The 47,660-nt window shown below is 68.1% G+C and carries 46 protein-coding genes, 1 tRNA gene and 1 pseudogene; 23 read left to right on the top strand and 25 right to left on the bottom strand.

The window, feature by feature from the left end; genetic code table 11:
- Positions 1 to 87 (top strand): annotated as a pseudogene (locus AC6LJ5_RS17045) (succinyl-CoA--3-ketoacid-CoA transferase); the annotation flags it as partial.
- Between the two features lie 86 nt (positions 88 to 173).
- On the opposite strand, the gene AC6LJ5_RS17040 reads toward AC6LJ5_RS17045, so the two are convergent.
- Positions 174 to 1,061, bottom strand: a complete 888-nt coding sequence (locus tag AC6LJ5_RS17040; protein ID WP_498141099.1) for a helix-turn-helix domain-containing protein — start codon at positions 1,059 to 1,061, stop codon at positions 174 to 176.
- A gap of 131 nt (positions 1,062 to 1,192) precedes the next feature.
- On the opposite strand from AC6LJ5_RS17040, the gene AC6LJ5_RS17035 reads away from it, so the two are divergent.
- A complete protein-coding gene (locus AC6LJ5_RS17035; protein ID WP_498141098.1) occupies positions 1,193 to 1,618 on the top strand; it encodes a cupin domain-containing protein in 426 nt (141 codons plus the stop codon).
- A gap of 84 nt (positions 1,619 to 1,702) precedes the next feature.
- On the opposite strand, the gene AC6LJ5_RS17030 is transcribed toward AC6LJ5_RS17035, so the two are convergent.
- Entirely contained in the window at positions 1,703 to 2,686 is a 984-nt protein-coding gene (locus AC6LJ5_RS17030; RefSeq protein ID WP_498141097.1) for a Bug family tripartite tricarboxylate transporter substrate binding protein, read from the bottom strand.
- A 712-nt stretch (positions 2,687 to 3,398) separates the two neighbouring features.
- Between AC6LJ5_RS17030 and groES the strand changes: the two genes are divergently transcribed.
- The 3 genes from groES (at position 3,399) to AC6LJ5_RS17015 (ending at position 6,649) form a co-directional block, all read left to right on the top strand.
- A complete protein-coding gene (gene groES, locus AC6LJ5_RS17025; RefSeq protein ID WP_103276178.1) occupies positions 3,399 to 3,686 on the top strand; it encodes a co-chaperone GroES in 288 nt (95 codons plus the stop codon).
- 39 nt (positions 3,687 to 3,725) lie between these two features.
- Positions 3,726 to 5,366, top strand: coding sequence for a chaperonin GroEL (groL, locus tag AC6LJ5_RS17020; protein ID WP_392410009.1), 1,641 nt, complete (start codon positions 3,726 to 3,728; stop codon positions 5,364 to 5,366).
- Between the two features lie 266 nt (positions 5,367 to 5,632).
- Positions 5,633 to 6,649 (top strand): YihY/virulence factor BrkB family protein, encoded by a 1,017-nt coding sequence (locus AC6LJ5_RS17015; RefSeq protein WP_498141096.1) that lies wholly within the window; start codon positions 5,633 to 5,635, stop codon positions 6,647 to 6,649.
- Between the two features lie 139 nt (positions 6,650 to 6,788).
- Here AC6LJ5_RS17015 and AC6LJ5_RS17010 read toward each other — a convergent pair whose 3' ends face one another.
- Positions 6,789 to 8,357: a mannitol dehydrogenase family protein gene (locus tag AC6LJ5_RS17010; protein ID WP_498141095.1), complete on the bottom strand. Its 1,569-nt coding sequence runs from the start codon at positions 8,355 to 8,357 to the stop codon at positions 6,789 to 6,791.
- Positions 8,358 to 8,594: 237 nt separating this feature from the next.
- Here AC6LJ5_RS17010 and AC6LJ5_RS17005 point away from each other — a divergent pair, with 237 nt between their 5' ends.
- From AC6LJ5_RS17005 to pyrF, 3 genes are all read left to right on the top strand, one after another.
- Positions 8,595 to 8,993, top strand: coding sequence for a diacylglycerol kinase (locus AC6LJ5_RS17005; RefSeq protein ID WP_103276183.1), 399 nt, complete (start codon positions 8,595 to 8,597; stop codon positions 8,991 to 8,993).
- 342 nt (positions 8,994 to 9,335) lie between these two features.
- Positions 9,336 to 10,658, top strand: coding sequence for an NAD(P)/FAD-dependent oxidoreductase (locus AC6LJ5_RS17000; protein WP_199770923.1), 1,323 nt, complete (start codon positions 9,336 to 9,338; stop codon positions 10,656 to 10,658).
- 6 nt (positions 10,659 to 10,664) lie between these two features.
- A complete protein-coding gene (pyrF, locus tag AC6LJ5_RS16995) occupies positions 10,665 to 11,483 on the top strand; it encodes an orotidine-5'-phosphate decarboxylase (RefSeq protein WP_498141094.1) in 819 nt (272 codons plus the stop codon).
- A gap of 145 nt (positions 11,484 to 11,628) precedes the next feature.
- Here the strand turns inward: pyrF and AC6LJ5_RS16990 are convergent, their stop codons facing one another.
- The 6 genes from AC6LJ5_RS16990 to ribBA all read right to left on the bottom strand — a co-directional run bounded on the left by AC6LJ5_RS16990 (position 11,629) and on the right by ribBA (position 16,047).
- On the bottom strand, positions 11,629 to 12,195 hold the full coding sequence (locus AC6LJ5_RS16990; RefSeq protein ID WP_392410013.1) for a CinA family protein: 567 nt from the start codon (positions 12,193 to 12,195) through the stop codon (positions 11,629 to 11,631).
- Complete coding sequence (locus tag AC6LJ5_RS16985) at positions 12,192 to 12,698, bottom strand: phosphatidylglycerophosphatase A family protein (RefSeq protein ID WP_103276659.1); 507 nt, start codon at positions 12,696 to 12,698, stop codon at positions 12,192 to 12,194. Before AC6LJ5_RS16985 ends, AC6LJ5_RS16990 begins: the two co-directional genes overlap by 4 nt.
- Before the next feature lie 61 nt (positions 12,699 to 12,759).
- Positions 12,760 to 13,725, bottom strand: a complete 966-nt coding sequence (gene thiL / locus AC6LJ5_RS16980; protein ID WP_103276186.1) for a thiamine-phosphate kinase — start codon at positions 13,723 to 13,725, stop codon at positions 12,760 to 12,762.
- Positions 13,726 to 13,857: 132 nt separating this feature from the next.
- Positions 13,858 to 14,367: a transcription antitermination factor NusB gene (gene nusB, locus AC6LJ5_RS16975; protein WP_103276187.1), complete on the bottom strand. Its 510-nt coding sequence runs from the start codon at positions 14,365 to 14,367 to the stop codon at positions 13,858 to 13,860.
- Positions 14,336 to 14,860 carry a 6,7-dimethyl-8-ribityllumazine synthase gene (ribH, locus tag AC6LJ5_RS16970; protein ID WP_103276188.1) on the bottom strand — a complete coding sequence of 175 codons (525 nt, stop codon included), beginning with the start codon at positions 14,858 to 14,860 and terminating at the stop codon, positions 14,336 to 14,338. The genes nusB and ribH overlap by 32 nt, the downstream gene beginning before the upstream one ends.
- Positions 14,857 to 16,047, bottom strand: coding sequence for a bifunctional 3,4-dihydroxy-2-butanone-4-phosphate synthase/GTP cyclohydrolase II (gene ribBA / locus AC6LJ5_RS16965; protein ID WP_498141093.1), 1,191 nt, complete (start codon positions 16,045 to 16,047; stop codon positions 14,857 to 14,859). Before ribBA ends, ribH begins: the two co-directional genes overlap by 4 nt.
- 114 nt (positions 16,048 to 16,161) lie before the next feature.
- Between ribBA and AC6LJ5_RS16960 the strand changes: the two genes are divergently transcribed.
- From AC6LJ5_RS16960 to AC6LJ5_RS16930, 7 genes are all read left to right on the top strand, one after another.
- Positions 16,162 to 16,959 carry an HAD-IIB family hydrolase gene (locus tag AC6LJ5_RS16960; protein ID WP_498141092.1) on the top strand — a complete coding sequence of 266 codons (798 nt, stop codon included), beginning with the start codon at positions 16,162 to 16,164 and terminating at the stop codon, positions 16,957 to 16,959.
- Positions 16,960 to 16,979: 20 nt separating this feature from the next.
- Positions 16,980 to 17,822 carry an IclR family transcriptional regulator gene (locus AC6LJ5_RS16955; RefSeq protein WP_392410018.1) on the top strand — a complete coding sequence of 281 codons (843 nt, stop codon included), beginning with the start codon at positions 16,980 to 16,982 and terminating at the stop codon, positions 17,820 to 17,822.
- A 160-nt stretch (positions 17,823 to 17,982) separates the two neighbouring features.
- Positions 17,983 to 18,981, top strand: coding sequence for a phosphate/phosphite/phosphonate ABC transporter substrate-binding protein (gene phnD, locus AC6LJ5_RS16950; protein ID WP_392410019.1), 999 nt, complete (start codon positions 17,983 to 17,985; stop codon positions 18,979 to 18,981).
- 5 nt (positions 18,982 to 18,986) lie between these two features.
- Complete coding sequence (gene phnC / locus AC6LJ5_RS16945; protein WP_103271053.1) at positions 18,987 to 19,757, top strand: phosphonate ABC transporter ATP-binding protein; 771 nt, start codon at positions 18,987 to 18,989, stop codon at positions 19,755 to 19,757.
- Positions 19,754 to 20,671, top strand: coding sequence for a phosphonate ABC transporter, permease protein PhnE (gene phnE, locus AC6LJ5_RS16940; RefSeq protein WP_103271054.1), 918 nt, complete (start codon positions 19,754 to 19,756; stop codon positions 20,669 to 20,671). The genes phnC and phnE (AC6LJ5_RS16940) overlap by 4 nt, the downstream gene beginning before the upstream one ends.
- Positions 20,668 to 21,489: a phosphonate ABC transporter, permease protein PhnE gene (gene phnE, locus AC6LJ5_RS16935; RefSeq protein ID WP_498141091.1), complete on the top strand. Its 822-nt coding sequence runs from the start codon at positions 20,668 to 20,670 to the stop codon at positions 21,487 to 21,489. Before phnE (AC6LJ5_RS16940) ends, phnE (AC6LJ5_RS16935) begins: the two co-directional genes overlap by 4 nt.
- Positions 21,490 to 21,667: 178 nt before the next feature.
- Positions 21,668 to 22,219, top strand: a complete 552-nt coding sequence (locus AC6LJ5_RS16930; protein ID WP_498141090.1) for an SMI1/KNR4 family protein — start codon at positions 21,668 to 21,670, stop codon at positions 22,217 to 22,219.
- 64 nt (positions 22,220 to 22,283) lie between these two features.
- Here the strand turns inward: AC6LJ5_RS16930 and AC6LJ5_RS16925 are convergent, their stop codons facing one another.
- Positions 22,284 to 26,510 (bottom strand): autotransporter domain-containing protein, encoded by a 4,227-nt coding sequence (locus AC6LJ5_RS16925; protein WP_498141089.1) that lies wholly within the window; start codon positions 26,508 to 26,510, stop codon positions 22,284 to 22,286.
- A gap of 325 nt (positions 26,511 to 26,835) precedes the next feature.
- On the opposite strand from AC6LJ5_RS16925, the gene AC6LJ5_RS16920 reads away from it, so the two are divergent.
- Positions 26,836 to 28,494, top strand: coding sequence for a CYTH and CHAD domain-containing protein (locus tag AC6LJ5_RS16920; RefSeq protein ID WP_498141088.1), 1,659 nt, complete (start codon positions 26,836 to 26,838; stop codon positions 28,492 to 28,494).
- A 97-nt stretch (positions 28,495 to 28,591) separates the two neighbouring features.
- On the opposite strand, the gene ftsY is transcribed toward AC6LJ5_RS16920, so the two are convergent.
- A complete protein-coding gene (ftsY, locus tag AC6LJ5_RS16915; protein ID WP_498141100.1) occupies positions 28,592 to 29,686 on the bottom strand; it encodes a signal recognition particle-docking protein FtsY in 1,095 nt (364 codons plus the stop codon).
- A 379-nt stretch (positions 29,687 to 30,065) separates the two neighbouring features.
- Between ftsY and rsmD the strand changes: the two genes are divergently transcribed.
- The 4 genes from rsmD (at position 30,066) to AC6LJ5_RS16895 (ending at position 32,808) form a co-directional block, all read left to right on the top strand.
- Positions 30,066 to 30,632: a 16S rRNA (guanine(966)-N(2))-methyltransferase RsmD gene (gene rsmD / locus AC6LJ5_RS16910; protein WP_103271060.1), complete on the top strand. Its 567-nt coding sequence runs from the start codon at positions 30,066 to 30,068 to the stop codon at positions 30,630 to 30,632.
- A 58-nt stretch (positions 30,633 to 30,690) separates the two neighbouring features.
- Complete coding sequence (gene coaD / locus AC6LJ5_RS16905; protein ID WP_103271061.1) at positions 30,691 to 31,194, top strand: pantetheine-phosphate adenylyltransferase; 504 nt, start codon at positions 30,691 to 30,693, stop codon at positions 31,192 to 31,194.
- Between the two features lie 145 nt (positions 31,195 to 31,339).
- The gene (locus AC6LJ5_RS16900) at positions 31,340 to 31,591 is read left to right on the top strand and encodes a YfhL family 4Fe-4S dicluster ferredoxin (protein WP_103271062.1); all 252 of its coding nucleotides are present in this window, start codon (positions 31,340 to 31,342) and stop codon (positions 31,589 to 31,591) included.
- On the top strand, positions 31,588 to 32,808 hold the full coding sequence (locus tag AC6LJ5_RS16895) for a benzoate/H(+) symporter BenE family transporter (RefSeq protein WP_392410025.1): 1,221 nt from the start codon (positions 31,588 to 31,590) through the stop codon (positions 32,806 to 32,808). The genes AC6LJ5_RS16900 and AC6LJ5_RS16895 overlap by 4 nt, the downstream gene beginning before the upstream one ends.
- A 22-nt stretch (positions 32,809 to 32,830) precedes the next feature.
- Here AC6LJ5_RS16895 and AC6LJ5_RS16890 read toward each other — a convergent pair whose 3' ends face one another.
- From AC6LJ5_RS16890 to AC6LJ5_RS16875, 4 genes are all read right to left on the bottom strand, one after another.
- Entirely contained in the window at positions 32,831 to 33,223 is a 393-nt protein-coding gene (locus tag AC6LJ5_RS16890) for an MOSC N-terminal beta barrel domain-containing protein (protein ID WP_103271064.1), read from the bottom strand.
- On the bottom strand, positions 33,220 to 35,715 hold the full coding sequence (locus AC6LJ5_RS16885; RefSeq protein WP_498141087.1) for an AsmA family protein: 2,496 nt from the start codon (positions 35,713 to 35,715) through the stop codon (positions 33,220 to 33,222). The genes AC6LJ5_RS16890 and AC6LJ5_RS16885 overlap by 4 nt, the downstream gene beginning before the upstream one ends.
- 278 nt (positions 35,716 to 35,993) lie before the next feature.
- Positions 35,994 to 36,119 carry a hypothetical protein gene (locus AC6LJ5_RS16880; RefSeq protein WP_498141086.1) on the bottom strand — a complete coding sequence of 42 codons (126 nt, stop codon included), beginning with the start codon at positions 36,117 to 36,119 and terminating at the stop codon, positions 35,994 to 35,996.
- A 107-nt stretch (positions 36,120 to 36,226) separates the two neighbouring features.
- Positions 36,227 to 36,826, bottom strand: coding sequence for a helix-turn-helix domain-containing protein (locus tag AC6LJ5_RS16875; RefSeq protein WP_498141085.1), 600 nt, complete (start codon positions 36,824 to 36,826; stop codon positions 36,227 to 36,229).
- 137 nt (positions 36,827 to 36,963) lie between these two features.
- Between AC6LJ5_RS16875 and AC6LJ5_RS16870 the strand changes: the two genes are divergently transcribed.
- The 3 genes from AC6LJ5_RS16870 to AC6LJ5_RS16860 all read left to right on the top strand — a co-directional run bounded on the left by AC6LJ5_RS16870 (position 36,964) and on the right by AC6LJ5_RS16860 (position 39,890).
- Positions 36,964 to 37,866: a DMT family transporter gene (locus tag AC6LJ5_RS16870; RefSeq protein WP_498141084.1), complete on the top strand. Its 903-nt coding sequence runs from the start codon at positions 36,964 to 36,966 to the stop codon at positions 37,864 to 37,866.
- Positions 37,867 to 37,935: 69 nt separating this feature from the next.
- Complete coding sequence (locus tag AC6LJ5_RS16865) at positions 37,936 to 38,439, top strand: DUF2938 domain-containing protein (RefSeq protein ID WP_498141083.1); 504 nt, start codon at positions 37,936 to 37,938, stop codon at positions 38,437 to 38,439.
- Between the two features lie 329 nt (positions 38,440 to 38,768).
- Positions 38,769 to 39,890, top strand: coding sequence for a glycosyltransferase family 4 protein (locus AC6LJ5_RS16860; protein WP_498141082.1), 1,122 nt, complete (start codon positions 38,769 to 38,771; stop codon positions 39,888 to 39,890).
- Between the two features lie 107 nt (positions 39,891 to 39,997).
- Here the strand turns inward: AC6LJ5_RS16860 and ychF are convergent, their stop codons facing one another.
- The 10 genes from ychF to AC6LJ5_RS16810 form a co-directional block, all read right to left on the bottom strand.
- Positions 39,998 to 41,089: a redox-regulated ATPase YchF gene (gene ychF, locus AC6LJ5_RS16855; protein ID WP_212314181.1), complete on the bottom strand. Its 1,092-nt coding sequence runs from the start codon at positions 41,087 to 41,089 to the stop codon at positions 39,998 to 40,000.
- Between the two features lie 257 nt (positions 41,090 to 41,346).
- Positions 41,347 to 41,880, bottom strand: a complete 534-nt coding sequence (locus tag AC6LJ5_RS16850) for a hypothetical protein (RefSeq protein ID WP_498141081.1) — start codon at positions 41,878 to 41,880, stop codon at positions 41,347 to 41,349.
- A gap of 9 nt (positions 41,881 to 41,889) precedes the next feature.
- Positions 41,890 to 42,390: a hypothetical protein gene (locus AC6LJ5_RS16845; protein ID WP_498141080.1), complete on the bottom strand. Its 501-nt coding sequence runs from the start codon at positions 42,388 to 42,390 to the stop codon at positions 41,890 to 41,892.
- 264 nt (positions 42,391 to 42,654) lie between these two features.
- Positions 42,655 to 43,437 (bottom strand): CPBP family glutamic-type intramembrane protease, encoded by a 783-nt coding sequence (locus AC6LJ5_RS16840; protein ID WP_498141079.1) that lies wholly within the window; start codon positions 43,435 to 43,437, stop codon positions 42,655 to 42,657.
- Positions 43,438 to 43,490: 53 nt separating this feature from the next.
- Positions 43,491 to 44,087 carry an aminoacyl-tRNA hydrolase gene (pth, locus tag AC6LJ5_RS16835; RefSeq protein WP_103271073.1) on the bottom strand — a complete coding sequence of 199 codons (597 nt, stop codon included), beginning with the start codon at positions 44,085 to 44,087 and terminating at the stop codon, positions 43,491 to 43,493.
- Positions 44,088 to 44,183: 96 nt separating this feature from the next.
- Positions 44,184 to 44,798: a 50S ribosomal protein L25/general stress protein Ctc gene (locus AC6LJ5_RS16830; protein ID WP_103271074.1), complete on the bottom strand. Its 615-nt coding sequence runs from the start codon at positions 44,796 to 44,798 to the stop codon at positions 44,184 to 44,186.
- Positions 44,799 to 44,928: 130 nt separating this feature from the next.
- Positions 44,929 to 45,879 (bottom strand): ribose-phosphate pyrophosphokinase, encoded by a 951-nt coding sequence (locus AC6LJ5_RS16825; RefSeq protein WP_199770925.1) that lies wholly within the window; start codon positions 45,877 to 45,879, stop codon positions 44,929 to 44,931.
- A gap of 160 nt (positions 45,880 to 46,039) precedes the next feature.
- Positions 46,040 to 46,116 (bottom strand) — tRNA-Gln (locus AC6LJ5_RS16820).
- 1 nt (position 46,117) lies between these two features.
- Entirely contained in the window at positions 46,118 to 47,092 is a 975-nt protein-coding gene (gene ispE, locus AC6LJ5_RS16815) for a 4-(cytidine 5'-diphospho)-2-C-methyl-D-erythritol kinase (protein WP_498141078.1), read from the bottom strand.
- A gap of 47 nt (positions 47,093 to 47,139) precedes the next feature.
- Positions 47,140 to 47,660 (bottom strand): methyl-accepting chemotaxis protein (locus AC6LJ5_RS16810; RefSeq protein ID WP_498141077.1); only part of this gene is annotated, 521 nt, incomplete at its 5' end.

The following is a 47,660-nucleotide window of genomic DNA, read 5'->3' as shown; positions in this document are numbered from 1 at the left end:
AAGCTGCTGGAAGTGGCGCCGGGCGTGACGGTCCAGGAGATCCAGTCCAAGACGCTGGCCAGGCTGGATGTGTCGGCGGTGAAGTAGGCGCCGTCTAGCCTTGGTGGAAGAAAGCCCGCGCGAGCGGGCTTTCTCTTCATTACCGGACCAAGCCACGGCCCCTGAAGCGGCGCCTAGAGCGCGAGCCGGTTTCCCCATGCCGTCGGGCTCCCCCCCGAGAAGCGGTTGAAATCCCGGACCAGATGCGCCTGGTCGGCATACCCGCACAGGCCCGCAAGCTCGGCCCAGCCGCAGGTCTGGCGACGCGCATGCGCCAGCGCGAGGTTGAAGCGCATCATCTGCGCGACCGTCTTCGGCGACAGGCCGATCTCGTCACGGAACCGGGCCGCCAGGTGCTTGCGGCTCCAGCCCAGCTGGCTCGCGATGGCCTCGATTCGTTCCATGCCGTGCGACTGCCACAGTCTCTCGTAGGCCCAGGTGGCGGGCGTGCCTGTCCTGGCCATGGCCAACAGACGGCTCGCGAGAAACGCCTCAACGATGTCAAGGCGCCGCTCCCAATCCCGTTCGGCGCCCAACCGCTCGCGCAACGCCGCGACCGCGTTCCCGAGCAGGTCCTCGGCCCTGACCATGCCGCCCGCGATCTCGGACATCGGCAGATCGAAGAACCGGCGCGCGCCGGACGGCGTGAAGCTGACGCTGATGCATGCGCCCCCGCCCCCCGATTCGATCAGTGCGGGGCCGGCGACCAGGCCGGCGACGAAGCTGCCGCCCATGATGGCGGGGCGCGAGGCCTCGCCGATCCTGATCGCGAACGGCTCACCGAAACTGATGATCCAGGGGATTTCCAGGCGCGCGGGCTGCAGCTGCCGGATGCGCTCGATCACGTTTTCCTGATAGCCGGAAATATCGACCACGTCATGCCGCAGCATGGCCTGCGGCGCCCTGCGCCACAGGGTGACGCCTTGCATGCTTGGCGGCAGCGGGCCCGCCGATGTCTCGATCCAGTCCCGCATGGCTATGGCCGGCAGACGCCCGGGATGCCCGGGCGGGTCGATGACCATCGGTACAGGCGAATTCCAGCCATGGGACGCTCCTTCCCGGGCCGTGCGTCACGCGGCCAGGTAACTTTTCTTCAAGACGCGACCGGCCTTGCCGTCCAGAATGTCCTTCCCGATCATTTCAGGAATGCGGCATGGATCAGAAACCCTTGCGTATCTTCAACGTCAATGAAATCCTCGCCGGCCTGCCGCTGGCCGACCTCAGCCGTGGCGTGGAGCAGGAGGACGACGCCGATGCCTTTCCGATGCAGGCGGCCTTCGGCAGCGGCGGCCTGTTCATCGGCGGCTTTGTCGGACTGGCGCCCTGGGAAAACCATCCCGATACCGATGAGCTTCTTTATGCCGTCGAAGGCGAGGTCGAGATCACGATCTTGACTGACGCGGGAGCACAAACGGAAATGCTGCGGCAGGGATGCGTCTGTATCGTACCCAAAGGACTGTGGCATCGCCAGCACGCCCATGCGCCGGTCAGGCTGATGACGATCTCCGGCCCAAGCCTGTCGTCGCGGGGCGACGATCCGCGCCCCGTTGACTCGCAGCAGCCTGTGGCGCCAGCATGAGCCGCAAGGGCCACTGCCGCGACAACGCGGCAGCCGAAGCCGAGGGCATGCGGGTCGCTGGCGCAGCCTTTATTGTTGTTCTGTCTACGGTTCCTTCAGCCCCAACGCATTCACCAACGGGGCGAACAATTTCTTTTCGTCGCGCACGCGCGCGGCATAGTCGGCCACGCTCAGCGGTAGCGCCTCGGCGCCCGCATCCAGAAAGCGCGCCTGGATCTCCGGCCGCGCAAGCACTTTGTTAATTTCGGCGTTCATGCGATCGACCACATCATCGCGGGTGCCAGCGGCGGCATACACGCCGAACAGGCTGTCCGCGAAAACCCCATCGATGCCGGCCTCGGAGAAGGTTCGTATGTCGGGCGCAACGGCGGCGCGTTGCCGGCTCGCCACCGCCAGTACCTTCAGCTTGCCCGCCTGCACCATGGGAAAGACCGTGGCGGGTCCAAACGCGAAGTCGATCTGGCCTGCCGCCAGATCTTGTATCGCCGGCGCCACGCCGCGATACGGTGCATGGGTGGCCGGGATGCCAGTCGCCTGCTTGAGCAGCTCGCCCGCCAGATGCGGCGTCGTGCCGTTTCCGGCCGAACCGTAATTGAGCGGATCGGGCCGCTTGCGCGCGTACTCCACGAACGCTTCGAGCGTATCGACGCCAAGCGAAGACCGGACAAACAGGAACAACTGGCTGTTGGCCAGCAAGGCAACCGGCCGCAGGTCCCGCTGCGGATTGAACGGCATGCTGGCGAACATCAGTGGATTGACCGATTCGGTCGTCGACGGATTGAGCAGGAAGGTATGGTTGTCCCCGCCGTTGCGCGCAACTTCGGCTCCCGCCACGTTGCCGCCCGCACCGCCCCGATTCTCCACGATAACGGTCTGCTTCAAGGCCTCGGCCAGGTGCGGCTGCACGGTGCGCGCCAGCACGTCGACCAGCCCTCCGGGCGCCAGCCCCACGACCAGGCGCACGGGCTTGACAGGCCAGGGCTGAGACGGTGTTTGCGCATGGCTGCCCGTTGCCCAGCCAGTCAGCGCCAGCATCATCATGGCCAGACAGCGTCTACGCAGCAGCATGCGATTCTCCTTATGGGGGGCCACCCCGCGATCCCGTGCACGATGCGCCACGCACCGCGCCACGGTGAACCGCCTTGATGCCTCATCGCGGCGGCGGTCCTGCATTGGTTGCTCATTCTTCACAAAAGTTTAAGCATAAAGAATCCCGGATAACCCTATGAATTTCCGGCGACACGCGCAGCTTATCGACACGGCTGTCGTGCAAACAAAAAATGGGATGGCTCCCATGCAAGCCTCCCGGTCTCATGCCACGCCGCCGCCATCGCTTCCGCCCGGATTCGCGCAGCCATGCGAAACGCGTTGTCCGGGGGAATCAGCTTGCACGGTGGAACCATTGATGGATATCTGGGAATTGCCTTGCCGGCAACTTGGATGAACAAGAACGCCTCCTTCATGGAATGTCGATGCATGGCCTCCTGCTTGCCGAATTTTGATGCCCGTCGTCCAAAAAAAATCTGGCCGCAAGCCGCATGAACAGGCCATCGACACCGCGTTCAGGACGCCAACGTGGGCGAGCCCAGCCCCAAGTCGAACGAATGTCGACCGAAAATTAGGGTCAGAGCAATCCACATCGAATATGTAACAGCCCCCCTCCCCCCCTTGAAGCCCAAAACTTCATCCCTATAATTAGCACTCGACACCGGTGAGTGCTAACAACGCTCCCGGGGCACCCCGAACCATTTCAAATCTCTTCTAGAAACAGGAGTTCCTCATGGCCCTGCGTCCCCTGCACGATCGCGTGATCGTCAAACGCCTGGACAACGAGCGCAAGACCGCCTCGGGCATCGTCATCCCGGACAGCGCCGCTGAAAAGCCGGACCAAGGCGAAGTCGTCGCCGTTGGCCCGGGCAAGAAGACCGAAGACGGCAAGATCCTGCCGGTCGACCTGAAGGCTGGCGACAAGGTGCTGTTCGGCAAGTATGCCGGCCAGTCGGTGAAGGTTGATGGCGAAGAGCTGCTCGTCATCCGCGAGGACGAAATCCTCGCCGTGATCCAGTAAATCCCCGCCTAAACGAATTTTCGAAGGAAGCTGATAAAAATGGCTGCCAAGCAAGTACTGTTCGGTGACGACGCCCGCGTGCGCATCGTCCGTGGCGTGAATGTTCTCGCCAACGCCGTCAAGACCACCCTGGGCCCCAAGGGTCGCAACGTCGTGCTGGAGCGCTCGTTCGGCGCCCCGACCGTGACCAAGGACGGCGTGTCCGTCGCCAAGGAAATCGAACTGAAGGACAAGTTCGAGAACATCGGCGCCCAGCTGGTCAAGGACGTCGCCTCGAAGACCTCCGACAACGCCGGTGACGGCACCACCACCGCCACCGTGCTGGCCCAGGCCATCGTTCAGGAAGGCCTGAAGTACGTTGCCGCCGGTTTCAACCCGATCGACCTGAAGCGCGGCATCGACAAGGCCGTCGCCGCCGCCGTCGCCGAACTGAAGAAGCAATCCAAGCCGGTCACGACCAGCAAGGAAATCGCCCAGGTCGGCTCGATCTCGGCCAACAGCGACACCTCCATCGGCCAGATCATCGCTGACGCGATGGACAAGGTCGGCAAGGAAGGCGTCATCACCGTCGAAGACGGCAAGTCGCTGGAAAACGAGCTGGACGTCGTCGAAGGCATGCAATTCGACCGCGGCTACCTGTCGCCCTACTTCATCAACAACCCGGACAAGCAAGTTGCCGCCCTGGACGACCCGTTCGTCCTGATCTTCGACAAGAAGATCAGCAACATCCGTGACCTGCTGCCCGTGCTGGAACAAGTCGCCAAGTCGAGCCGTCCGCTGCTGATCATCGCCGAAGACGTCGAAGGCGAAGCGCTGGCCACCCTGGTGGTGAACAACATCCGTGGCATCCTGAAGACCACCGCCGTCAAGGCGCCGGGCTTCGGCGACCGCCGCAAGGCCATGCTGGAAGACATCGCCATCCTGACGGGCGGCACGGTGATCTCCGAAGAAACCGGCATGTCGCTGGAAAAGGCCACGCTGGCCGAGCTGGGTCAGGCCAAGCGCATCGAAGTGGGCAAGGAAAACACGACCATCATCGACGGCGCTGGCGACAGCAAGTCGATCGAAGCTCGCGTCAAGCAGATCCGCGTCCAGATCGAAGAAGCCACGTCCGACTACGACCGTGAAAAGCTGCAAGAGCGCGTGGCCAAGCTGGCCGGCGGCGTTGCCGTGATTCGCGTTGGCGCCGCCACCGAAGTCGAAATGAAGGAAAAGAAGGCTCGCGTCGAAGACGCGCTGCACGCCACCCGCGCCGCCGTTGAAGAAGGCGTCGTGGCCGGCGGCGGCGTCGCCCTGCTGCGCGCCAAGCAAGCCATCACCGACCTGAAGGGCGACACCGCCGATCAGAACGCCGGCATCAAGCTGATCCTGCGCGCCGTCGAAGAGCCGCTGCGCACGATCGTCGCCAACGCCGGTGAAGAAGCCAGCGTCGTCGTCAACAACGTGCTGAACGGCAAGGGCAACTACGGCTACAACGCCGCGACCGGCGAGTACACCGACCTGGTCGAGCAAGGCGTGCTGGATCCCACCAAGGTGACCCGCACCGCCCTGCAAAACGCCGCCTCCGTCGCCAGCCTGCTGCTGACCGCCGAAGCCGCCGTGGTCGAACTGGCCGAAGACAAGCCCGCTGCCCCGGCCATGCCGGGTGGCATGGGCGGCATGGGCGGCATGGACTTCTAAGTCCCGCCATCACTGCCTTGCCCGCCCCGGGGACGCCCGGGGCAAGCAAATCCTGAGAACCCCCGGGTCCTTCGCCCCCGGGGGTTTTCTTTTGCGCACGCGGATCGCAGCGCGCCGCGCGCCGTCCGCCCGCCGCTTCCGCCACCCCGGACGGACCTGGCCGATGCGCCCGCCACGGCGGCGCGGGAACGTTTGCGCACAAACAGAAGGTTTCGTCGCGCCGCATCCGTCCCTACAATGAGGGCTTCCCAGCCCGAGCCCGTCCCATGCGCCTGCCTCCCAGCCTGCGACTCCTGCGTCCCTCCGAGATCGGCGGATTGCTGATGGATTCCATCAACCAGTGGTCCGATCGCCGCGCGTCCAGCAAGGGCGCGGCGCTGGCGCTGTACATGGTGTTCTCGCTCGCGCCCATGCTGATCCTGGTGATCGCGGTGGCGGGCGCGTTCTTCGGCGAGGACGCGGTGCGCTCGGAGCTGTTCGCGCAGCTGCGCGACCTGACCGGCGAGCGCGGCGCCGAGGTCATCCAGACCGTGCTGGCGAGCGCGCACGAATCGGGCGGCGGCTGGATCGCCGCGCTGATCTCGATCTTCGTGCTGATCTTCAGCGCCACCACCGCCTTCGCCGAACTGAAGGCCAGCCTGGACGAGCTGTGGGACGTGTCCGCCAGGCAGAAGGGATTGCAGGGCATGGTGCGCAGCCGCATGCTGTCGTTCGGCCTGGTGCTGGTGCTGGCGCTGTTCCTGCTGATCTCACTGACGGTGAACGCTGGGCTGGCGGCGGCGCGCAAGTACTACGGCGACCTGTGGACGGCCTCGTCCTTCGCGGTGGTGGCTGAATGGATCTCCAACCTGTTTTCCTTCTCGGTGGTGGTGGCGCTGTTCGCGGTCATCTTCAAGCTGCTGCCCAGCGCGCGCATCACCTGGCGCGACGTGATTCCCGGCGCCATCGTGACGGCCGCCCTGTTCCTGGTGGGCAAATGGGGCATCGGCGTCTACCTGAGCCGGGGCGCGGCCGTGTCGGCCTATGGCGCGGCCGGCTCGCTGATCGCGCTGCTGCTGTGGATCTATTACTCGGCGCAGATCTTCTTCTTCGGCGCGGTGTTCACGCGCCAGTTCGCGCTGCGCTTCGGCAAGGCATCGCGGCCCGCGCCCGGCTCCGGTGCGGACGCGGCAATCCCACCAGCAGCCCCCGTCCCACAGGACACGCCCGAAACGAGCCCGGCGCCGCAGCAACAGGCAGCGCAGCCGGATCCCGTCCAGCCCGGGCAAGCTCCGCGCGCCTGAGCGCCGCCTGCACGGCCGCCCGGGCACAATGCCGGCATCGGTCCGGGAGCCTGGTCCTCGTTCATACCGTCATCGCCATGGGCACCTGGCCCTCGATGCATGCCAGCATCGTGCTCCTGCGCCGGCATGCACCGCTACATCATTGCGCGGCCGGCTCGACCTCCAGCGCCCGCGCCTCGGCGGCTTCGCGCTCCAGTTCCGCCAATGCTCCCCTGACGCCCAGCTCCCGCAGCCGCTCCAGCTGCACCGCCAGCGCCTGCACGAAGGCCTGCTTCCTGCCCAGGTCGCCGAACACCGGCTTGAAGTCGGCCAGCACCACGGCGCGCCGCTGCGCGGCCTGCGACGGCGCGGCGGCGGCCGCGGCCACATCGGCGCGGGACAGCAGCCGGGCCAGCGCGTCGGCCAGCGGATCCTGCACCACGTAAGCGTCGCCACGCTCATCGTGGCCGCGCAGATAGTGCAGCCAGGCCGCCACGGCCAGCACCAGCCGGGCGCAGTCATCGCCGCGCCGCAGCCGGTCGCGGATCGCGCCCAGCAGACGCTGCGGCACTTTCTGCGAGCCGTCCATCGCGATCTGCTGCAGGCGTTGCGACAGGGCGGGATTGGACACGCGCGCCATGAAGCGGCGGCGGTATTCCTCCAGGCCCGATTCGGGAATGCCGCGCAGCGTGGGCGCGATTTCCAGCCGCATCAGGTCTTCGGCGTAGCGGCGCAGCGCCGGATCCTGCGCGGCCTCGCTGGCGGTGCGCATGCCCAGCATGGCGCCCAGATAGGCCAGGCCCGAATGCGGCGCATTGACCATGCGCAGCTTGAGCCTCTCGTAGGGCGCGGCGTTGCGCACGAAGGTGGCGCCGCCAGGCAGGTCCCAGGCCGGGCGGCCGGCCGCGAACTTGTCCTCGATGACCCAGTTCAGATAGGGTTCGCCCACCACCGGCCAGGCGTCCTCGAACCCCAGCCGGGCGGAGATGCGCGCGCGGTCCTCGTCCAGCGTGCCGGGCACGATGCGATCGACCATGGAATTGGGAAACGTGCAGTTCTTGTCGATCCAGGCGGCCAGCGTCACGTCCAGCCGCAAGGCGAAGGCCAGCACCAGGTTGCGCAGCGTGTCGCCATTGGCGTGCAGGTTGTCGCAGGACAGCAGCGTCAGCGGCGGCAGGCTGCGCTCGCGGCGCAGCGCCAGGCCATAGGTCAGGATGCCGATGGCGCTGCGCGGGCGCTCCGGATGCTCCAGGTCGTGCAGGATGTCCGGGTCGTCCCAGCGCAGGTAACCGGTGGACGGCTCGTGGCTGTAGCCCTTCTCGGTGATGGTCAGGCTGACGATGCGCGTCTGCGGATAGGCGATGCGTTCGAGCACCGCGTTGGGGTCTTCCTCGGCCACCATGATGCGCAGCACCGATCCCACCATCCGAAGCTGCTCCGTGGGCTGGCCGTCGTCCCCGGCATCGCGCAGCGCCAGCGTATACAGCCCGTCCTGCGGCGTCAGCGCGTCGCGCGTGGCCGGGCTGCGCAGCGACACGCCCAGGATGCCCCAGCTCAGGTCGCCGCTGGCGGCCATCGCCATGTCGGTCACCACGGCCTGATGCGCGCGGTGAAACGCGCCCAGCCCCAGATGCACGATGCCGGGCGTGACCCGGCTGCGGTCATAGCCAGGAAGCTCCACGTCCTTGGGCAGCTGCGACAGGGATTCTGAGTTCAAACGTTCAAGCATGGATTGCCAGGGTCTTGAAGCGCCGGCAGGCGGCCGCCGATTGACCGGCGGACGGGCGCGTTGGTGGGAAGAGTGAGATGGTAGGGCGGCGGGCGTCTCGTCGATGAGCGATATCACGGCCCGGCGCGTGGCGAGGGTATAGCACGTCCCGATGATCGCTGTAAGCATGGGAAACACCGCCACGCGGGCAACCCATATCTGTTAAAAAGCCGCCACACTCGGCTTTCCTGCTCATCCATGTCACAGAACCCGCATCCCTCGCCCTATAAAAGCACCGGCGGCCTGCGCCGCATCCTCAACGCATTGCGCTATTCGCTGCAGGGCCTGCAGGCCGCGATCAAGTATGAGGCCGCCTTCCGCCAGGAACTGGCGCTGGCCGTGCTGCTCATCCCCGCCGCATTCTTCCTGGGCCGCACCACGGTCGAGGTCTTCTTCCTGATCGGCACCGTGATCCTGGTGCTGGCGGTGGAGCTGGTCAACTCCGCCATCGAGGCGCTGGCCGACGCGCTGTCGGTCGAGACGCATCCGCTGCTGGGCCGGGCCAAGGACCTGGGCAGCGCGGCGGTGATGCTGTTGCTGTTGTTCACTGTCGCCGTGTGGGTGGGCGTCGCCGTGAGCCGCTTCGTCATGCACTGAGGGTGGGGCCCACCCCCGAAGCGCCTTCGGCGCTTCCCCCTCAAGGGGGCGCCGCTGCGGACCGGAAGGAAAGGCCCACCCCAGGCGCCACGCGCCTCCCCTCAAGGGGCGCCGCTGCGGACCGGAAGGAAAGGCCCACCCCAGGCGCTACGCGCCTCCCCTCAAGGGGCGCCGCTGCGGACCGGCAAAGCCGGCTCCGCGCGGCCCCGCTGGCTGCGGGCGCTGCGCGGGTTGTATTGATTGCGCCTTGGCCGCCAGGCTGTTGGTGGCGCCAGTACCGTTGGTGGCGCCAGCATTCAGGCGGCTCTGTCTATACTGGCGGTTCGTGATTTGCAGGGAGCCATGATGCCTACATCGACGTCCGCCTCATCCTCGGAACGCATCGTCATCGTCGGCGGCGGCGCCGGCGGCCTGGAGCTGGCGGCCAAGCTGGGCCGCGTCCATGGCCGCGAACGCGTCACGCTGGTCGACAGCCGACCCTTCCATATCTGGAAACCCTCGCTGCACGAAGCCGCGGCGGGCACGCTGGACATCCACCAGGAAGGCCTGTCCTACCTGATGCTGGCCCACATGAACGGTTTTTCCTTCGCGCAAGGCCGGCTGGTCTCGGTGGACCGGGAGCGCAGGCTCATCACCGTGGACGCGGTGGCCGATCCGCAGGGACAGGAAGTGCTGCCGCGCCGCGAGCTGGGCTACGACACGCTGGTGCTGGCGCTGGGCAGCGCCTCCAACTTCTTCAACACGCCGGGCGCGGCCGAACACGCGGTCACGCTGGACTCGACCGAGAATGCCGAACAGTTCCGCCTGACCATGCTCAAGGCCATGGTGCTGGTGGATCAGGCCAAGGTGCGCGATCCGTCCGCGCGGCTGGACCTGGTGATCGTGGGCGGCGGCGCCACCGGCGTAGAGCTGGCGGTCGAGCTGGTCGAGGCCAGCCACGTGGTCAGCGCCTACGGCCTGCCGAATTTCCGCGCGGAGCGCGACCTGGCGATCACGCTGGTCGAGGGCGCGCCGCGCATCCTGTCCGCCTTGCCCGAGAAGATCTCGCAGGCCGCGACCGCGCGCCTGACCGAGCTGGGCATCCGCGTGGAAACGTCCTGCCGCGTCGCGGAAGTGGGCGCCGATGCCGTGCTGACCGCCGACGGCCGCCAGTTCCCCGCGCGGCTGTGCATGTGGGCGGCCGGCATCCAGGGCCCCGCCCTGCTGGCCGACCTGGGCCTGCCGCTGAACAAGCTGGGCCAGCTCGAAGTGAACGAACGGCTTGAAACCAGCGATCCGCACGTGCTGGCGCTGGGCGACTGCTGCGCCGTGCCCTGGCGCGACGGGCGCAGCGTGCCGGCCCGCGCCCAGGCCGCGCATCAACAGGCCGACTACCTGGTCAAGAAGCTCGCCGCCCGCCTGCGCGGCGCGCCCGAGCCCGTGGAGCCCTACGTCTACCAGGATCACGGCTCGCTGGTGTCGCTGGGGCAGGACGCCGGCGTGGGCAGCCTGATGGGCAAGCTGGCCGGACGGGGACTGTTCGTAAGCGGTACACTGGCACGCCTGATGTACATGAGCCTGCACCTGATGCACCACAAGGCGGTGCTGGGCTTTTCGCGCACCGCTTCCCTGGCCCTGGCGCGCCTGCTCATGCGCCGTACCCGTCCTCGGGTCAAACTGCACTGAATCCCCATGAATTTCCTGCAAAAACTCGAACACGCCTGGACGTCCCGGCAATCGCTCCTGCAAGTCGGGCTGGATCCCGATCCGCAGCGCTTCCCGCGCGAACTGCAGGACAAGCCGGACGCGATCTTCCAGTTCTGCCGCGAGATCGTCGACGCCACCGCGCCCTATGCCTGCAGCTTCAAGCCGCAGATCGCCTACTTCGCCGCCCACCGTGCCGAGGAACAGCTCGCAGCGCTGTGCGCCCACATTCGCGACAAGCATCCCGACCTGCCCATCGTGCTGGACGCCAAGCGCGGCGACATCGGCTCCACCGCCGAGAACTACGCGCGCGAAGCCTATGAGCGCTACCAGGCGCACGCGCTGACCGTCAGCCCCTACATGGGCCTGGACTCGGTCGAGCCCTATCTGGCCTGGCGCGACCGCGGCGTGATCGTGCTGTGCCGCACGTCCAACCCCGGCGGCTCGGACCTGCAATTCCTGAAGATGGAAGACGGCCAGCCGCTGTACCTGCACGTGGCGGGCCTGGTGGCCGACAAGTGGAACGCCAACGGCCAGTGCGGCCTGGTGGTGGGCGCGACCTTCCCGAACGAGCTGGCCGCGGTGCGCCAGCGCATCGGCGACGCGGTGCCGCTGCTGGTGCCGGGCATCGGCGCGCAGGGCGGCGACATCACCGCCACGGTCAACGCCGGCGCCAACAGCGCGCGCAGCGGCATGATGATCAATTCCTCGCGCGCCATCATCTACGCCAGCGGCGGCGACGACTGGCGCGAAGCGGCCGGCGCGGCCGCCAAGGGCCTGCGCGACGCGATCAACGCGGTACGCTGACACGACGGGCCCCACGGACGGCGCCCGCCGACGCGGACCGGCTGCCGACAGCGGGGCCTTGTTGCGACGGCAAAAGAAAACGGGGCTGCCCATGGCAGCCCCGTTGCACATCCAGGCCGGACGCATCGCGCCCGGCGCGGCGGCCTCAACGCCGGTTGACCGGCGCCCCGACGAATTCCAGCAGTCCCCGCAGCGCGTATTCCACCGCGGCCTGGCGCACCTGCGCCCGGTCGCCAGGAAACACATGAGTGACCGCGCGGCTGCTGATGCCATCGCCGTTGCGCATGGCGAAGCCAAAGCAGACCATGCCCACCGGCTTGCCCGGCGTGGCGCCGCCCGGTCCGGCGATGCCGGTGGTCGACACCGCCACGTGCGCGGCCGGCGCCGCCAGCAGCACGCCGGTGGCCATTTCCAGCGCCACCGGTTCGCTGACCGCGCCGAAATGATTGAGCGCGTCGGGCGACACGTCCAGCTCGTCGACCTTGGCCTGGTTGCTGTACGTGACGAAGCCGCGCTCGAACCAGTCACTAGATCCGGCCACGGCCGTGAATGCGCCGGCAAGCAGGCCGCCGGTGCAGGACTCAGCCGAGCCCAGCATCCAGCCGTGGCGCCGCAGCGCATCGCCCAGCAGTTCCGACAGGCCCAGGATAGTGGCCTGCGCCAGCGGCGCGGCCGGCTGGCCGGACGAAGGGGCGTGAGATTGCGAGTTCATGCGAAGACTCCTGTGCGCACCGCCAGCGCCATGATCAGCAGGGCATAGCCCGCCGCGACGATATCGTCCCACATGACGCCAAATCCGCCCTTCAAGCGGGCATCGAAGAACTTGATGGGCGGCGGCTTGACGATGTCGAACGCGCGGAACAGCACGAACGCCACGGCCTGCGGCAGCCAGCCCGCCGGCGTGAGCCACAGCACCAGCCAGAACGCCACCATCTCGTCCCAGACCATTCCGACGTGATCCGGCTGCTGGAGTTCCCGGCCCACGCGATCGCAGGCCCAGCAGCCATACAGGAAAGCCAGCGCCAGGAACACGCCGATCATCAGATCGGTCGCGGCCGGCGCGGCGGCCACCCAGATGAGCCAGGCCAGCACGGTGCCCCAGGTGCCCGACGCCGGGCGGATCAGGCCGCTGCCCAGCCCGAAAGCGATCAGCCGCCCCGGATCGCGGCAGACCCAGGCCAGCGTGGGATAGACGGCCCGCCTGCGCTCGCGCATGGTGGGGGAATGGGAGTCGTTGGCAGGCATGGTGTCGGCCGATATCCAGTGGGGTGGCGGCTCAGGCCGTCGGGAAGTGATCGTAGCCTCGCGGCAGCGCGTCCATGGGCCGACCCCGCGCATCCAGCACCGTGAGCCCTGGCTGCGCCGTGGCGCGGCCGATGCGCGTGACGCGCGCGCCGGCGGCCAGGGCGGCGCGCGAGACCTCGTCGCGGCGCGCTGCCGGCGCGGTGAAGCAGAGCTGGTAGACGTCGCCGCCGCCCAGGATGGCGCGCAGGCGCTGGTCCTCGGGCATGCCGTCCAGCGCCGTGGCCACGGGCAGGCTGGCGTAGTCCAGCGCCGCGCCCACCCGGCTGGCGGCCAGGATGTGGCCCAGGTCCTGCAGCAGGCCGTCGGAGATGTCGATGGCGGACCGCGCCACGCCGCGCAGCGCCAGGCCCAGCGCCACCTGCGGCTCGGGCCATTCCAGCGCGCGCCGGGTGGCGGCGAGCCGCTGCGGGTCGGCCGGATACTGGCCATCGAGCAGGCGGTAGGCCACGTCGGCCGCGCCCAGTTCGCCGGACACCCAGATATCGTCGTCGGCGCGCGCCCCGTCGCGGCGCAGCGCCAGTTCCGCCGGCACGGCGCCGAACACGGTCACGCTGATGGCGAGGTCATGCGCGCTGCGGGTGGTGTCGCCGCCGATCAGCGGGCAGCCATGGACGGCCGCCAGCGCATGGAAACCGTCGGCGAAGGCCGCCAGCCAGGGCTCGTCCAGCCGTGGCAGCGCCAGGCCCAGCACGCAGCCGATCGGGCGCGCGCCCATGGCGGCCAGGTCGGACAGGTTCACGGCCAGCGATTTATGCCCCAGCGAACGGGGATCGACATCGGGAAAGAAATGCCGCCCTTCCAGCAGCAGGTCGGTGCTGGTGGCGATCTGCTCGCCAGCGGGCGCGGGAAACAGCGCGCAGTCGTCGCCCACGCCCAGCAGGCCGGCGGGCGCCGACCGCGTGAAATAGCGCGCGATCAAATCGAATTCGGACGCCACGGCGACTCCGCTGTCCGGCCCTTGCGGACCGTCGTTGACTCCAATGCTGCCGCCACCGCGCAGTCCGGCCCTGCCGGTGCGCGGGCGCGCCTCCCTGGAGAGGGAGACGCGCGGCGCGGCGGGCAGGCTCGCTCAGCGCCGCTGCTGCGCAGCCGCCTGGACCTCGTGCGCGCGCACGTCGGCCGCCAGCTTGTCGAGCACGCCGTTGACGAACTTGAAGCCGTCGGTGCCGCCGAAGGACTTGGCCAGTTCCACGGCTTCATTGATGGCGACCTTGTACGGCACTTCAACGTGATGAATCAGTTCGAAGCTGCCGATCAGCAGGATGCCGTGTTCGACGGGCGACAGCTCGGCCAGCGGGCGGTCGATGTAGGGCGTGAAACGCTCGCGCAGCGTGGGCGCCTCGCGCAGCACGCCATGCAGCAAGGTCTTGAACCATTGCGCGTCGGCCTCGGAGAAATCCTCGGTGTCGCGCAGATGGGCGTCGATCTCGCCGGCGTCCTGCGTGCCCTCGCCCCCGCGCAGCAGCCAGGCGTATACGCCCTGCAGCGCGAATTCGCGGGCGCGGCGGCGGGCGCTGCGGGCGTTGGCGCGCGCTTGCGCCGCGCTATCAGCGCTGGTCGTCGTCTTCTTCGTCGTCAAAATCTTCGTCCTCGTCGTCTTCGTCTTCTTCCTCGGGTTCCAGCGCCGCGACCAGGTTGGCCATTTCGACGGCCACCTGGGCGCAGTCGCGGCCCTTGCCGGCGGCGCGCGCCTGCGCCTGCTCGTCGGTGTCGACGGTCAGCACGCCGTTGGCGATGGGGATGCCGGTTTCGAGGGAGATGCGGGTGATTGCCGTGGCCATTTCATTGCTGACCACTTCAAAGTGATAGGTTTCGCCGCGGATGACCGCGCCCAGCGCGATCAGGGCGTCGAATTCGAACGTTTCGGCCATGTGCGACAGGGCCACGCCCAGTTCCAGCGCGCCAGGCACGGTGGCGACCATCACGTCGCGCTCGTCCACGCCCAGCTCGGCCAGTTCCTTCAGGCAGGCTTCCAGCTCGGCCTGACCGATTTCCTCGTTGAACCGGGCGCGCACGATGCCGATGTGCAGCCCTTCGCCGTTCAGGTCGGGGGTGAGAATGTAAGGGTTCATGTGTCGGCCTTCTGTGTGTTGCGGGAAGATTCGGGAGGGTCGCAATCGTAACCCGTAATGGTGAGCGAGAAGCCCGCCATGCTGGGCATCTTGCGCGGCTTGGCCAGCAGCTTCATCTGGCCCACGTTCAGGTCGCGCAGGATCTGGGCGCCGATGCCGTAGGTGCGCAGGCCGTGGCGGTCGGCGCTGGCCGGCTCGGCCGGGGCCTTGGCGCCGTCCCAGCCGGCGATCTGGCCGAACAGGTGCTCGGCCGAGGACTGGCAGTTCATCAGCACCAGCACGCCGGCCGGCGAGGCGGTGATCGCCGCCAGCGCGTTGGGCACGCTCCAGCTGTGCGGACTGACGCCGGTGTCCAGCACGTCCAGCACCGAGGCCGGCTCGTGCACGCGCACCAGGGTTTCAGCGTCGGGGTGGATCGCGCCGTGCACCAGGGCCAGGTGGGCCGAGCCCGTCGCGGCGTCCTGGTAGGCCACCGCGTCGAACTCGCCCCAGGCGGTCTGCATGCGGCGCCGTCCCAGGCGCTTGACGATGGATTCATGCTCGCTGCGGTACTGGATCAGGTCGGCGATGGTGCCGATCTTGAGCTGGTGCTGGCGGGCGAACTGCACCAGGTCGGGCAGGCGCGCCATGGTGCCGTCGGGCTTGAGGATCTCGCAGATCACGGCGGCGGGCGTCAGGCCGGCCATGGCGGTCAGGTCGCAGCCGGCCTCGGTGTGGCCGGCGCGCACCAGCACGCCACCGGGCACCGCGCGCACCGGGAAGATGTGGCCGGGCTGCACCAGGTCGGACGGCTTGGCGTCGCGCGCCACCGCCACCTGGATGGTGCGGGCGCGGTCGGCGGCCGAGATGCCGGTCTCGACGCCCTCGGCGGCCTCGATCGACTGGGTGAAATTGGTGCCGTATCGCGTGCCATTGCGGGCCGCCATCAGCGGCAGGTCCAGCTGGCGGCAGCGCTCTTCGGTCAGCGTCAGGCAGACCAGGCCGCGGCCGTGCGTGACCATGAAATTGATGGCTTCGGGCGTGATGAACTCGGCGGCCATGACCAGGTCGCCCTCGTTCTCGCGGTCTTCCTCATCGACCAGGATGACGATGCGGCCGGCGCGCAGCTCGGCGATGATCTCGGAGACCGAGGCGATGCCGTAGGATTCCGGCTCGGAACCGGGCAGGGAGGACAACTGGACGGACATGGGTTGGACGCAAACCAGGCGGGAAAGTCCGGATTTTACCGCCCCTGGCGGCCGGGGGGCTGCGGTTAAACTCCCGGCCGAAGCCTTCCCCCAGGAAAACCAAGGAAAAACGCCATGCAAGCCCTTGCGGCCATGCCTTCCGCCGTCGCGGCCGCCGTCCGCGTCGTGCTGACGGACATCGACGACACGCTGACCACCGACGGCCGCCTGCCGGCCGACGCCTACGCCGCGCTGGAGCGCCTGGAACAGGCCGGCATCCAGGTAGTGCCCATCACCGGCCGCCCGGCCGGCTGGTGCGACCACATCGCCCGCATGTGGCCGGTGCGCGCCGTGGTCGGCGAGAACGGGGCCTTCTACTATGCCTACGACCGCCAGGCCCGCCGCATGACCGCGCACTACTGGACAGACGCCGCCGCCCGCCAGGCCAGCCGCGCCCGGCTGGACGCCATCCGCGACCGCGTGCTGGCCGAGGTGCCGGGCGCCGCCGTGGCCAGCGACCAGGACTACCGCAAGGCCGACCTGGCCATCGATTTCTGCGAGGACGTGCCGCCCCTGCCCGAAGCCGACGTGGGCCGCATCGTGGCGATCTTCGAGGCCGCCGGCGCGCAGGCCAAGGTCAGCTCCATCCACGTCAACGGCTGGTTCGGCGACTACGACAAGCTGACCATGACCCAGACCCTGTTCCAGCGCGAGTTCGGCGCTGACGTGGCGACCCTGCTGGACAGCACGCTGTTCATCGGCGACTCGCCCAACGACGAGCCCATGTTCGCCTACTTCCCGATCTCGGTCGGCGTGGCCAACATCCAGTCGCAGCTGCACCGCCTGCAACGCCGGCCGGCCTATGTGGCCGCCGGCCATGGCGGCGCGGGCTTCGTCGAGATGGCCGAACGGCTGCTGGCCGCCCGCGCCTGACCCTTACCCTGGAAACCGCCGTGGCGACCACACCGAAAACCACCCCGCAATCCGCGCCCAAGGCCACTCCCGCCGCGGCCAACGATGGCCGCCGCAGCATCCAGTCCATCGAGGTCGGCGTGCCGCTGCTGGCCGCGCTGGTGGACGCCGGCAAGCCGCTGACGCTGCGCGACCTGGCTGCCGGCGCCGGCATGACCTCGGCCAAGGCGCACCCCTATCTGGTCAGCTTCATCCGCGTGGGTCTGGTGCAGCAGGACGGCGCCACCGGCCAGTACGAGCTGGGACCGTTCGCCTTGCAGATGGGGCTGGTCAGCCTGCAGCGGCTGGACCCGGTGCGCATCGCCATGCCCGAGATCGCCAAGCTGCAATCCGAGATCGGCCACACGCTGGGCATCGCCGTGCTGGGCTCGCACGGCCCGACCATGATCCACATGACCGAGGCCAGCTATCCGGTGCACGTGAACATGCGCAAGGGCACGGTCATGTCCATGCTGCACACCGCCACCGGGCTGGTGTTCGCCGCCTGGCTGCCGCCCAAGGTCAGCGAGCACTACATCGCCCGCGAAGAGGGCGACACCGCCGTCATCGCCAGCCTGACGCCGCCGCGCAAGGCCTCGCGCGCCAACGTCGAGGCGCAGCTGGCCGACATCCGCGTGCACGGCATGGCGCGCGCGCTGGGCAATCCGCTGCCCGGCGTGGACGCGCTGTCGGTGCCGGTGTTCGACAGCACCGGCAACATCGCGCTGGCGCTGACCAGCCTGGGTCCGACCGGGCTGTTCGACGTGGCCTGGGACGGCAGCATCGCCCGGCCGCTGCTGGCCTGCGCGCAGGAGATCTCGCGCAAGCTGGGCTATCGCGGCTGACCTGCCGGCCACGAGCAAAAGCGAACACGAACCGAACAAAGCGAACAAAAGCCGAAAAGAAAGGCAGGGACTTTCCCAAGTGTGAGCCCTCCTCTTCCATGTTTGAATTCAGATTGAATTCAGTGACAAGTCACATAGACATAGAAAGAGGAGACACACGATGCACGCCTTGCGCCTGCTGCAAACGGCCGCGCTGGCCGCGTTCGCCCTGGGCGCGTCCGCCGCGCAAGCCGCCGACGCCTGCCCCAACCGGGGCGACCTGGACCAGATGTACTGCGACGCCAACAAGGACCTGGTGGCCGACACGCCCACCGATCCGGCCAAGCTGAAGACCCCGTCCACCCTGGTGTTCACCTACACGCCGGTGGAAGATCCGGCGGTCTATGAAGACATCTTCAAGCCCTTCACCAAGCACCTGTCGGAATGCACCGGCAAGCGCGTGGTGTTCTACCAGGTGCAGAGCAACGCCGCCGAGATCGAGGCCATGCGCTCGGGCCGCCTGCACGTGGGCGGCTTCTCCACCGGCCCGACCGCCTTCGCGGTCAACATCGCCGGCGCCGTGCCTTTCGCGGTCAAGGGCTATGCCGACGGCTTCCAGGGCTACAACCTGATCGTCATCGTCAAGAAGGACAGCCCGTACCAGAAGCTGACCGACCTGAAGGGCAAGAAGCTGGCGCACACCGCGCCCTCGTCCAATTCCGGCCACATGGCGCCGGTGGCCTTGTTCCCGAAGGAAGGGCTGACGCCGGACAAGGACTACAAGGTGATCTTCTCGGGCAAGCACGACCAGTCGGTCATGGGCGTGAACTCCGGCGACTACGACGCCGCCGCCGTGGCCTCGGACGTGTTCAAGCGCATGGTCGAGCGCGGCCAGGTCAAGGAGGCCGATTTCCGCGTGATCTACCGCAGCGAGAAATTCCCCACCTCGTCCTTCGCCTACGCGCATGACCTGGAGCCGAAGTTCCGCGACCAGATGCTCAAGTGCTTCTACGACTACCGCTTCCCGGCGGAGATGTCCAAGGCCTTCGACGGCGCCGACCGCTTCTATCCGGTGACCTACCAGAAGGACTGGGCCATCGTGCGCCAGGTCGCCGAATCCGGCGGCGAGAGCTTCAACCGCGCCGCCTACGACCGCGAAACCGCCAAGAGCAAGAAGTAAGCCGCATGAGCACGTCGCTACGCATTTCCGGCCTGGTGAAGGAATACCGGGCCGGCCGCCCGGTGCTCAACGGCATCGACCTGGAGGTGGCGGGCCAGGGCCTGACCGCCATCATCGGCCCCTCGGGCACCGGCAAGAGCACGCTCCTGCGCTGCATCAACCGGCTGATCGAACCGACCCGGGGCGAGATCACGCTGCGGTCGGGGCAGGACTCGGTGGACCTGGCGCGCGTGCGCGGCGCGGCCCTGCGCCGCGCGCGCCGCCGCATCGGCATGGTGTTCCAGGAATACAACCTGGTCGAGCGCCTGACGGTCATGGAGAACCTGCTGACCGGCCGGCTCGGCTACACCTCGGCCTTCAAGGCCTGGACCCGCCGCTTCGAGCCCGAGGACATCGAGCACGCCTACCGGCTGCTGGACACCGTGGGCCTGGCCGGCTTCGCCGACCAGCGCGCCGACGCGCTGTCGGGCGGCCAGCGCCAGCGCGTGGGCATCGCCCGCGCGCTGATGCAGCGCCCGCAGCTGCTGCTGGCCGACGAGCCGACCTCGTCGCTGGATCCCAAGACCTCGGTCGAGATCATGGAACTGCTGGCGGCGCAGGGCGACGCCAGCGGCATCCCCGTCATCGTCAACATCCACGACGTGGAGCTGGCCCGACGCTACGCCACGCGCATCGTCGGCATGTCCGGCGGCAGCGTGGTCTACGACGGCGACGGACAGGGCCTGGACGCCGCCATGCTCAAGACCATCTACGGAGGCGAGTCTTGGCTGGAATGATTCCACAGCGGGGCGCCCGCCCCTTCGCCCTGTCCGGCCGCGTCAAGGCCGGCGCGGTCCTGCTGCTGCTCTACACGCTGTACGCGGGCGCGCAGCTGGACTTCAGCTGGAACCGCTTCGAGACCGGGCTGGGCCATGCGTCCACCTTCCTGGCGCGCATGTTCCCGCCCAATTTCGAGAAGCCCGCCACGCTGTGGAAGGGCATCGCCGAAAGCCTGGAGATCGCCGTGCTGGCCTCGGTGCTGGGCATCGCCTGCGCGCTGCCGGTGGGCCTGCTGGGCGCGCGCAACCTGATGCCGGCCTGGGTCTCGTGGCCGGCGCGCGCGCTGGTGGCGCTGTGCCGCGCGCTGCATCCGGTGATCGTCGCCATCCTGTTCGTCAAGGCCGTGGGCTTCGGCGCGCTGGCCGGCATCCTGGCGCTGACGGTGGCCTCGATCGGCTTCATCGGCAAGCTGTTCACCGAGGCCATCGAGGAGATCTCGCTCAAGCAGGTCGAGGCGGTGCGCGCCACCGGCGCGTCCTTCGGCAACGTGCTCGCCTTCGGCGTGCTGCCGCAGGTGTTCGCGCGCTTCATCGGCTTCGCCACCTACCAGTTCGATTCCAACCTGCGCAACTCCACCATGGTGGGCATCGTCGGCGCGGGCGGGGTCGGCGGCACGCTGTTCTCGGCCTTCCAGCGCTTTGACTACGACTTCGTCAGCGCCATCCTGCTGACCCTGATCGCCATCATCATGCTGGGCGAGATCCTGGCCGGCTTCGTGCGCGCGGTGTTCCTGGACAACCTGGGCTTCGACCGCATCCTGCAAGGGCGCTTCGCCGGCGCGCGCGGCCTGGGTTCCGCCCCGACGTCGAATACGGGATTGAACACGCGCGGCGCGGCCGCCGTGACGCGCAAGGCGGAGGCGGACGAATGAACGCGCCCGCCACCCTGCGCAACGCCGGCGCGCCGCGCGAATGGCACCGCTACAGCCTGGGCCAGCGGCTGCTGCGCTTCGCGCTCTACCTGCTGCTGGCGCTCGCCATCGGCCAGGCCATGCGCGGCGTCGAGATCATTCCGGAGTTCCTGTACGACGCGCCCGAGCAGATGGCCGACCTGTTCCAGCGCATGTGGCCGGTGGACTGGGCCTATTACCCGGGCGGCGTGCACGCCGCGCTGGTCGAGACCCTGCACATCGCCACGCTGGGCACCATCCTGTCGGTGATCCTGGCGGTGCCGGTCGGGCTGCTGGCGGCGAACAATCTCACGCCCAGCCGGACCATCAACATGCTGGCGCGGCTGATCCTGGTGTCCAGCCGCTCGGTCAACTCGCTGGTCTGGGCGCTGCTGTTCATCGCCATCTTCGGCCCCGGCGCGCTGGCGGGCACGCTGGCCATCGCCTTCCGTTCGATCGGCTTCGTCGGCAAGCTGGTGGGCGAGGCGGTCGAAGAGGCGCAACGCGGCCCGATCGAGGCCGTGACCGCCACCGGCGCCAGCAGGTCCGCCGTGATCTGGTATGCCTACTGGCCGCAGATCCGGCCAGCGTTCTGGTCCATCGTGCTGCTGCGCTGGGACATCAACGTGCGCGAATCCGCCGTGCTCGGCCTGGTCGGCGCCGGCGGCATCGGCATGGCGCTGGACACCGCGCTGAACCTGTTTCAGTGGGACCGCGTGGCCCTGGTGCTGGCCTCCATCTTCGCGGTCGTGGTGCTGGCCGAGATCCTGATCACGCAGGCGCGCAAACGCATCCTCTGACGCCGCCCGCCCCCGCGTTCCTTTGCGCCGCCCGGCAACGGGCGGTTTTTTTTGCCTGGGCCCGCCGAAGGGCAAGAAGGTCCGCTCGAGCGCAGCAAGCGCGCACGCACGCGCCGGATTTTCGCGCGAGACCGGGCGCTATCATCTGCCTTCCCTCCCCTTGCATGGCAGGCCATCCATGGAATTCCCCGCTTTTGTGTCGGCGCTCAAGGCGTTTTACCAGGACAACGATCAGCCGCTGCGGCTCAAGCCCAAGACTACCGAGGCCGACATCGCAGCCGCCGAACAGGAACTGGGCTTCGAGATCGATCCGGCCTTGAAGGCGGCCTGGCTGGCGGCCAACGGCGGACCGTCGTACAAGCCCGTGTTCGCGCGCCAGGGCTATCTGACGGGCTACGACTTCCTGCCGTTGCAGGACGCGCTCAAGCAATGGCGCGGCCTGCGCACCCGCGCGCCACGCTATGCCGGCTACGGGCAGCCCACGCCGCGCGACCCGCGGATCCAGGACGGCTGGTTCCAGGAAGGCTGGCTGCCCTTCGCCGGGTTTTCCGCGCCAACCCTGATGCTGATGCTGGACCACACGCCCACGGCGCAAGGCAGGCCGGGGCAGATCATCGCCTTTACCCACGATCCGGATTCCATCGACTACGTGTGCGAGGACTTCCCCACCCTGCTGGCGCAGACGCTGGAGCAGATCGAGGAAGATCCCGAGGATTTCCTGGAAGGCTGAATCCGTGCGACGGCCCTTGTGTACGGACGGCTCGCGCCGCCTGGACGGCGCGAGCCTGCCGCGCCTAGAAGCGAACGGTCAGGTTCGCGCGCACGCCATGGTCCCGCGCCGCCCCCGATAGCAGGCCCTGATAGGCCAGGCCGACGCGGGTCTTGCGAGTGGCCTGCAGATCCAGGCCGGCCTCGATCACCGCGCTGTTCCTGGCGAGCGCCACGCCCGCCACCGTGAAGGATTCGCCCGCGGAGAACGCTTGCGCGGCCCGCGGCTTCACATCGCCCGTGGCGTGACGCCATCCCAGCGATCCCCGCAGCGCGGCCTGCGCACCGCCCAGTTCGAAGCGCGACGTGGCCCGCGCGCCCAGGGTCGAGAAGATCGTCTCGCTCGTCTGGCCTGCCGCATGCAGCGCGGCCGCGCCGCCGCTCTCGCGATAGCCGCCGGTGCGCAGATTGACGTAAGCCAGGTTGACGAAGGGTTCCAGCGCGACGGCGGACAGGTCGATGCGATAGCTCAGGTCCGCGTAGGCCTGGGCGCTGCGGCCGTCGTAGCCGGCCTTGAGACGGTCGGAGAAACCGGGCATGGCGACCGAGCGACGGGTGGCGATGTCGTGCCAGCTGTAGGCCACGCCGCCGCGCAGGCCCAGCGCGCCCCATTGGCCGCCGCCGTAGGCGCCCAGATGGTAGTTGTCGCTGCGGCCCGAAGAGGCGCGGTCGTTCACATCGAAATCGCTGCGGCTGTAGCCGGCCATCACGCCGACCCGCCAGGTCTGGGCGAGCGGCGCGTCCAGCCCCATCAGGAAGCCGCCGCTGGAACGCTTGAGCGCGGCCGCGTTGCCGTCGCCGTCGGTCCGGCTCCAGGCGCCCAGGCCCTGGATCCAGCTGGCCGGCCCATACGCGCCCTCCTGCGCGCCGGTTGCCAGCGCCCCCGCATCCTTCCCGGCGGCGGCCAGCAGGGGCGTGGAACGCGCGCCGTCGGCGGCCTCGAGCAGACGGTCGCTCATGGCATCGCGCAGATAACGGCTGTCCTGCAACAGCAGGGTCTTGGCCGAGGCATGCAGTTCACCGGACAACTGATCGAACCCCGCATGCAGCAGCGCCGGATCGTCCGGCAGACGCACCACGGCGTCGTACAGCCGGTTGCCGCTGCCCATGCCGATGCTGTCGATGGCGGCGGCCGCGGCGCGCTGGTTGCGCGTCGCCCCCGTCCAGGCCATGCGGGTATCGTTGCGCGCCAGGCTCAGCGACACGCGGCCGGCGCCGTAATCGTAGGCCAGGCTCGGCGTCAGGAAGGCGAAGTCGGAGGACACGGCATCGAAGCGGCCGGACAGCGTGCCGCGCACTTCCATGATGGAGTAGCTGGCATTCAGCGCATAGTCGCCCTGGGCGCCGACATGCGCCACCGCGCCGCCATTGAGCGTGGCGTTGCCGCTGACGCGGACCAGGTCCGCGCCGGCGCCAGCCGGATCGGTTTCGACCACGAGACGCGCGCCACGCTGCATAACCAGATCGCCGTCGATGGTCAGCGCGCCGATGGAGTTGCCCGGCGACAGGACGCCGCCGGCGCCGACCGCCACGCGCGAGCCCGCGCCCGCGCCTATCGTCCCGTTGCCGCCCAGCACGCCGCCGGCGCCCACGTCGAGCGAGCCGCCCAGCCGGCCGTTGATCGCCAGCCGGCCGCCGTTGACGAGCGTGCGGCCGGTGAAGCCGGCGCCATCGCCCTTCAGGTCGAGCACGCCCTCGCCGGCCTTGATGAGATCGCCGCCGCCGGACAACACCCCTGTAAGGCCCAGCGTGGTGTTGGCGGCGACGTCGAAGCCGCCAGATTGCGTCACCGTGATGGCGCGCGCCGTATCGAACGACGTCGTGGTCGCCAGCGTGCCGCCGTTGAGCGCCAGCCCCCCGGCGGCGTCGCCCAGGTTGGCGTCGCGCTCGACCTGCAAGGTGCCGCCCGAGACCGTCGTGCCGCCGCTGTAGGTATTGGCGCCGCTCAGCACCAGCGTCCCGGCGCCGGCCTTGGTCAGCGTGGTTCCGTTCCAGCCGGTCGCGGCATTGGCGGCCTGGTCGGCCAGCGCCGCGCCGACCGTGAAGCGATCCGTGGCGTTGGCCAGCGTGAACGTGCCATGCGCCAGGTTGTTGCCGGCGGTCCAGGCCAGGCCGTAGCGGGCCAGGTACTGCAACGTGTCCGCCGACTTGCGCGTGTTGACGCTCAGGTAGTCCACGGCGCCGGCGAAGCCGCCGGTGCTGATCCTGGCGAAGTCACCGTTGATGCCGCCGGCGGTGTCGATCAGCACGACCTCGGCCGGGCTGGCGCTGTCGACGCCGCCCAGCCGGAAGGTCACGTCGGCGCCGAGCGTCACCGTGTTGGCGCGCAGCGGCGCGCCGTTGGCGCCGGCGGTGAGGTCGAGAGTGGTGTGGTCGGCCATGCCGATATCGCCCGTCGCCCCCAACGTCGCCGGCCCCTGCACCGCCAGCGTGCTGCCCGCGCCCGACACCTTCAGGTCGCCGGCCAGCCTGCTGGCCGCGCCAGAGGCGCCATCGCCATACTGCAGCGTCCCGCCCGTCACTTGCGCCGAACCGCCCAGCTGTCCCAGCACCACCAGTTTGCCGCCAGACACCGTGGTCTTGCCCAGGAAGGCGCCATTGGCGCCCGCCAGGAACGTGGTGCCGGCGATCTGGTTCAGGCTGTGCGCGCCGCTGCCCGTGCTCAGCAACCGTGTCGCGAACCGGTAGGCGGTATCGGTATGGTTGAAGCTCAGCGTGGCGATGCCCGCGCCGAACTGGACCGCGCTGGCGTTGAGCGTGCCCGCACCCGTGGCCGGCTGGCCCGGAGCCGCGCCGATATTGAGGGTGCCGCGGGTGGGAAAGATCAGGAACCGGTCCGGCGCCAGCGACACGATCCCCGTGCCGGCGGCGCCGACGTTGACAGCGCCGCCTTGCCCGATCGTCAGGGTGCCCGCGCCCGTTCCCACGCCGAAGCCCAGGATCATCGCACCGCTGTTGTTCCAGGTGGAACCGGCGCCGCGCACCACGACTTCACCGTTGCCGCTCATGCTGCCCACATAGCTGTCGCGGTTCGAGACGGTGCCGCCCGACTCGATGCTCAGGGTGCCCTGGCCGGATACGTCGCCCACCCTGAGCTCGCCGGCATTGGTCCAGGTCGAACCGCGCCCCGACACCAGGAAATCGCCGCTACCGTTCTGTTGGCGCCCGACGACGCCGTCGACGCTGGCGACATACCCTCCCGCCAGGACCGACACGCCGCCCTTGCCACCCTCTGAGCCGACCAGCAGCGCCGCGCGATTGTTCCAGAGCGCCCCCACATCCGAAACCGTCACGGTCGCCGCGCCATTCTGCTGCGCATCGACCGTGGCGAAATGATTCGAGACCGTGCCTTGGTAATAGATATTCAGATTGCCGGGCCCGCTGCCGCCAACGAACAGGTTGCCTGTCAGTGCCCAGGTCGCGCCGGTGTTGTACACGTTGACCCGGGCCGAGGCGCCAGGCGCCGCGCCGGCGTCGATCCGGCCTGTCTCGGTGCCCAGTATGTTGGTGATCAGCAGGGATCCGCCCGTGACGGTGGTATCGCCGTCGAACCGCGAACTGTCGCCCAGCAATAACGTGATGCCGGCGTAGTGATTGAGTTGGTGCTGCCCCGCCTGTTGGCTGTTCAGGGCGGGCGCGAAACTATGGGCCCCCGTCGAATTGAAGTTCAGCGTGCCGCGGCCCGCGCCGAAGCGCACCTCCGATGCGATCAGGATGCCGGCGGCATCGACGGCCGCGCCGCCGGGCGCGCTGCCGATGTTGATGACGCCGACCGCGTCGCGATTGCTGGCCAGCTCGACACCCCCCTGGCCATTGGCGCCCGCCGAGACCATGCCTTGATTGGCGAGCATCAGCGTGCCGCTGCCGTTGGCGCCGACGACCAGGCGGCCGTTGACCTCCCAGGACGCGCCCAGGCCCGAGACCGTCGCCGTGCCCACGCCGTCCGGCGTCGCTCCCAACCAGCCGCTGGCGCTGCGCACGATCGTCGCCGGGGACTCGATCAGCAGCGAACCGAACGCGGCATTGCCTATGACCAGGTCATTGGAGTCGTTCCAGTTCACCGCAGGTGTCACGTCGCCAATCGCCACCGCACCGGCCAGCGCCTGTGCGGCAGGCATGGCGCTTGCCCCCCCCAATACGGCCACCAGCGCCACGCCGCGCGAACGGCTCTTGCCCCGCCCCCGGGCGTGCTCGCCGGCCACCCGCCACTGGCCGGTGCCTCGGTTCAGGACGATGCGATACGCGCGGTTCATGGGCCCTCTCTTTTCTCTTGTCATGGCCCGTCGCCGGCGATGCCGGGGCGGGCGCGTATGGGTATCGAGGCCCCGCATAAAGCGTCCGGCCCGCCAATTACAATTAGAAAAGTTCGACCCGCCCTTGCCTATCACTGAAACTGGGTAATTGCGCGGACGCAATCAAAGCCGAAAATGTCCGACCGCCCGTCGTGCGGATGATTGTTGATGCACTTCAACCCGGTCTATGCTCCGTGTGAGTTTTGTGAAATAAATATGACCGGTCATCAAATCATCCTTCCCGTTTGATTAAGATCTCGGCTTTTGCCGTTGGACACCCGCCGCCATGCCGGAACAGGAACTGAAACTGCACGTGCCCGCGGCGTCTCGCCAAGCCGTACAGCGAGAGATCAAGCAGCGCGAAGCCACCCGCATCCGCCTGCATGCCATGTACTTCGATACGCCCGAGCGCGAGCTGGCGCGGGCGCGCATCGCGATCCGCCTGCGGCTGGAAGGCCGCGACTGGGTGCAGACGCTGAAGATGCCCGGCGCCGACGCCATCACCCGCATCGAAATGAATCACCCGCGGCCCGGTCCGGTGCTGGACCTGTCGGTCTATGCCGGCACCGATGTCGAAGCGCCGCTGGCGGCGATCAAGGGCGAGCTGGGCCTGCGCTACGAGACCGACGTGCTGCGCCTGCTGCGCCGGGTGCGCACGCGCCACGGCATGGTCGAGCTGGCCTATGACACTGGCATCCTGCGCGCCGGCACGCTGGAACTGCCCATATCCGAACTGGAATTCGAACTGGTGTCGGGCAAGCCGCGCGCCATCTTCGCCGCTGCCCGAGGCTGGCAACAGCGCCACGCGCTGGTGCTGGACCCGCGCAGCAAGTCCGAGCGCGGCGACGCGCTGGCGCAGCTGGCGCACAAACTGGCAGAGGTCGACGCCGCCGCCGGCGACGACCATCAGGCGCGCCGCGCCGAGGCCATCGCCCGGTTCTGGGCGCCGCGCAGCGCGGCCGCGATCAAGCTGCGCGAGGACATGAGCCCGCCGCAAGCCATGGGCGCCATCGCAGCCGAATGCCTGGACCAGATCGCGCGCAACGCCGCCGTGCTAGCCGAAGTGGACACCGAGGGCGTGTACCGCGCCGGCAATTCCGAACACGTGCACCAGCTGCGCGTGGGCGTGCGCCGCCTGCGTTCGGCCTGGAAGCTGTTCGATGGCTGGATCGCGCCGGTGCCCGACGCCATGCTGCAGCAGGCGCGCGCGCACTTCGCCGCCTTCGGCGCCAACCGCGACCAGGACGTGCTGAACGAAACCGTGGCGCCCGCGCTGGCCCGCGCCGGCATGCCGGTGATCCCCGTGGAATCGACCCCGCCCGAGGAAGACGCCCGGACCATCGCCGGCGGCAAGGCCTTCCAGGCCTGGCTGCTGGACCTGCTGGAATGGAGCCTGGACGTGCCGCCGCCAGCGGCCGCGCCGGACGGCCACGCGATCGCCAACGGCACGCCCACGGACGCCGCGCCCGAGCCGGCCATCCGCCTGGAAGGCGGCGTGCCCGGCGCGCTGGTGCAGCCCACCATCATCCCGCTGCAAGGCGCGGAGCCCGAAACGCCCAGGCTGCAAAAGCAGCTGGCGCGGCGGTTGCGCCGCTGGCACGGCAAGGTCGCCGACCAGGGCTTGCAGTTCGCTGCGCTGGGCATTCCCGCGCGCCACGAGCTGCGCAAGCGCGGCAAGCGGCTGCGCTACAGCCTGGCCTTCGCCGAATCGCTGCTGCCCGCCGCCAAGCTGCGCGGCTACCGCAAGCTGCTGTCGCGCGTGCAGGACATCCTGGGTGAGATCAACGACCTGGCCGTGGCCAAGGAACACTACGAGGCGTGTACGGCCACGCACCCGCAGGCCTGGTTCGCGCTGGGCTGGATCAGCGCGCGGCTGGAAGAGCTGGCGACGGAAGCGCAGCAGGCTTTCGACGATCTGGCGCACAGCAAGCCGTTCTGGAAGTAAGGCGGGCGCGGGTCCGCCGCCACACCGCGTCGCGGATGAAAAACGGGCGTCCTTCGCAGGACGCCCGTGGCGTTTCAAGGCGCGATCACGATCGTGATCAATCGGCCAGCAGCGCCCCGGCGAACTCGTCCGCCACGAAGGGCTGCAGGTCTTCCAGGCTTTCGCCCACGCCGATCCAGTACACCGGCACCGGGCGCACGCCCTGGCTGCCCGCGGCCACGGCGGCCAGCGTGCCACCCTTGGCGGTGCCGTCCAGCTTGGTCACGACCAGGCCGGTCAGGTTGATGGCGGCGTCGAAGGCACGGATCTGGGCCAGCGCGTTCTGGCCGGTATTGCCGTCGACCACCAGCAGTACCTCGTGCGGCGCGGCGGCGTCGGCCTTGCCGATGACCCGGCGGATCTTCTTCAGCTCTTCCATCAGGTGCAGCTGCGTGGGCAGGCGGCCCGCGGTGTCCACCATGACCACGTCAATGCCGCGCGCGCGGCCGGCATTGACCGCGTCGAAGGCCACGGCTGCCGGATCGCCGCCATCCTGCGCGATCACGGTGACGTTGTTGCGGCTGCCCCATTCGATCAGCTGCTCGCGCGCGGCGGCGCGGAACGTATCGCCCGCCGCCAGCAGCACGCTGGCGCCCTGGCGCTGGAAGGTGTGGGCCAGCTTGCCGATGGACGTCGTCTTGCCCGCGCCGTTGACGCCGGCGATCATCACCACCAGCGGCTTGGCGCCCTTGAGATTGAAGGGACGCTCCAGCGGGCGCAGATGCTCGGCCAGCAGCTGGCGCAGCGCCGCCTTGACCTTGGCGGGATCCTCGATGCGTTCCTTCTTCACGCGCGCGCGCAGCGCGGTGAGCAGCGTCTCGGTGGCCTCCAGCCCGGCATCGGCCATAATGAGCGCCGATTCCAGTTCCTCGAACAGGTTCTCGTCGACCTTCACGCCGACGAACAGGCCGCCGATGCTCTGGCCGGTGCGCGACAGGCCCTGCTTGAGCCGGCTCAGCCAGGATGCCTTCTTCGGCGCCTCTTGCGCCGGCGGCGCGGCCTCGGCGACCGGGGCCGGGACGGGCGGCGGCGCGACGGGCGCGACCGCCTGCTCGACGGCCGGAGCGATGATCGGAACAGCGACCGGAGCAACCGCCGGGGCAATTGCCGGGGCCTGGACCGCCGGCGCCTGCGCGGCGATGGGCGGTTCAATGGCGGCGTCAGGCGCCTTGCGCGCATCGGACACCGGAGCAGGCGCGGGCGTGGCCGGCACAGGCGCCGCGGCAGCGGGCAGCGACGGCGCGGGCGTGACGACCGGCGCGGCAGCGGGCGTGTGGGCGGCAGGCGTGTATGCGGCTGGCGCGGACGGCGCCACGGAAGCCGACGTTGCGGGCGCTACCGGCGACGCGACGGGCTGCGCGGCGGCGCTATGCTGCGTGGAAGCGGGCGCTGGAATGGCGGGCGCGACGGCCGTCTGGGCCGGCGCGGCGGGGATCGCGGGCGCCTGAGCGGCGTCCACGGCCTCCGGCGGCGGCGCGGGCTGGACCGGCGCGGCGGGCGGAGGGGTTTTTTTCTTGAAGAAGCGGCTGAACATGGGTAACAAGTATATTCGTATCGTTGGGGGCCAATATCGGCGCACCCCCATTGCCGTGCCCGACGTGGAGACGTTGCGCCCCACGCCCGACAGGGTGCGCGAGACGCTGTTCAACTGGCTCAATCACCTGTGGGGCGGCGAGTTCTCCGACAAGCAGGTGCTGGACCTGTTCGCCGGCAGCGGCGCGCTGGGCTTCGAGGCGGCCTCGCGCGGCGTGGCGCATGTGCAGATGGTCGAGCGCGACAGGACGGCGGCGTCCGCGCTGCGGACGCTGCGCGACAAGCTCAAGGCCGACATGATACGCATCCATGTGGGCGACGCGATGCAGGTCACGGAGCGGATGGATGCGTCCCGATTTGACCTGATCCTGCTCGATCCGCCCTTCGGACAGGGCTGGCTGCCGCGCCTGTGGCCGCTCTTGCCGGGCATCCTGACCGAAAACGGGCTGGTCTATGTCGAGGCCGAAACCCCCGTCGAACCGCCCCCGGGATTCCAGATCCTGCGCCAGGACAAGGCCGGCGCCGTCCACTACCATCTGCTGGAATTTGCTGCATTGCGCAAATAGATCAATAATCCGAGCTTCGGAGGATGGTGTACACCACTTATAACGGTACGGAGCTCGCATGATCATCGCTGTTTATCCCGGCACTTTCGACCCGCTGACCAGAGGACACGAAGACCTGGTCCGCCGCGCCGCCGCGCTTTTCGACAAAGTCGTGGTGGGCATCGCCCACAGCCGCAACAAGAAGCCCTTCTTCAGCATCGACGAGCGCGTCGAGATCGCGCGCGAAGTGCTCGGCCACTATCCCAACGTGGAAGTGCAGAGCTTCGGCGGCCTGCTCAAGGACTTCGTGCGCGACCAGGGCGGCCGCGTGATCGTGCGCGGCCTGCGCGCCGTGTCCGACTTCGAATATGAATTCCAGATGGCCGGCATGAACCGCCACCTGCTGCCGGACGTCGAGACGCTGTTCATGACGCCCTCGGACCAGTACCAGTTCATCTCGGGCACCATCGTGCGCGAAATCGCCCAGCTGGGCGGCGACGTCAGCAAGTTCGTGTTCCCCTCGGTCGAGCGCTGGCTGCAGGAAAAGGCCAAGGAACGGCGCGAGCAGTCCTGGCCGGGCTGAACGAACCCGTCCCCGTCATCTCCGGAAGGGCGCCCCAGCGGCGCCCTTTGCGTTGATACGCCCGTCGCCGGCATGGGCATGCCGGGGAGCCCGCGCGGCCCGGCGCTACAATGGGCCAGCCCCCAGCCAGACTCCGCCGCCCATCATGGCCCTGACCATCACCGAAGAATGCATCAATTGCGACGTTTGCGAGCCCCAGTGCCCGAACGACGCGATTTCCATGGGCGACGAGTATTACGTCATTGACCCCGACCGCTGCACCGAATGCGTCGGCCATCATGACGAGCCTCAGTGCAAGGTGGTCTGCCCGGTGGAGTGCATCGAGCTGCATCCGCAGTGGAACGAAGGCCAGGAGCAGCTCATGGCCAAGTACCGCCGCCTGACGGGTGCCGCATGAGCGGCGCCGCCCAGCCAGACTCCGTTCCCTCTCCCCGCCCCCACGCCCGCCGCGACATCTCGGCCTCGGCCATCGCCGCCGGCCTGGTCGCCGTGCTGGTGAGCTTCGGCGGCACCGCCGTGCTGATGGTGCAGGCAGGCCATGCGGCCGGCCTGAACGCCGCCCAGATCGGCTCGTGGATCGGCTCGCTCAGCCTGGTGCTGGGCGCCGGCGGCGCGGCCTACAGCCTGCGCACCGGCCTGCCCGTCGTCATGGCCTGGTCCACGCCCGGAGCGGCCTTGCTGGTGACCGCGCTGGCGGGCGTGCCCTTCAATGAAGCCGTGGGCGCCTTCGTGCTGGCCGCGGCGCTGACGCTGGCCTGTGGCCTGTTCGGCTGGATCGATCCCATCCTGCGCCGCATTCCCGGAGAAATCGCCGCGGCCATGCTGGCCGGCGTGCTGCTCAATTTCGGCATGGGCGTCTTCACCAGCCTGGGCAAGCAGCCCGCGCTGGTGCTGGCCATGTGCGCCGCCTACCTGCTGTGCCGGCGCTGGGCGCCGCGCTACGCCGTGCTGGTGGTGATGGGCGTGGCGGTGGCCGTGGCCGCCGCGCAGGGCCTCATCCAGACCGACCAGCTGAATCTGCACCTGACCGAATTCGTCTGGACCACGCCGGTCTTCAGCGCGCAGGCCGCCATCAGCCTGGGCATTCCGCTGTTCGTGGTGGCCATGGCCTCGCAGAACCTGCCGGGTCTGGCCATCCTGCAGGCCTCCGGCTATCGTCCGCCCGCGTCGCGCCTGGTCGCCGCCACCGGCGTCCTGGGGCTGCTGGCCGCGCCCTTTGGCGCGCACAGCGTCACGCTGGGCGCGATCAGCGCCGCCATCTGCACCGGCCCCGAGGCGCATCCCGATCCGTCCAAGCGCTACATCGCCGCCGCCACCTACGGCCTGTCGTACTTCGCGCTGAGCATCGTGGCCGGCGCCGTGGCCGTGTTCTTCCAGGCGCTGCCCGCGGCGCTGCTGGCCGCGCTGGCGGGCCTGGCGCTGCTGGGCACCATCATGGGCGGCATGGCCACCGCCATGGCCAATCCGGCGCGGCGCGAGGCCGCGCTGATCACGCTGCTGGCAACCGCCTCGGGCTTCAGTTTCTGGGGCATCGGTTCGGCCTTCTGGGGCCTGGTCGCGGGCCTGCTGGCCCACACCCTGTTTGAGTACAAGCAGCGCAAACCGGCCGTGTAAAACGTGCCGGCTTGCACGCGCCTCAAGCAGCGGGCCAGGCGGACACCGGCGTATCCGGATGCACTTTCATGATGCGGCAGGGCACCTGCACGAAGTTCGAGATCCAGGCCGCGGCCAGCTCGCCCTCGTCCACCACGTCGATGACCTGCTCGCCGACCCGCATGCTGTAGCGCACGCTGTCGTCGTCCTCGATCACGTCCAGCGGGATGTCCATGCGCAGCATGCCGGGCGCCTTCAGCACCAGGTAGCCCATGCGCAGCTCGACCGACACCTCGGCCAGGCGCGGGCACAGCTCGCGGTTGAGCCATTGCCCCGAATCGTTGGCCACCAGCCATTGCCGGTGATAGGGCGCGGCCTCGGGCTGCGCGGTCAGGCCGCACTCGGCGACGGGCTGATGCTGCGGCGCGTCGCTCATCGTCCCAGCAGGCCCTTGAGCGCCTTGTCCACGGCCGCGCCGCCCTTGCCCTTGCCTGTGACGGCGTCGCGCAGCTTGTTCTCCAGGCTGCGCTTGAGAATGCCGCCGATGGCTTCCTTCCACAGCACGGTATAGGACGGCTTGTCGAACGTGCCCCGGACGTGAACTGGAATGGTCACGTCCTTCAGGTCGATCAGTTCCTTGCCTTCCTCGCTGGCCGACGGATTGACGACGCGCGCGCGCGCCACCAAGTCCAGCTCGTTGCGGACGAAATCGATGGAAGCCGGCTCGCCCTGCGTCACGCGCAGCAGCGGCGAAACGAAGTTCAGGCGCTTGACGGCGGCGACGCCCTTGGTGAAGGCCAGGTCGGCGTCCATCTCGGAAAACTCGGTCTGCTTGCTGCTGTCGGCGGCCACGGTGTGGTCCTGCGCATCGGGCGAGATGACCGCCTTGAGCTCGCGCAACGTCTGGGTCAGGTTGATGCCCTTGACCGCGCCGTCGCGCAGGCGCAGCTGCAGCGTGCCGCCCAGTCCGCTCTTCATGGCGTAGGCGTTGGCGCCCGCGGTCTTCAGGTCCAGCGCCAGGCTGCCCGTGCCGCTGAGCACGTTCTTCTGCGCCAGGTCCATCAGCAGCGGCTCGATCGCGATGCCCGCCAGCGACAGCTTGGTGGCGATCTGATTGCCCTGCGCCGCATCCAGGCTCAAGGTGCCGGCCAGCTTGCCGCCGTACAGGCCGGCGGTCAGGCTGGATACGTCCAGCTTGCCCTTATCCAGCTTCGCCGTGGCGGCCACGTCGTCGGCCTTCAGGCCGCGCACCACCAGCTTGCCGATCTTGAGCGTGCCGTTGACGCTGGGACCGACCAGGGCCGACAGGTTGATGTTGTCGTCGGCGGCCGGCGCGGGGGCCGGCTGCGCGGGCTTGGATTCGTCCTTCTTGCCTTCGGCCGGCGCCTTGGCGGGCGCGGCCGCGGCCGGCGGCGCCAGCTTGTCCAGGTCCAGCGTGTCCACGGCCAGCGCGACATTGACCAACGGCGTGTCGCGCAGCTTGCTGATGTCGGCGCTCAGGTCGAACTTGCCGCCTTCGAGCACGGCGTTGATCTTGGTGCTGGCCAGGTCCTTGAGCAGATCCACGTTCAGGCTGCCGATGACCGGGATCTGCAGGCTGCCCTTGGGCAGGCCGGGATCGGTGATGTTGACGTCGCCGCGCAGCCCGGACAGGCCGCCGCTGCGCTGGAGCAGATTCAGCGACAGCGGCGAGGCGAAGTTCAGCTTGACGATGCGCTCGCCGCTCTTGGACGTGCTGTCCAGCTTGGCTTCCTTGATGTCCAGCTCGCCGGCGTTGCCGCTGATGCCGTTCAGGCCGAAGCTGGCGTCCAGGCCGCCCACGCGCACGCGGCCGGTCAGGGCCTCGCCGGTGGCCGACGCCGGGGAAATATTGAGCGCGGGCGCGTCAACAGCGAATTCAAACGGGCCGTCGGCCAGGCCGCCCTTGGCGCGCACGGCCAGCTTCTCGATCTGCAGCTGGCTCTTGTGCGGATCCATGGACAGCTTGGGCACGGCCACGCTGGCTTCGACATTGGTCGCGCGCGCGGCCGGATCGGTGATCTCGCCCTGGAACAGCACTTCCAGCGCGGACAGGTCCAACGCCGACTTCTGGCCGTTGAATGCCAGATTGCCGCGCATGGACAGGCTCTTGGCCTCGGCGCCGGGCAGCTTGCCATCGACCCGCAGATCCAGCTTCTGCGCGGCATAGCGCTTGGCCGAAGGATCGAGCGTCAGCAGCGCCTGACCGGTCAGGTTGGCGTCCACCCGCGGATTGCCGCCTTCGAGCTTGGCGGTCAGGCGCACGTCGAAAGGCTGATTGAAGGTGACGCGGCCGGTATTGGCGTTGATGCGCGTCACCGCCACGGCCATGCCCGAGATGGCGTCCTGCAACTGCACCTCGCCGTCCTTCAGGTCCAGGCCGGCGATATCGATCTGCATGTTGCTGCCCGACGACGGCAGGGTGCCGCTGGTGACGGCCTGCGCGGCGGTCTGGGCCGCGCCCGCGATGGCCTCGGCCGGATTGGCCGGCGCGGTCACCACCGGCGCGGCGCCGCCCACCAGGTTGCTGAAGTTGAACTGGCCGTCCTTGCCGCGGATCACGCGCGCCTTCAGGCCGCTGATGGCGACGTGGTCCACCACGAAGCTGTTGGACAGCAGCGGCCACACCGCCACCGCCAGGCGCGTGCTGTCGATCGACGCGAAGGTTTCCTTGCTGCCGGCCTCGGACAGCGACACGCCCTGCACGGCCAGGCCGATGCGCGGGAACAGCGAGAGCTCGATCTCGCCGTCGATGGTCAGGGTGCGGTCATAGCGTTCCTTGACAAGCTCTTCCAGCTTGTACTTGTACGCATTGGGATCGAATGTCAGCAAGAAGATGGCCAGGCCAACGACGGCCACGACAACCAACACTACCAGGCCTATCAATATGCGCTTGAACCACGTTTTCATTGCTGCCCCGTCGGTACCTCGACTGGAAATCCCTATGATGCCGCGCTGCCGCGCGGCGCTGGCGCTTCGCCGGCGGCCGGGCCGCGGGCGTTTTGAAATCCATTTGCCTTCGGCGGCAAATCCCCTCGCCGGCCAGATCCGCGGCGCGGCGCCGGAGAAGAAGCGTGCTTGAAGGAAAAGCCTGCGGAAAGCGCCGGCGACGCCGGCATGCAGATATCGCTATCGTAACAAATCGGAGACCGCGTGCCAGCGTCACACGCGCGTCTCGGCCATCGCGGCTAGTCCTCGATCAGTTGGTCCTGCGCCAACGGCGCGCGCGCCACGGGCGCCCAGGCGCTGGACAGGCAGGTCAGCACGCCGAATGCCGCCCCCACCAACGCAATCCGTATCGCCCACGACTTCATGTCCTGCTCCTTCCACCTCTTGGCGACAAGACTATAGGCAAGACACGGGGCTCAGTCTGCGGGAAGATTCTTAAAGCGAGGATCATCCTCAAGACAAGTTCAAACGCTCAGCCGTGCTCCAGCAGCATCACAGCAACGGTGTCGGGCGCCAGCGCCTCGAACACATGCGGCACGTCGGCCGCATGGCGGATGTAATCGCCCGGCGCCAGCTCCACCTCCTGCCCCAGCGGCCCGATCCGCGCGCGGCCGCTCGCCAGGATCACATGCTCGATCATGCCCGGGCCATGCGGCTTGGACAGCCGCGCTTCGCCGGGCTGCGCCCGCACCCGGTACACATCACGCTGCGCGCCCGCGGGGCAGGCGGCCAGCAGCGTGGCCGCATAGTTGCCCTGCTCGGACACGGCGGCAACGCCTTCGTGCGCGCGAATGACCTGCACCCTGGCCTGGGCCTCGCCGATCAGCCGGCTGACCTGCACATCCAGCGCCATCGCCAGCGCCCACAGCGTTTCCAGGCTGGGATTGCCCGTGCCCGACTCCAGCTGCGACAAGGTGGATTTGGCCAGCCCGGCGCGGCGGGCCAGTTCGGCAAGCGACATGCCGGCGCGTTCGCGCTCGCGGCGCAGCGCGGTCGCCAGCAGGCCGATGGGGGCCGGCGACGCGGCGTTGCTGGCTGCGAAATCCGCTCTGGGAGAAGGTTGCTGGCGCATGTTGCAGGTCCGATCCATGGCAGGCCCGCTTGTTTTTCGCGGACCCGAACGTTCGACTTGACGAACGATATTAAATATTTGTTCACTATATCAATCCATCGTTCGATATGAAAGGCCGGCGCCAGCCACGACGACTCATGCCCATCACCGACAACACCCGAGGCGCCCTGCAAATGACGGCCGCGATGATCATTTCCGGCACCGTCGGCTGGTTCGTGCTGGCGGCCGGCGTATCGCCGCGCGCCGCGGTGTTCTGGCGCTGCCTGTTCGGCGCGCTGGCCATGCTGGCCGTCTGCGGCTGGCTGGGGCAATTGCGGCCGGGCCTGCTGAGCCGCCGCCAGGCTGGCCTGTGCGTGCTGGGCGGCGTGGCGCTGGCGCTGAACTGGACGCTGCTGTTCGGCGCCTACGGCCACGCGTCCATCTCGGTCGCCACCATCGTCTATCACACGCAGCCCTTCATGCTGGTCGCGCTGGGCGCGTTGTGCTTCAAGGAGAAACCGGGCGCGCGCAAGCTCGCCTGCCTGGCGCTGGCCTTCGGTGGCTTGGCGGCCATCGTCGCGGGCCGGCCGGCAGCGGCTTTGCATGCGGGCGGCTCGTTCGCCACCGGCGTCGCGCTGGCCCTGGGCGCCGCGTTCTTCTACGCGATCGCCGCCATCATCGCCAAGGGCTTGAAGGGCGTGCCGCCGCATCTGATCGTGCTGATCCAGCTTCTCATCGGCGCGGCGCTGATGTCGCCCTCGGCCGCCCTGCCCGACCAGCCGAGCGCCTGGGGCCTGCTTGTCGCGATCGGCGTGGTCCACACCGGCCTGATGTCGACGCTGCTCTACAGCGCGCTGCAAAAGACCGCGACCAGCCTCATCGGCGTGCTGTCCTTCATCTACCCCATCGTCGCGATGCTGGTGGACGCGCTGGCGTTCGATCAGCGCATGAACGCCATCCAGATCGCCGGGGCGGCGCTGATCCTGTTGAGCGCCGCGGCGATGAACCGGCCGGCGCGCGCCAACGGTCCGGCCGAAGCCGGCGTTGACAGGTCGTCTTGATATTTAATATCATTCAATTAATTTATTGAATGAATGGCGCTTTCATATCCTGCCACGCGCCCCGAGACCATGACCATCGATTCCGATTTCCTCGTCCGCATCCTGCTGATCGGCGCCGGCGCCACGCTGGTCATGGACGCCTGGGCGCTGTTCATCAAGCGCTGCTTCAACATCCCCGGCCTGAACTACGCCATGGTAGGCCGCTGGATCGGCCATCTGCCGCGCGGACGGTTTATCCACCCGAACATCGGCAAGGCCGAACCGGTCGCGGCGGAAGCCGCCATCGGCTGGATCGCGCACTACGCCATCGGCGTCGTCTTCGCGGCCCTGCTGCTGCTCCTCGCCGGACCGCAATGGGCGCAGCACCCGACCTTCCTGCCCGCGCTGCTGGTCGGCATCGGCACGGTGGCCGCGCCCTTCTTCATCCTGCAGCCCGGCATGGGCGCGGGCATCGCCGCATCCAGGACGCCCAACCCGCCGGTAGCGCGGCTGCGCAGCCTGATGGCGCACGCGTCCTTCGGCGTCGGACTGTATCTGGCGGGACTGGCCTGCCGGGCGGCGCTGGCGTCCTGATCCGTCGCCCGTCACGCGCAACGCGACTGAACGCGCCCCGCCACTCCACGCGCGAATCCACAGGCCGCGCTTGCGAGTCTCATGCCGGCCCGCCAGCGCGGGCCGTCTTTACATTTCCCGAAAAGCCCCTAGAATCCAGCCACGCGCCGCTACCCGGGCGGCAGGACGCGGCCAAGCCGCAGGCACGGCTCCAGGGCCGCGCCCAGCGCCACCGCCCCCGCCCGCTGGCCACGCGGCGCGAACGGCCCGCGCGCCACGCCACGGCCTCTCCAGCGCTTCCAGCCGGATTGGCCTCCAGCAAGGCGCGCCCTCCCTCTTTTTCGACCCTCATGCAGATCTTGCACACCCTGGCCGGCTCCCATCTGGGCGGCATGGAATTCCGCGTCCTGGAACAGGCGCAGTGGCTCAAGGAGCAAGGACATGTCGTGGCCATCGCCGCGCCGCCCGGCAGCGAGACGCTGAAGGCGGCGCATGAGCGCTCGCTGGAAGCCGTGGGCATCGACTTCGAATCCGCTTACTCGCCGTCCACCGTGCTGGGGCTGCGCCGGCTGGTCAAGCGCCTGCGCATCGAGGTCATCGACGCCCACAGCCGCGCGGACGGCAAGACCAGCGCGCTGTGCCAGGACCTGTGCGCCGTCGTGCGCACCCGCCATTTCGCCAAGTACCTGCGCACCAGCCTGCGCAAACGCCTGGAATGGCGCGTCGGCTGCCATCACGTCATCGCCACCAGCGGCGAAGGCCGCAACGACATCGTGTCAGCCGGCTTCGCGCCGGCCGAGCGCGTCAGCGTGGTCGGCGAATGGGCCGACCAGCGTTTCTTCCTGGACGTGGACAAGGCCGCGCTGCGCCAGCGCATGCGCGCTGAACTCGGGCTGGACGCCGACGCCTTCGTGGTCGCCACCATCGGCATGCTGCGCCCGGAAAAGCGCCAGGACGACCTGCTGCGCGTGGTCCAGCAACTGCGCCAGCGCGCGATCCCCGCCATCGCGCTGGTGGTCGGCACGCCCACCGCCGAGAAGGCCGCCTTCGGCCCCCGGCTGCGCGCGCTGGCCGATGAACTGGGCATCGCGGCCCATACCGTGTTCGCCGGCCATCGCGGCGACATCGACCAGGTGATCCACGCCGCCGACGCGCTGCTGGTGCCCTCGTCCAACGAGGCCTGGTCGCGCGTCGTGCCCGAAGCCTTCGCCGCCGGTTGCCCGGTGGTGGTCAGCAATGTGGGCGGACTGCCCGAGATCGTGAAGCCGGACGCGACCGGCTGGCTGGCCGAGCCGGGCGACGTGGCCGGATTCACCGGGCACGTGGCCGGTATCTGGAGCGATCCCGCACGGGCTCGTCGGGTGGTGGAGCAGGCGCGCGTCTTCGCCGAAGACAACTTCCAGCTGGGGCGCAAGATGGATGAGACGCTGCGGGCGTATGAAGTGGCGATCAGGCGCAAGCGCGGGCGCTGAGGCGCGATGAGGCGCTATGAAAAAAAGCCGAGGCCCGCCAGATGGTGGGGCTCGGCTTTTGCCGCTGGGCGCATCCGTTCCGTGGGAAGCGGGTGCGCGGGCCGGGATCAGACGTTGAACAGGAAGTTCATCACATCGCCGTCCTGCACGATGTATTCCTTGCCTTCGGCGCGCATCTTGCCGGCTTCCTTGGCGCCCTGCTCGCCCTTGTAGGCGATGTAGTCCTCGTAGGCGATGGTCTGCGCGCGGATGAAGCCGCGCTCGAAGTCGGTATGGATCACGCCCGCGGCCTGGGGCGCGGTGGCGCCGATCGGCACGGTCCAGGCGCGCACTTCCTTCACGCCGGCGGTGAAGTACGTTTGCAGACCCAGCAGCTTGAAGGCGGCGCGGATCAGGCGGTTCAGGCCCGGCTCTTCCATGCCCATGTCGCTCAGGAAGGCCTGGCGGTCGGCGTCGTCCAGGTCGACGATCTCGGACTCGATGGCGGCGCAGATGGCGACCACGGGCGCGTTGCGCTTGGCGGCGAACTCGGTCAGGCGGTCCAGCAGCGGGTTATTGGTGAAACCGTCGTCGGCCACGTTGCCCACGTACATCGCGCGCTTGGCGGTGATGAAGCAGAGCTGGGCGATGTCCGCCTTTTCTTCGGTCGTCAGGTCCAGCGCGCGGATGGGCTTGGCTTCGTTCAGCTGGGCCACGCATTTTTCCAGCACGGCCACGATGCGCTGCGATTCCTTGTCGCCGGAACGCGCGGTCTTCTGGTGGCGTTGCAGGGCCTTCTCGGCGGTCTGCAGGTCGGCCAGCGCCAGCTCGGTCTCGATGACCTCGATGTCGGCGATGGGGTCGACCTTGCCGGCGACGTGGATCACGTTCGGGTCTTCAAAGCAGCGCACCACGTTGACGATGGCGTCGGTCTCGCGGATGTGCGAGAGGAACTGGTTGCCCAGGCCTTCGCCCTTGCTCGCGCCGGCCACCAGGCCGGCGATGTCCACGAACTCGACCGTGGCCGACAGGATGCGCTCGGGCTTGACGATCTCGGCCAGCTTCTGCAGGCGCGGATCCGGCACTTCCACGACGCCCACGTTGGGCTCGATGGTGCAGAACGGATAGTTCTCGGCGGCGATGCCGGCGCGGGTCAGAGCGTTGAAAAGCGTCGATTTGCCGACATTGGGCAGGCCGACGATGCCGCATTGCAGAGCCATGGGAATCCTATACGTATCAAGGCGCTATGCGCCCAATGTGAGTGCGGTACATCTTGCCGCCCCGCGCGGGGATGGCGGGAGGCCGCGGGCACTGGCGCGCAAGGCGCGGAGCCGGCGGACTTGCCGGGCGCTTGGTCGCACATGTCCGGAAAAGGCGCATTTTAACCGTTTTGCGCGACTGGGCGCAGGCCGGAAAACCGGAGGTGACCACGGGGGTCATGCATGCACCACCTGAATCCTGGACAGGACTGTGTCCCTCAGAATCCACGGAAGTCCGGCACGGCCTGCTTCCATTTGTCTTCTATCTTGCACAGCTCTTCCCAGATTGCCTCGAACACCACGCTGCCCATAGGCGCAAGACCGTGAGCCAGGGCATTGCGGCCGATGTACATGCCCAACAATCGATTTAGCCGCCTGCCTGCGTAGCTATTGGCGCCAACAACCTGGATCCAGCGATTGAGGATTGTCGATATCTTGAGATGACCCTTCCCTGACACCCAGGAAAAGCCGTGATGCTGCGATCTCTGTCCAGAAATCCGCCATTGCACATCCCGGCGAATCGCCTCCTCGCATGCCGCCATCAAGGCAAGGGAAGCGAACAGCTCGTGCTCACCTAAGCGCGCGTGAAGGTAGTCTTTCCACTCTGCTTGCGTCATGCCAAACGTGGCATCGTCCGTGATGGCGCTGATGCCATCGGGACGTCTTGGCGCGGAGATGCCCCGCCGCAGGCACAGCAAACCGTCCTTCGTGGAGTAGTACCAATGGCGCGCCCTGGCAATGTCGGGAAACATGCCGGCGCCTCAGTCCAGCAGATCTGCGAAGATCTGCCCCAAGCCAGCAGCATCCAACGGATAGGAACCCGCCGTTCCTGTCGCCGGAAACACTCGCCATGCCCATTCCCTTGCATCGGCGGCCATATGATCGTCGGACTCCCTATCTTCGTCAGCGTCGAGCGCGATCAGCCTGATCTGCTTGAGCGCGTGACGGGATTGCACATCGACACGGCCGTAGCCGCCTATGATCACGGTGGCCCTGGGATTGAAATCCACCCAAAGCCCGGTGGGAAGCCGGACCGACAATGACGGAGCCTCGTAGTGCCCGAGGCTTTCTTCATGCAGCTTGACGGAAGGCTGCTCGAACGCATCCGGCCCCAATCCCGCCGCCTCCAGTTGATGGCCAATCCAGCCGAAAAGCAGAGCCAGCTCGCTCACCCACCGTTCGCGGCGCCTGGTCCAGCCGACCTGCGCCTGCGTGGCCGCGAGCATCTTCTGGCTTTCGATGAAGCGCTTCAGGTCGGTCATGATCCCGGCATCTCTGATGGACATTGCTGATGGTTCCCCGCCCGGCAATCTATCGCGTGGCATTGTCGTGAGCGAACAAGCGCGAACTCGATCTTGTCGTGATGGCGCCGCCCGCAGGGAATCGAAGTCGCATGCACTCGGGCCAAAGAGGCAGTGTAGAGAACACTGTGCCCGGTGACGTCGAAAGAGTGTCGGATTTGTCGCCAGACTTGGGCGGAAACCGAAAAGAGCAGGCCGGATGCGGCCCCAGCCATAGCGTCCGCCCTACGCCGCCGCCCCAGGCACCCAGCGCATCACCGCCCAGATCAGCACGATCGGCCCCGCGTTGAAAACGGCGTGCAACGCGATGGCCGCGCCGATACCCCTACGCACCCGCATCCAGCCCAGCGCCAGACCCGTGAGCCATTGCGGCAGCACCAGCAAGGGCAGCAGCCAGTACGGCGTCTTGCTGAAGACGAAATTGCTCAGGTGCACGGCGGCGAAGGTCAGCGTGGCCAGATGGAACACCAGACCGAAGTGCTTCAGGTAATAGCGACGCCAGGTCGTATCCCAGCCTTGCAGCGGCTGCGCGCGCCGGATCAGCGCCCAGACGACCAGCAACAGGAACGCGGCCAGCAGCAGCCCGGTCCAGATGCGCGGCCCCCACAGCACCACGGGCACCAGCGCCGGGCACAGCCACAGCGCCTGCCTGGGCCGTCGCAGGCCATAGCGGAACAGCATTTCCTCGACCAGCGGCGCCCAGATGATGGCGGTCAGCCAGGGGATGTTGGTGGGATCCAGCCTATGCGTGGCCCCCGCGAGTCCGGCGGCGGCGACCGCCACCGGCCCCAGCGCGAACAGGTTCACGCACCACAGCAGCAGCGCCCAGGCCAGCAGCCGGCCGGGACGCACGCCCGGCCAGAAATCACGCCACACGCCGCCGCCCGGTCCACGCCCCGTCAACCGCGCCGCGTTCGGCCGGCGGATGAAGCGCCAGAAATCGACCAGTTCATCGCGGAAACGCAGTTTGCGGGACGCTGGGACGGCAGGCTGGTCGGACATGGGCATTTCAACGATTCAAGGCGCGGGCTCATCGACCGCGGCGGACGGCCACAATCCCGTTAGGCATCGTTGCCGCTGTGAAGTTGCCGCGTCGCCAGCGGAAAATCGCCGGCCAGCATCGCCGGCACCACGGCGCGGCAGCGGTCGATGACGGCCTCGATCGCCGTCTGCTCTTCGCGGCGCGGCGGGTGCAGGACGAAGTCCGCGACCTGCTGCGCCAGCCCCAGCGTGCGCGGATGGCCGATGCCGATGCGCAGGCGCCAGAAGTTGGGGCTGCCCAGCGCCGCCTGGATGTCCTTCAGGCCGTTGTGGCCGGCGTGCCCGCCGCCCTGCTTGAGTTTCACCTGGCCGGGCATAAGGTCCAGCTCGTCATGCAGCACCAGCACGGCCTCGGGCGCGAGCTTGTAGAAGCGTGCCAGCGCGCCGACCGCCTGGCCGGAACGGTTCATGTAGGTGTTGGGCTTGAGCAGCAGCACGTTGTCCGCGCCCAGCCGGGCCTTGGCGACCATGCCGAAGAACGACTTCTCCAGCGCGAAGGACGCGCGCAGATCATCGGCCAGGTGATCGGCCAGCCAGAAGCCGGCGTTGTGCCGGGTGGTTTCGTAGTCGGGGCCCGGATTGCCCAGCCCGACGATGAGGCGTATGGGAGTAGACATGATGGGGGTGTTTAAACCAAAAAACCCTGCGCATGCAAATGCACGCGCAGGGTTTCGGCGTCAGCCTTGCGCAAGCCCGAGGGCTCGCGGCCTGGCTTAGGCGGCCGGAGCGGCTTCGGCGGCGTCGTCAGCGGCGGCAGCGCCGCCCTTGACCACGGCAGCGGCCAGCAGCGGGTTCGGCTCGCCACCGTGCGGGACGTAGGTCACGCCCTTGGGCAGCTTGATGTCGGCCAGGTGGACCGACGCGCCGGGCAGCAGGTCCTTCAGGTCGATTTCGATGAACTGCGGCAGGGCGGCCGGCAGGCAGGTGATTTCCAGCTCGGTCAGCACGTGGCTGATGATCGCGCCGCTCAGCTTGACGGCCGGCGAGACTTCAGCGTTCAGGAAGTGCAGCGGCACCTTGGTGTGCAGGGCCTGGTTGGCGTCCACGCGCTGGAAGTCCACGTGCAGGACTTGCGGCTTGTAGGCGTGCCATTGAACCGAACGCAGCAGGACTTGCTCTTCCTTGGCCGCGCCTTCCAGCGCCATTTGCAGGATGGAAGCGTGGAACTCTTCCTTGCGCAGGGCGTGGTAGATCTCGTTGTGGTCGAGTTCGATGTTCAGGGGGGCAGCCGTACCGCCATAAACGATGGCGGGAACGCGGCCCGCGCGGCGCAGGCGGCGGCTCGCACTCGAACCCTGGACGCTACGCGCAGTGGCATTGAATTTCATGGAAAACTCCAAAAGCAAAAAATGGCGAAACGGGTTCGCCGGTTGTGTTCACGGCGCACAAGATGCGCGCCGTGTTTTTCGCGTCCTGCCGCGACCAGCAAGACGCAAATCCGGATAATGCCGACGGGCCTCAGTCGACGAACAGCGAGCTGACCGATTCGGCGTTCGAGATACGCAGGATGGTCTCGCCCAGCAGCGCCGCGCAGGACAGCTGGCGGATCTTGCCGCTGGCCTGGCCTTCTTCGGACAGCGGGATGGTGTCGGTGACGACCAGCTCGTCCAGGGCCGAGCCCTCGATGCGCTCGATCGCGCCGCCCGACAGCACGGGGTGCGTGCAATACGCGTAGACGGCGCCGGCGCCGCGGTCCTTCAGGGCCTGGGCCGCCTTGCACAGCGTGCCGGCGGTGTCGACCATGTCGTCCATGATGATGCAGGTGCGGCCGTCGACTTCACCGATGATGTTCATCACTTCCGACACGTTGGCGCGCGGACGACGCTTGTCGATGATGGCCAGGTCTGCTTCGAGCTGCTTGGCCAGCGCGCGGGCCCGCACCACGCCACCGATGTCCGGGGACACGACGACCAGGTTCGAGAAGTTGCGGCGCCAGATGTCGCCCAGCAGGATCGGGCCCGCGTAGATGTTGTCCACGGGGATGTCGAAGAAGCCCTGGATCTGGTCGGCGTGCAGGTCCATCGTCAGGACCCGGTCCACGCCGGCCACTTGCAGCATGTTGGCCACGACCTTGGCCGAGATCGCGACGCGCGCCGAGCGCGGGCGACGGTCCTGGCGGGCGTAGCCGAAATAGGGAATGGCGGCGGTGATGCGACCGGCCGAGGCGCGGCGCAGGGCATCGACCATCACCATGATTTCCATCAGGTTGTCGTTGGTGGGCGCACAGGTGGGCTGCAGGACGAAGACGTCCTTGCCGCGCACGTTCTCGTTGATCTCGACCATCACCTCGCCGTCCGAGAAGCGACCCACGGTCATCTTGCCCAGGGACATGTCGAGGTGGTTGACTACGTCCACGGCCAGCCGAGTATTGGCGGTGCCCGTGAAGATCATGAAACTATCGTTTGCCATGATGGATGATGCGATGGTCGTTTGAAACAGACGCGAACGGGGTGAGGCGGGGTGATGCGAGGTGTTGCGCTACAGCAGAACCTGACCGGAAAACAAAAAAGCTGCTGAACCGGGGCCAGTGTCTGACAGGCGTGTTCAACAGCTTTTTTATGTATTCGGCTGGCTGGGGAGGAAGGATTCGAACCTTCGCATGCCGGAATCAAAATCCGGTGCCTTAACCAGCTTGGCGACTCCCCAACTATCTTGCAATCCAATCCCGCAGTGGGTGTTCAGCTAATCCGGCGCAAGCCTGAACCAACCGAAACCGTGGATGAGCGGTTTGCTGAAAACTATTTATTTTAACAGCGCCGCGCATTGTAGCGGTAATTTCCGTTTTCGCCAAAACGGCCTCGGAAAGCTTGGAGTATTCGGCGAACAAACACGCACCAGACCCCGACATACGAACATGTATTCCATGTTCAGTAAGCCACCGCGATGCCCTGAGAACCTCAGGATAAAGACGGTAAACCACCGGCTCCAGATCATTCCTGCCAAAAAATTCGAAGCTGGCGGGCCTGGCGTTTAGACCAGATCCCGCTTCGCTTTCAGTGCAATTTTCGGCGCAGAAAGTAGGCGAAGCAAGAAAGTCCGCTATTGTGATCGAAGAAGTATCCCTTGTCAAATCCTCTGCGGAAAAAATTCCAACAGTCGGCACGCTGGCATCCGGCTGGGCCACCAGATAGGCGCGCTCGGGCAGCGCCACCGCGCTGAGATCCTCGCCCACGCCCTGGGCAAAGGCCGATTGCCCGAACACGAACACGGGCACGTCCGCGCCCAGCGGCAGCGCCAGGTCCATCAGCTCGCGCCGGCTGAGATTCGTGCCCCACAGACGATTCAGCGCGATCAGCGTGGAGGCCGCGTCGCTGGAGCCGCCGCCCAGGCCACCGCCCTGCGGGATGCGCTTTTCCAGGCTGATCTGCGCCCCCTGGCGCGTGCCGGTGGCGCGTTGCAGCGCGCGCGCGGCGCGCACCGTCAGGTCCTGGTCCTCGGGCACGCCGGGCAGGTCGGTGGCGCGGCTGATGACGCCGTCGGCGCGCGTCTCGACATGCAGCGTGTCGCAGAGGTCGATGAAGCGGAACACAGTCTGCAGCAGGTGGTAGCCGTCGGCGCGCCGCCCCACGACATGCAGGAACAGGTTGAGCTTGGCGGGCGCGGGTACGTCGTAGAGAGTCACGGGAATCGGCCGGAACGGATGCGATTCCCGGATTTTAGCCAGCGCGCTCAGGCCAGCTGCGGCGTGGCGCCGGACGCGCCCTGCAATGGCGCGGCCTGCGCCTCGATCACCTGCCCGCCGGGCAGCTTGAACACCGACACCGCGTCCGCAAGCTGGCGCGCCTGCTCCTCCAGCGCGCCGGCCGCGGCGGCGGCCTGTTCCACCAGCGCCGCGTTCTGCTGCGTCACATTGTCCATCTGCGCGACGGCGCGGTTGACCTGATCGATCCCGCTGGACTGCTCTTCGGACGCGGCCGAGATCTCGCCCATCAGGCTGGTGACGCGCTGCACGGAATCCTCGATCTCGCGCATGGTGGCGCCGGCCCGCTCGACCTGGGCCGAGCCCACGCCGACCTTCTGCGTGGAGTCCTCGATCAATTGCTTGATCTCCTTGGCCGCCGCGGCGCTGCGCTGGGCGAGCGTGCGCACCTCGCTCGCGACCACGGCGAAGCCCTTGCCCTGCTCGCCCGCGCGCGCCGCTTCCACGGCCGCGTTCAGCGCCAGGATGTTGGTCTGGAAGGCAATGCCGT

It is taken from the genome of Achromobacter sp. 1011791174 (assembly GCF_059760925.1).
This window is presented reverse-complemented; position numbering and strand designations above follow the sequence as displayed.

Coding starts and splice junctions, on each gene's coding strand:
- AC6LJ5_RS17040 (WP_498141099.1), bottom strand. CDS start 1,061: ATGGTCATCGACCCGCCCGGGCATCCCGGGCGTCTGCCGGCCATAGCC.
- AC6LJ5_RS17035 (WP_498141098.1), top strand. CDS start 1,193: ATGGATCAGAAACCCTTGCGTATCTTCAACGTCAATGAAATCCTCGCC.
- AC6LJ5_RS17030 (WP_498141097.1), bottom strand. CDS start 2,686: ATGCTGCTGCGTAGACGCTGTCTGGCCATGATGATGCTGGCGCTGACT.
- groES (WP_103276178.1), top strand. CDS start 3,399: ATGGCCCTGCGTCCCCTGCACGATCGCGTGATCGTCAAACGCCTGGAC.
- groL (WP_392410009.1), top strand. CDS start 3,726: ATGGCTGCCAAGCAAGTACTGTTCGGTGACGACGCCCGCGTGCGCATC.
- AC6LJ5_RS17015 (WP_498141096.1), top strand. CDS start 5,633: ATGCGCCTGCCTCCCAGCCTGCGACTCCTGCGTCCCTCCGAGATCGGC.
- AC6LJ5_RS17010 (WP_498141095.1), bottom strand. CDS start 8,357: ATGCTTGAACGTTTGAACTCAGAATCCCTGTCGCAGCTGCCCAAGGAC.
- AC6LJ5_RS17005 (WP_103276183.1), top strand. CDS start 8,595: ATGTCACAGAACCCGCATCCCTCGCCCTATAAAAGCACCGGCGGCCTG.
- AC6LJ5_RS17000 (WP_199770923.1), top strand. CDS start 9,336: ATGATGCCTACATCGACGTCCGCCTCATCCTCGGAACGCATCGTCATC.
- pyrF (WP_498141094.1), top strand. CDS start 10,665: ATGAATTTCCTGCAAAAACTCGAACACGCCTGGACGTCCCGGCAATCG.
- AC6LJ5_RS16990 (WP_392410013.1), bottom strand. CDS start 12,195: ATGAACTCGCAATCTCACGCCCCTTCGTCCGGCCAGCCGGCCGCGCCG.
- AC6LJ5_RS16985 (WP_103276659.1), bottom strand. CDS start 12,698: ATGCGCGAGCGCAGGCGGGCCGTCTATCCCACGCTGGCCTGGGTCTGC.
- ribH (WP_103276188.1), bottom strand. CDS start 14,860: ATGAACCCTTACATTCTCACCCCCGACCTGAACGGCGAAGGGCTGCAC.
- ribBA (WP_498141093.1), bottom strand. CDS start 16,047: ATGTCCGTCCAGTTGTCCTCCCTGCCCGGTTCCGAGCCGGAATCCTAC.
- AC6LJ5_RS16960 (WP_498141092.1), top strand. CDS start 16,162: ATGCAAGCCCTTGCGGCCATGCCTTCCGCCGTCGCGGCCGCCGTCCGC.
- phnD (WP_392410019.1), top strand. CDS start 17,983: ATGCACGCCTTGCGCCTGCTGCAAACGGCCGCGCTGGCCGCGTTCGCC.
- phnC (WP_103271053.1), top strand. CDS start 18,987: ATGAGCACGTCGCTACGCATTTCCGGCCTGGTGAAGGAATACCGGGCC.
- phnE (WP_103271054.1), top strand. CDS start 19,754: ATGATTCCACAGCGGGGCGCCCGCCCCTTCGCCCTGTCCGGCCGCGTC.
- phnE (WP_498141091.1), top strand. CDS start 20,668: ATGAACGCGCCCGCCACCCTGCGCAACGCCGGCGCGCCGCGCGAATGG.
- AC6LJ5_RS16930 (WP_498141090.1), top strand. CDS start 21,668: ATGGAATTCCCCGCTTTTGTGTCGGCGCTCAAGGCGTTTTACCAGGAC.
- AC6LJ5_RS16925 (WP_498141089.1), bottom strand. CDS start 26,510: ATGAACCGCGCGTATCGCATCGTCCTGAACCGAGGCACCGGCCAGTGG.
- AC6LJ5_RS16920 (WP_498141088.1), top strand. CDS start 26,836: ATGCCGGAACAGGAACTGAAACTGCACGTGCCCGCGGCGTCTCGCCAA.
- rsmD (WP_103271060.1), top strand. CDS start 30,066: ATGGGTAACAAGTATATTCGTATCGTTGGGGGCCAATATCGGCGCACC.
- coaD (WP_103271061.1), top strand. CDS start 30,691: ATGATCATCGCTGTTTATCCCGGCACTTTCGACCCGCTGACCAGAGGA.
- AC6LJ5_RS16900 (WP_103271062.1), top strand. CDS start 31,340: ATGGCCCTGACCATCACCGAAGAATGCATCAATTGCGACGTTTGCGAG.
- AC6LJ5_RS16895 (WP_392410025.1), top strand. CDS start 31,588: ATGAGCGGCGCCGCCCAGCCAGACTCCGTTCCCTCTCCCCGCCCCCAC.
- AC6LJ5_RS16890 (WP_103271064.1), bottom strand. CDS start 33,223: ATGAGCGACGCGCCGCAGCATCAGCCCGTCGCCGAGTGCGGCCTGACC.
- AC6LJ5_RS16885 (WP_498141087.1), bottom strand. CDS start 35,715: ATGAAAACGTGGTTCAAGCGCATATTGATAGGCCTGGTAGTGTTGGTT.
- AC6LJ5_RS16880 (WP_498141086.1), bottom strand. CDS start 36,119: ATGAAGTCGTGGGCGATACGGATTGCGTTGGTGGGGGCGGCATTCGGC.
- AC6LJ5_RS16875 (WP_498141085.1), bottom strand. CDS start 36,826: ATGCGCCAGCAACCTTCTCCCAGAGCGGATTTCGCAGCCAGCAACGCC.
- AC6LJ5_RS16870 (WP_498141084.1), top strand. CDS start 36,964: ATGCCCATCACCGACAACACCCGAGGCGCCCTGCAAATGACGGCCGCG.
- AC6LJ5_RS16865 (WP_498141083.1), top strand. CDS start 37,936: ATGACCATCGATTCCGATTTCCTCGTCCGCATCCTGCTGATCGGCGCC.
- AC6LJ5_RS16860 (WP_498141082.1), top strand. CDS start 38,769: ATGCAGATCTTGCACACCCTGGCCGGCTCCCATCTGGGCGGCATGGAA.
- ychF (WP_212314181.1), bottom strand. CDS start 41,089: ATGGCTCTGCAATGCGGCATCGTCGGCCTGCCCAATGTCGGCAAATCG.
- AC6LJ5_RS16850 (WP_498141081.1), bottom strand. CDS start 41,880: ATGTTTCCCGACATTGCCAGGGCGCGCCATTGGTACTACTCCACGAAG.
- AC6LJ5_RS16845 (WP_498141080.1), bottom strand. CDS start 42,390: ATGACCGACCTGAAGCGCTTCATCGAAAGCCAGAAGATGCTCGCGGCC.
- AC6LJ5_RS16840 (WP_498141079.1), bottom strand. CDS start 43,437: ATGCCCATGTCCGACCAGCCTGCCGTCCCAGCGTCCCGCAAACTGCGT.
- pth (WP_103271073.1), bottom strand. CDS start 44,087: ATGTCTACTCCCATACGCCTCATCGTCGGGCTGGGCAATCCGGGCCCC.
- AC6LJ5_RS16830 (WP_103271074.1), bottom strand. CDS start 44,798: ATGAAATTCAATGCCACTGCGCGTAGCGTCCAGGGTTCGAGTGCGAGC.
- AC6LJ5_RS16825 (WP_199770925.1), bottom strand. CDS start 45,879: ATGGCAAACGATAGTTTCATGATCTTCACGGGCACCGCCAATACTCGG.